Genomic DNA, 56,086 nt, shown 5'->3' on the forward strand with positions numbered 1-56,086 from the left:
GTGAGTGCCCCGGACGCGGCGTGGCGACATTGACCGGTTGCCGGAGTGCCCGGCTCGCGACATCGAACGGGGCAAACAGGCCCTACGCGGTCGCCTGTGGTGTCGTCTCGTCGACGGCGACGGAGCGACGGATGACTCGTACGGCAAGATCCCCGGCCTCTACGGTGCCGATGCGGCGGCGGCCAGCCTTGCCGAACTCGGACACTGGAAGCGGGCAGCCATCCCGGTCACCGAAGACCAAAAAGGAGAGCAATCATGATCGGAATGCGGATTGCCGGCGGCTTACTGGTTGCTGGCATGACGGCCACGGCCACCGCATGCTCACCCGCAGTAGACCGTGCGACCGCCACGGTGCCAGCGGCGCCAACAGCTACCGCGGCTTCCCAGCGCCCGTCCGAGACGCTGTCGCCCGTACTTGAACAGCCACTTCCGAATGTCAAGGGCAAGACGTTCACCTCGGCGATCGTGGACTTCCCGCCCAATGCGCGTGCGGTGGCGCATCGGCACGGCGCGGCTCTTGTCTACGCCTACGTGCTCGAGGGCACTGTGCGCAGCCAGCTCGCCGGCAAGCCAGTGCGTACGTACCACCAAGGCCAGAACTGGGTCGAGCAGCCGGGCGCCCACCACCTGCTCACGGAGAACACCAGTCGGACAAAGTCGGCGAAGCTGCTGGTCATCTTCATCTCCAACACGGGAGACAAGCTCAAAATCGAGGATCCGCCCACATAGGTGTCCTATCCATCGGCGGTGGCGAGGCTGGGGGTCACGCCCGCTACCTCGTCGAAGACCGCCGTGCCCACTACTTGGTGTCCGTGAAGAACAACCAGCCGACCCTGGCACGCCAGTTGAGGAAACTGCCCTGGGCCAAGTGCCCGTCCTCGACCGCTCCAGCAACCGCGCCCACGGGCGCGAGGAGATCCGCGAAGCCAAGGTCGTCACCGTCGACGGCCTGCACTTCCCTCACGTCCGCCAGGTCGTCCGCACCCGCCGTAAGCGGCGCAGGATCGGTACGAAGAAGTGGGCCGCTGAGACTGTCTACTCCGTCACCGATCTTGAAGCTGAGCAGGCCACTGCTGCCGAGATCGCTGCCTGGGCACGCGGCCACTGGATCATCGAGAACACCGTCCACTGGACCAAAGACGTCACCTTCGCCGAGGACACCAGCCAGATCCGCCGCCACCACACCCCCGCGTTCATGACCACCCTGCGCGACCTCGTTCGCAGCATCCTCCGCCTCGCGTATGGGCAACACCGCCAGCGGACGACGCGCCCACACCCGCCCCGAAACAGCCCTCACCATCCACGGCATCCCGTGATCAAAACGGGCGACGGGGACTCTCCCCGGGGCCCTGGGGGGCTTGCAGTGGGGTCCGTACAGAGGGCGTGTGAGGACGCGGGCGACGTCATGTGCGTCGGATGATCAGCACGGCCACGTCGTCGAGGTGGTCCACCGCGACCGCGGCGTCGAGGATGCGGTCGGCGGTCTCCTCGGCGTTCAGCCCGTCGTGGACGGCTTGGGCGGCCAGCGTTCCGGCTCGCTCCAGTCCGGCGTCCAGTGTCAGGGCCGGCCCTTCGACGACGCCGTCGGTGACCATGACCAGCACGGCGCCCTTGTCCAGTGTGAAGGTTTCTTCGGAGTAGTCGGCGTCGGGCAGGACTCCCAGCACCGGGCCGCCCGGCAGCTCACGGATGCTGTGGCTGCCGTCGTCGCGTGCGTACAGCAACGGCACGTGGCCGGCGCTGGCGCCGGTGACCTGTCCGTCGCCTGGGTCGATATGCAGCATGGTGCAGCTGGAGAATCGTGCTGCGTCCATGGTGACGAGCAACTCGTTGGTGCGTGTCAGCACGGTTGCGGGATCCGGTTCGTGGGCGGCGATCGCACGCATGGAGGCGCGCACCTGTCCCATGGCTGCGGCGGCGTCCACGTCGTGCCCTTGGGTGTCGCCGATCTCCAGGGCGATGGCACCGTCAGGCATGACGAAGGCGTCGTACCAGTCTCCGCCGATGTCGAGCCCGTCGCGGCTTGGTCGGTAGCGGGCGGCGACCTCCAGGCCTGGGAGGTGCCCGGGCAGCGTGGGGAGCATGGTCTGCTGGAGCGCCGTGGCCAGCTCGACTCGTGCCTCTTGCAACCTGATGCGTTTCAGTGCCTGGCCTGCAAGGTCGGCAAGAGTACCCATGAGGGCCCGCTCATCCGGGGACGAGTGGTGTTCGCTGTCGTAGGTCACCAACCAGGCCCCGAGCGGCTGATCGCCGATCGGGCTGAGGGAGGTGATCGAGATGGCGTAGCCGGAGTCGAGCTGGTCGAAGTACGGCACCATGGCCCCGTGCGGCCAGCGGCGGATGTAGTCCTCCTGGTTGGGAATGAACTGCGGCTCGCCAGTGCGGATCACATAGGGCAGCGCGCTGGGGGCGTCCAACGGCAGGCCGTGCAGGGCGGCCACCGGTATCGGGATCCCGGCATCGGAGGAGACGCGCAGGCGGCCTTTCGTGGTGAACGCCAGCGCGGCGCCGGTACCACCGAAGGTCGCGGCGAGCCGGGTCAGGACGACCTGCTGTACTTCTTGCTCCGTGACTGCGGTCATCACGGCGGAGGAGAAGGCCGCGATCTCGGCGGCTCGCTGCCGCTCAGCACTCAGCGCGACCAACGCTCTGCGTCGGCGTGCTTCCCTCGTGGTGTCGTCGCGGATCACTCCGAAGACCCGCTCAGGGCCGCCATACCCCAGAATGATCCGACGGGCCTGGCAGACCAGATGGTGGCAGCCATCGCGCTCGGTAAGGAACCGCAACCTGATCCAGGGGGACCGGGCGGCCGTCGAAGTCACGAGCCGCCGCAGAGCCCTGCGGTCATCGGGGTGGACTCGCCGAACCACCTCGGACAACGACATGGAGGCCTCCGGGAACAGCGCCGCCAAGGCGGGTGCGCCACCGAGCCACTCCAGCTCCCGCTCCTGGGGTGAACACATGCACAGACCGAGGTTGGCGGCCTCGGCCGCCAGACGGAACGGGATCAACAGGCCGCCCCGGTCGTTTTGCGCGTCCAACGAGTGCACCCACACCAGCGGCTCGCCACCTACGGGATCGTTCGCCGGTCGCGCCTCGACAAGGCAGACGACAGATGCTGCACCTGGCCCGGGGAACTCCAGCACCCGCATCGCGACCGTCTTCGTCGTGGCGGCGTGGGCCACGAGACTCTCGACCGCAGTCAGCTGGCTTGCGGGCAACAGATCACCGAAGCCACGACCCACGCACTGGTCCACTGACCTGCCCAGTGTCCTGGCCATCGCTGCATTGAGGCTGCGGATAGCTCCGTTCAAGGTCAAGAGAGCCGAAGGTGCAGCCCTTCGCAGGAGTTCGTCCGAGGCGTCCATCTGCGGCTCCCTGACACATAACAAAACAGCCTCTTCAATGGTATTCGCGCATTTTGCTGGTATCTCTCCGTAAAGGGTGTGTCTGACCGGCTGCGTCGAGTGACGACGGCAGGGAGCCCGCTGGAAACGGTAGGCGGCGGCCCGTGAAGATGAGCGCGACCGACTGTTCAGGCATGTCCCCGGCCTGGCCTCACGCGGTCCCGCAACCCGTCACAGGGAGACGCGGGCCGACTACCTACCTCTTGACCTTCGGCGACCATCTGAAGGCTGCCCCTGCTCTGGGCGGGCGTCGGTACCGGAGGCCACCGGGTATGTCACGCCCTTCCTGCTCATCCATGAGCGGACGGTCACCCAGCTTCGCGCGGCACTGCAGCGGCGTACAGGAACCGCAGCAACCGAGCACGGCCGGCCGCGCCGCTCCCCGGCCTATCGGGGGCAGGAATGACCGTCACTGAGCGATCCATCTAGAGCTGCGGATCAGAAGGCTTCTGACATCCACATCTGACTGTGAGGATGTCGATGACGCCGCCCGAGGGGGTTTGACTCTCCATCTGACCGATATGAGTTGCATGAAGAAGAGTGCCCGACTCCTGTACATGAGCCAACCCGCCGCGAAGAGGAAACCGCAGCGGGTTGTGAGGAGTTGAGCGAGCGTCAGTCGGCGGCGGGGATCCGGTACTGGAGGACGAACTGGTCAGCGGCCATGAGGGTGTCGCAGAACTCCACGACACGCCCCTTCTTGGTCACTGCGTGCCGCACCAGTTGAATCACGGGGGCGCCAGGGCTCAGAGCCAACTCGGACGCCTCCGCCTTCGCGGCTGGCCGAGCCTGGAGCGTCTCGACGAACTCGGCGAAGGTGTGGCCGTGGTCTTCGAGCCGGGCGTGGGTGCCGCCAGGGGCCAGGGGTCTCGGCGAACAGCTCAGGGATGTCCTTCACGACGTCCCAGGGCAGGTACGACGATGCCGTCTCGACATGAGTCCCGTTCCGGAAGTACAGGCGCCGACGTGCCAGCACCTGCGTACCCACGTCGAGACCGAGCCGCTCGGCGATGTCCGCCGGCGCTTCCATCAACCCGATGTAGAGGACGCTCACCTTCGCGGTGGCACCGGACTGCTCGGACTCGGCGAGGTAGGCAGCCTCAGCGCCCCGCCGATGCGCGGCACGGAACCGATCGGAAGAGCGCAGCCGCACAGGCGGCCGGTCCTTCACGATCGAGCCCTTACCGTGCCGAGTCGCCCGCTTCCAGGGAAAGTTCGTCGTCCATGACGGGAAAGGTCGACGTCTACTACGAGGGCACACTCCAGGCCACCATCGACGCAGACTTCGGCAGCGACTCTTTCAAGGCCGGCGCCGGCTGCTGCTCAGATCGAGTCCCGCCGGCGGGGCTCATGATCCATATCGATGGAATCCTGGTGTGCGCCATTCGTGGCCGTCGGGCAGCACAGCGAGCGCTTCATAGCCGCCCAGTGAATCAAGCCAGTTCTGTGCGCCGTCGCCTCTGGCGAAGGCGGCGGTGGCGTAGGCGTCGGTCATGGTGAGACGTGGTCCGATGAGGGTGAGGGAGGCGAACGTGGTGGCGGCTGTGCCGTGGTGCGGGTCGAGGATGTGGGCGCCGCGTTCAGCGGTACCGGAGGTGGCGACGGCCAGGTCGTGGTGGGCGGTGATGACGGTGACGAGTTCGCCGGGCTGCAGAGGGTGGGCGATGCCGATGCGCCATGGTGTGCCGGGGGCTGCCTGGCCGCGGATCTGGAGATCGCCGCCGCCGTTGACACACGTGTGCTGCGCACCGGCGTCCTGGAGGAGCTGGGATGCGGCTTCGGTGGCCCAGCCCTTGACGAGTCCCGAGGGATCGAGGGTCCCGGCCGGGACGATGCTGAACCAGCCGTCGGAGGCGTGAGTGGCCTGTGCGCAGAGCGAGAGGACCTCGTGGACCTCGGGCGGGCAGGCGTTCTGGCGGATCTCACCGCGGGCCAAGCGGCTGATGTGGCTGTCGGCCCGGTAGGTGGAGAACACCTCGTCGACCCGGTGGAGTTGCCGCACGGCCTCGGCGAGGGCGTGGCGGATGGCGGGGGTGGGATTGTCGCGGATGTCGAAGGAGAAGACGGTGCCCATGACATGTTCGACGTGACGTAGTCCGGGCAGGGTGTCAGGCATGGGCCTGGTCCAAGGCGCTCTGCAGGGACTGGATGTAACCCTGGCTGGTGTAACTGGCTCCGGAAACGGCGTCGATGTGCGCGCTCTGCGCACCGATGGCCTCCTGGGTGAGGCGGGGCAGTGCGTAGGCGGCGATCTCCTGGTCGCGGCCGCTCCGGTCCGGTGCCCGGAGAACCTTGACTGCGGTGATCTTTCCCTCGGAGAGGGTGGCGGCGACCTGGACGGTCCCGTACTGGGTATCGACGGGAGCCCCGGTGAACGTGCCCGTCCCCGTGGGCGAACCCGAAGCGTTGCCCGTCGGGGCGTGCGGGGGCGAAGACTCCGCCGGGGACCGAGGGGTCGGCCCGGCGAAGGCGGGGGACTGGTGAGGTTTGAGGGCCAGCAGCGCGACGACGAGGGCGCTGATCCCGGTAGTGGCAAGGGCTGCTCGGCGCATGGCGGCTCTCCTCAGAACGCGAAGGACTCGTGGTGGATACGCCGGGCCGGGACACCGACCTCGCGCAGGGCGTGGATTGCGGCCTGTGTCATGCCGGGCGGGCCGCACAGGTAGACGTCGTGCGTGGCCAGATCCGGCACCAGAGCGGTCAGGCCCTGGGCGGTGAGGGGGGAGGAATGTCCGGCCGGTTCGTCGACGACGTAATGCACGGTGGCCCGTCGTCGGGCGGCTATCGCGTCGAGTTCGCCGCGCAGCGCGAGGCTGTCGGCGTGGCGGGCCCGATAGACGAGGGTCACGTCTCCCGGCAGCGTCTCGAAGAGCGAGCGCAGCGGGGTGATGCCGACGCCGCCTGCCAGCAGCAGGACCTTGGCGGCAGTTCGGCGGTCCGCGGTAAGACCGCCGTACGGTCCCTCCGCCCACACCCGGGTGCCGGGCGTCAAGCGGGCGAGTGCGGCACTGTGGCCGCCGGCGGTCTTCACCGTGATGCGTAGGAACCGGGGGTGCGCGGGGGCGGAGAGGGAGTAGGGGTTGGCGCTCCACCATAGTCCGCGGGTCAGGAAGCGCCAGCGCAGGAACTGTCCCGGTTCACCCCCCAGCTCGTCCAGGTGCTCGCCGGTGAGGTGGACGGAGACCACGCCTGGTGCCTCGGGATGGACCGCGCTCACGCGCAGGCGGTGGCGCAGGCCGCGCCGGACGGGGACGGCGAACCGGTACCAGGCGACCAGCGCCGCGACGCCGAGGAAGAGCGAGTACCAGGCGGCCTGAGCCGACCGGTTGCCGACGAAGTCCGCTCCGTTGGAGAGCTGGTGCCCGAAGGTGAGGAATACGGCCAGGTATGTGGCGAAGTGCAGGTAGTGCCAGGTCTCGTAACTCAGCCTGCGACGGGCCGCGCGGGCCGAGAGGACCCCGGTGGCCAGGAACAGGAGGAAGCCGGCCGTGCCTTTGACGAGGTCTGGATAGTGCAGGACGAGCGACGAGGTCTGGCTGACCAGCTGCGTGTGGGAGCTCAGGGAGTAACCCCAGATGATCAGCAGGGTGTGGGCGATTGCCAGGGAGATGGTGCAGCGGCCGCCGAACGCGTGCCAGCGGGCAAGCTGGTCCGTGCCGATGGTGTGGTCCAGAAGCGGCATGCGGGCCATGAGGGCCAGCAGGACGGCGCAGGCGTACCCGGCCAGGAGCCCGGTGATGCGTCCCGCGCCGGTCAGCCAGCCCGCCGGGCCGATCACCGAGGTCGTGTCGCTCCACCACAGGGCGAGCACCCCGGCGGCGCCGGCCCAGATCACGAGCGGCGCCAGAATCGGCACGACGCTGCGGCGCGGGCGCCGGTGGCGCATCCCACGGCTCGCGTACGTGGTGGTGGATGTGGCGGTCATGGTGCTCCTCCGGATGGGACATGCTCCGGTGATGGGCGGCCAGCCTCACAGTCCAACTTCTGTGTACCTTCTGAAACGGCCCTGTCGGCCGCCTTCAGCGCCGATTCAGAGGAAACTCAGAGGCAGGGCTTGCCCTGCTGTGGTCTGTGCTGGGGGATGCTGAAGCAACCATGGACGAGCCACGTAAGACCTCGCTTCTGCACCGCCCCGACGGAGAGCCCGTACGGGTCCTCGTCGTCGACGACGAGCCCGACGTCACGGACGTGCTGGCCGGGGTCATGGCCGGGGAGGGCTGGCAGGTCCGCACCGCCGCAGACGGCGTGTCTGCGCTCGCGACGGCCCGTGATTTCCGGCCCGATGCGGTGGTCCTGGACTGGATGCTGCCCGACAGAAGTCCTGGCCCGGCTGCGTGGGCTGCTCCGGCGGGCCGGGATGACTGCCGAGCCGGGCACGAACCGGCTCACCGTCGGGGACCTCGTCATGGACGAGGAAGCCAGGGAGGTCAGACGCGGCGGGACCACGGTCGACCTGTCCCGCACCGAGTTCGAACTCCTACGCTTCCTCATGCGCAACCCGCGCCGAGTGCTGTCCAAGGACCAGATCCTCGACCAGGTCTGGGCCTACGACTTCGGCGGACGAGCCCATGTCGTCGAGCTCTACATCAGCTACCTGCGCAAGAAGATCGATGCCGGACGCACCCCGATGATCCACACCGTGCGCGGCGTCGGATACGTCCTCAAGCCGGACTCCCCATGAGGCGCCTGCCGCCCCGTACCCTGCGCGGTCAGCTCACCGCCGGACTCGTCACTCTGCTCGCCCTCGCCTGCCTCGTCGTCGGCATCACCACCGCCGTCGCTCTGAGAGGCTTCCTGATGGGGCGGCTGGACGAACAGCTCTCCGCCTCCGGCGGCCGGTTCGCCGCCAGCCTGGAACATGAGGCCAAACCCGACGCGGACAACCGTCCCGACACGCGCGGTCAGGCCGAAGCGACCTTCGGCGCCCGCCTCCTGAACGGCACCGTCACCCAGGCAGCCGTCGTCGACGAGGCCACCGACCGTGCCTTCCACCTCACCCTCCGGGATCGCCGTGTCTTGGCGGGGGTCCCCGTCGACGGAAGCGGACACAGCATCCGCCTCTCCGCACTGGGGGGCTATCGCGTCACGGCCGTTGAGGGCGACGACCAGGACATCCTGATCACCGGCCTGCCCCTGCACCCGGTGGAAGAGACCGTTCACCGCCTCGAAGCGGTCGAAACCGTACTGTTCGGCGCCGCCCTCGTAGTCACCGGCATCGCCGGTGCCCTGTGGGTGCGGATCTCCCTTCGCCCCCTCCAGAGGGTCACCGCCCGGGCAGCGGAGGTCGCCGGGCTGCCGCTCGCCAGCGGCGAGGTCGCCATGCCGGAACCACTTCCCGACACCGACCCGCGCACCGAAGTCGGCCAGGTCGGCACCGCCCTCAACCACATGCTCGGCCGCGTCGAGGACGCCCTCACCCGGCGCCAGGCCAGCGAGGAGAGGCTCCGGCACTTCGCCGCCGACGCCAGCCACGAGCTACGTACCCCCGTCGCCAACATCCGCGGCCACGCCGAGCTCGCCCTGCGCCGGCACGGCCCCGTCCCCGCCGAAGTCCGCCACGCCCTGGAACGCATCGATGCCGAGTCGCAGCGTATGACCCGCCTCGTCGACGACTTGCTCCTCCTCGCCCGCCTGGACGCCGGACGCCCTCTCGAACACGAACCGGTCGATCTGACCCTGCTGATCCTGAACACTACGGAGGACGCACGCGCCGCCGGCCCCGGCCACCGCTGGCTCCTCAATCTCCCCGAAGAACCAGTCACCGTCGCCGGAGACGCCCACCGGCTCCAGCAGGCCATCGGCAATCTCCTCGCCAATGCCCGTACCCACACACCGCCAGGCACCGACGTGACCATCGGCCTCACCACCGAGCCGGCCGGCGTTTCCGTCAGCGTGAGTGACAACGGTCCAGGCATCCCCGAAAAGCTTCAGCCCGAGGTCTTCGGCCGCTTCGTACGCGCCGACCACGCCCGCTCCCGCAGTACGGGAAGCACCGGTCTCGGACTCGCCATCGTCCATGCCGTCATCACCGCCCACGGCGGCACCGCCACCGTCACCAGCAGCCCCGGGCACACCACCTTCCGCCTGACACTCCCCAACTGAACACGTCCGGTCGGCGACGATGAACCGCGCCCCTTGACCTCTTGCCGGCGTCGAAGCCCCGGGTTGCTACCGGGCTGTGTCGGCCGTGCGGACGGACTGGGAGTCGATCAGCCCCGCGCTCGGCTCGCCGCTCCGGCCTCGCGGACCTGACCGCGCGGGGGCGCCGCGAGCGGGAGATCTTCGAGGAGGACAACGACCTCGACCGCAACCTCGGGCTCCTGGGCCGGTCGTTCGGCGCCTACGACTTCAGCGCGCACGATCTGGACGCGCCGTTTCCGGACGTCGCCCACCTCGCCGAGAAGGGTGGCCGGACAGCCGCGGCGAAGATCATCGAACGGGACAAGGCCGAAACCCTGACGCTTCGGCAGGTGGCCGAGTCGGCGAACCAGAGTTCCGCCAGTCGCCTTTCGTGGGCGCCCCCGAGACCGTCGCGGACGCGATCGAGAAGTGGTTCGAGGCGGGCACCTTCGACGGCATCAACCTCGCCTTCCGCACCAACGGCGAGCTGGAGCTCTTCGTCGACGGTGTGGTACCGCTCCTGCAGAAGCGCGGACTGTTCCGTACCGAGTACGAGGCCGACACCCTGCGGGGCAACCTTGGTCTGCCGATCCCCGTCAACCGCCACACCAGCGAGCGCCGGCTTGCGAACGGTTGAGGGCGACGCCTCCGACCGACGAGGTCCAACGTCCCTGGCCGGACGCGTACTTCGCCGCCTGGGAGAAGTCGCTACGCCCGCGTATCAGGTTGCCCCGGTTCGTGTTCCCGGCGAAGGACAAGGGCACGGAACTCCGCCAGATCGGCGGCGACGTCCGCCGGGCGGCGCAGCGCATGGCGCAGAGCGGTGCGTTTGCTCGACCTGCTCCCGCAGCACGCCCTGGCCGGCAAGACGGTGCTGCCGCTGGCCACCGGCGGGAGCACAGCGCACGTCCTGGCCATCGACTACGCGCTGCGCCCCGTGCTCAGCGCCATGGGCGCCGCGCACATAGTCCAAGGCTGGTTCACGCTCGACAAGGACATCACCGTCGGCGACGACGGCACACCGGCCGTCGCACCGGCGTCCGCTGACGCCCTGACCCAGGTCACGGAAGCCTTCTCCGTCGCACTGGGCGGCCGGCTGGCGCTGGTGGCGGCCACCGCTTGAGCCCGTCGTCGGCGGGCCACGGCATCTGGGCTGCACCCCGTGGTCGTGTGGGAACCTCCTGCGGGACGGCGCCGGAAGCGGCATCTTCGAGGACGGCAACGGCACTTGAGAGCAGTCGGCCAGCCCTCGGCGTCGTACTGCGGGGATCCGAATCCCGGCCGGGTGGCGCGTTCGCCCAGCGTCGCGCGGGGATCTCCTCGTCCACTGGTACCGGACTGCGAACACTCGCGCAGCGAGGCGGTGGCCACAGGGACATCATTCGCGTAGCCGGCCCAGGTGACGACGATCTGCTCGGCCGACGACTGCGGTGCGCGGACGGGACGGTGCTCAACAGATGGCCGGACCGCGGTACTCAGGTGCTTCGGAAACGGCGAATGGACAGGTACATCTCGCAGCCGAGGCAGTAGCCGAAGGCTGCGTTGAGGAAGGCCGCAGCAAGGGCGAGCGCGGTGGCGGCCAGGCCGAGCCACTCGGCGCCGGCGAGGTAGCCGACGGTGCCGACCAGACCGAAGCCGAAGCCCACGCCCTGCGCGAAGCGGGGCGGACGGGCATCCTCCAGCTCGCGCGGCTGGGCGAGTCCGGGCCGAATTGCGACCCGATACAGCCAACCGTACGGGGAGTACTGCAGGCCGGCGAAGGCACCGAGCGCGAAGATCGCGGTCTGCACGGCCAGCAGGGCGCCGCTGCCAGTGATCAGTACGGCACAGAGGACAAGTGTGGTGAGCGCGGCGGCAAAGCGGGTGCCTCGCGGGTCGATCTGCATGAGGGGACTCCGGGACAAGGGGAGGATGACGATCGGGCCGGCGCAGGTGTCAGCGACAGCGGCAGGCCGTGACCCGGCAGAGGTCGACCACACGACGAGTGGTCAGCCGTAGCGGCCGGAGAGCGGAGTCCATGGCGGACATGCTAGCGGCGCGATACCGAGCGGTCGATGGCCAGTTGGGGCGAGGAGTTGGGGGCGGTGGGGCAGACTGGTCGTATGACCGGGTTGGTGGTGTGTGTCGCGGTGCTCGTTCTGGCGGGCATCTTCGGGGTGGTGCAGGCGGCACGCAGCGGCAGGCTCCGGTTGCGGCCCACGGATGGTGCGGTGCGCCTGTCGGCGGCGGAGATCGGGGCCGAGCTGGGGGAGCGGGTGACGCTGCTTCAGTTCTCCACCGCCGTCTGCCAGCCATGCCGGGCGACGCGGCGGATGCTGGCCGAGGTCGCCGGGACGGTGCCGGGAGCGGTGCATCTGGAAATCGACGCGGAAGCCCGGCTGGAGCTGGTGAGGCGACTGGAGATTCTGCGCACGCCGACCGTGTTTGTTCTCGACCCGACCGGTCGGGTTGTCGGCAGGGCGTCCGGGCAGCCCAGGCGTGCGGACGTGATCGCGGCCATCGGTAAGGTAACCGGGGCCTCCATCACCCCATCGTGATCAGGTAGCTCACTCCGGTTCATACAGCCGCCTCCAGCACCGATGCCGCTCTAAGAGTGGATCGGACGCACTCTGCGCCGTCGCACGGACTGCCTGTTGACGCGTAGTCGGGAGGGCCGGAGGAACAAACGGCGTAGGTGTGTTGTTGTGGCGTGGCGTCATGACCATGACCTCCGGACATTGCGCGGCGCCGCCGCCCCGCGTAGCGTTCCGAGCAGGTTATGAGTGTCAGCGTCAAGCCCTGGCTTGCTGACCGGCAACCCTCCTGCGCGGCGGGGTGCTCCAGGTGACGACCAGGCGGGGCCCGTCCGGGTTTCGCAAGCGCGAGGCCCTCGGGCCCGCCGAGGCCGGAAGGGCGGAGGTGACGGCCATGCCACCCGTGTCCTGCCCGCCTGTCAGGGTTCTTGTCCCGCGGCGCAGCGTCCATCTGTACTCCCGGCCCCACATCGACCTTCAGCGCGTGGCCGGCGCGCTCTGTTGTTCCTGACCTGTTCTCCCGCCGCCGAACCTCCGGACGAGGTGCGGCGATCACATACGGTCGATCAGGAAGGCACCCCTTTCATGTCCTCATCTCCTTCTTCGCTGTCTTCTTCGCTTCACCTCGCCGTGGCCCTCGACGGTGCGGGCTGGCACCCGGCCGCATGGCGCGAGCCGGTGGCCCGTCCCGGAGACCTGCTCACCGCCGAGTACTGGGCCGACATCATCACGGAGGCCGAACACGGCCTGCTGGACTTCGTGACGATCGAGGACGCGCTCGGGCTCCAGTCCTCGCGCTTCACGGAGCCCGACAGTCGCACCGACCAGGTGCGTGGGCGGCTGGACGCGGTGCTCATCGCCGCGCGCGTGGCCCCGCTGACTCGGCACATTGGGCTCATACCGACCGTGGTCGCCACCCACACCGAGCCATTCCACATCTCCAAGGCGATCGCCACCCTCGACTATGTGAGCACCGGTCGTGCGGGCCTGCGGATCCAGGTCTCGGCGCGGCAGAACGAGGCGGCCCACTTCGGCCGCCGTGCGTTTCCGCGCTTCCGTATCGAGGATCTGGACAGCCCTGCCGTACGGGAGCTGACCGCCGAACTCTTCGAAGAGGCCGGCGACTCCATCGAGGCGGTGCGCCGCCTGTGGGACAGCTGGGAGGACGACGCCGAGATCCGGGACGCCGCCACAGGTCGCTTCATCGACCGCGACAAGCTGCACTACATCGACTTCGAGAGCAGACACTTCAGCGTCAAGGGCCCCTCGATCACGCCCCGGCCACCGCAGGGACAGCCGCTCGTCAGCGCCCTCGCGCACCAGAGCGTGCCCTTCCGACTGGTGGCTCGTTCAGCCGACATCGGGTACGTCACCCCGCACGACACCGACCAGGCCCGCGCAATTGTCGACGAGATCCGCGGCGAACAGGCTGCGGCGGGGCGTGCGGAGGATCCCCTGCACATCTTCGGTGACCTGGTGGTCTTCCTCGACGACGACCCTGCAGCGGCGACGGCCCGCCGAGATCGCCTGGACGGCCTCGCGGGTTACCCGTACACCAGTGACGCGAAGGTGTTCACCGGCACTCCCGCGCAGCTCGCGGACCTGCTCCTGGAGTGGCAGCGGGCCGGACTGTCCGGTTTCCGGCTGCGCCCCGCCGTGATCGGCCACGACCTCGAGGCGATCACCCGTGGCCTGGTTCCCGAACTGCAGCGCCGCAACGCCTTCCGGCGCGCCTATGAGGCCGACACCCTGCGCGGGCTGCTCGGACTCTCCCGCCCCGCCAACCGCTACGCCACCGTCTGAGCCGGAGGATTCACCGAACATGAGCACCAGCAATGGATCCGGCAAGCCGCTCAAGCAGATACATCTCGCGGCCCACTTCCCCGGCGTCAACAACACCACCGTGTGGAGCGCCCCCGAGGCGGGCAGCCATGTCGAGTTCAGCTCGTTCGCGCACTTCGCGCGTACCGCCGAACGCGCCAAGTTCGACTTTCTGTTCCTCGCCGAAGGGCTGCGGCTGCGTGAGCAGGGCGGGAAAATCTATGACTTGGACGTGGTGGGGCGCCCCGACACCTTCACTGTGCTGTCCGCACTCGCCGCCGTCACCGAACACGTCGGCCTGACCGGCACCATCAACTCCACCTTCAATGAGCCCTACGAAGTGGCCCGCCAGTTCGCCAGTCTCGATCACCTCTCGGGTGGGCGCGCAGCGTGGAACGTCGTCACCTCATGGGACGCCTTCACCGGCGAGAACTTCCGCCGCGGCGGCTTCCTCCCGCAGGAAGAGCGGTACTCCCGGGCCAAGGAGTTTCTGGCCACCGCCAACGAACTGTTCGACTCCTGGCACGGTGATGAGATCGTCGCCGACCAGCAGACCGGCACCTTCCTCCGGGACGCACAGGCCGGAGCTTTCATTCACAAGGGACAACACTTCGACATCGAAGGGCAGTTCAACGTCCCGCGCAGCCCGCAGGGCCGTCCAGTGATCTTCCAGGCCGGCGACTCCGACGAAGGCCGCGAGTTCGCGGCCTCAAGCGCCGACGCGATCTTCAGCCGGTACAGCGCTCTCGAGGAAGGACAGGCGTTCTACACCGACGTCAAGGGCCGCCTCGCCCGCCACGGCCGCACCCACGACCAACTGCTGATCCTGCCCGCCGCGACCTTCGTCCTCGGTGACACGGACGCCGAGGCGCAGGAGATGGCCCGCGAGGTGCGCCGCCAGCAGGTCAGCGGCGCCACCGCGATCAAACACCTGGAGTTCGTCTGGAACCGCGACCTGTCCGGGTACGACCCGGAGGGCCCGCTTCCCGACATCGACCCGGACCTCGGTGAACACACCATCGCCCGCGGGCGCGCGCAGGTACGAATGTACCGCGACCCGCTGGCCACAGCCCGGGAGTGGCGGGAGCTCGCGGCCGCCAACAAGTGGTCGATCCGTGACCTGGTCATCGAGACCGGCAACCGCCAGGCCTTCGTCGGCTCCCCGGCCACCGTTGCCGAGACCATCAACTCCTTCGTCCAGGCCGACGCCAGCGACGGCTTCATCCTCGTCCCGCACATCACCCCCAGCGGGCTGGACGTCTTCGCCGACACCGTTGTCCCGCTGCTGCAGGAGCGCGGCGTGTTCCGCACGGAGTACGAGGGCAGGACGCTGCGTGACCACCTCGGCCTGGCCCACCCCGATGCCGACGCTCCGGTTGAGCGGGTGGCGTCCTGAAGTTCCTGGCCATCACTCTCACCATCCATGCCCCGGACCCGGTGACCGGCGTTCAGAAGCCGACCGACGAACGCTTCCGCGAGGTGATCGACAACGCGGTGCCGGCCGAGGAGCTCGGGTTCGTCGGCTTCGGCGTCGGCGAACGACACGCGGCGACCCGCTCTTCTCGGCGAACGTCACCAATCCGATCGATACGTACGCCGAACCGATCCTGTCCGCGACTGGGGGAGTCCACTGCGACGCGCACCTTGAACTCGCCGCGGTCTCCCACCCGGTATACGAACGGGGTCAGTTGCTCGACATCGCCGACGGCGACGCGGCCGCCGAGCGGGCTCGCGCACGAGGAACTTGTGCAGGCTCGCCGAGGAGAGCGCGGTCAGCACGGCCACTTCCGTGTCGAGCGGTGGCGATACGGATGCCTCGTCGGCATCGGCCCCCTCCGGGGCGGGTGTGGGGTATGACGAGCGGCCGCCGGTGTGGCAGCCGGGCCTGGGCGAGGAGGCGCTCAGCGGCCTGCACCCGGCTGCGAAGTCCCCAGGCCCAAGCCTTGGGCGACGCGCGTGCCGAGCTCGGGATCCACTTTCGTCCAGTAGTCGTTGACCGCGCGCTCCTGGATGAAGCGCTCCACTCCCTGGCTCAGCTGCCAGACGATGTTGTCGACCAGATGGTCCCGCTCGGTCGGCGTCATCACCTGGCGGTAGAGAGTGCCGGGCTGGATGAAGTCGTTGTCGTCCCGGTGCGCCTCGTAGGCCGTGCGCATGATCTCGCCGGCCTCCACAAACCAGCTCGGATCGCGGTAGCGCTGTGGATCGGCCTTGGGCCCGCCGTAGCTGTTCGGCGCGTAGACCGGCTGGTTCCCATTGTGGCGGTAGCGCATCGGTCCGTCTTTGTTGTAGTTGTGCACCTCGTTGCGTGGCCGGTTGACCGGCAGCTGCTCATAGTTCGGGCCGGTGCGATAGCGGCTCGAGTCGCCGTAGGCGAACAGCCGCCCCAGCACCATCCGGTCCGGGCTGGGCCCGATGCCGGGGACAAAGTTCGCCACGTCGAACGAGGCCTGCACGATCTGGGCGAAGAAGTTCTCGGGGTTGCGGTCGAGCACCAGGCGCCCGACGGTGATCGGCGGATAGTCCTCGTGCGGCCAGACCTTGGTCACGTCGAAGGGGTTGAAGCGGTAGTCGGCCGCGTCCTCGTAGGGCATGATCTGCATCTCGAGGCGCCAGGACGGGTAGTCTTCGCGGGCGATCGCCTCTCGCAGGTCGCGGCGGTGGCAGTCGAGGTCCTCGGCGCGCATGGCCCTGGCCTCGGCGTCTGTGAAGTTCTCGATGCCCTGCTCGGTCTTGAAGTGGTACTTGACCCAGAACTTCTCACCCGCGGCGTTCTCCCACATGTACGTGTCGCTGCTGTAGCCGTTCATGTGGCGCCAGGTGCGTGGTGTGCCGCGGTCGCTCATCAGGATCGTCACCTGGTGGGCCGACTCCGGTGAGAGCGTCCAGAAGTCCCACTGCATATTGTTGCTGCGCAGGCCGCTGTCGGGCATGCGCTCCTGCGAGTGGATGAAGTCAGGGAACTTCATGGGGTCACGGACGAAGAAGACCGGCGTGTTGTTGCCGATGAGGTCGTAGTTGCCTTCCTCGGTATAGAACTTCAGGGCCCAGCCGCGCACGTCGCGGTCCGAGTCCGGGTAGCCCTCTTCGCCGGCTACGGACGAGCAGCGGAGCAGCACCGGCGTGCGCTTGCCGACCTCACTGAGGAAGGCGGCCTTGGTCCATTCGGTGACATCGGCAGTCACCTCGAAATAGCCGAAGGCGCCGCCGCCCTTGACGTGGTACACGCGATCGGGAACACGCTCGCGGACGAAGTGGGCCAGCTTCGCGATCAGGTAGGAATCCTGCAGCAGGACGGGGCCGTTGGCTGCGACCGTGACCGAGAACTCGTCGCTGGCGACGGGACAACCGGAATCCGTGGTCGTGACTGGCAGTTCATCGCTCATCTCTTCATCCTCTGCTCGCGGTAGAGTCCTCGGCATGTCTGGTCAGACCCAGGACTCAGTTTCGCGAACCAGTTCCGTGGCCTCGGCTGCAGTCGCGTATCGGGTATATCGATACCGGTGATCTTCTCGCTCAGAATTGGTTCTCTCCTGCGCGTGGCCCATGGACGCGGGCGTGTCCAAGGATCCGATATCGGAGGTGCCGATTCAGGTAGGCGGTAAGCGCGGCGCTCACCATCAGTAAGGACATAACAGACAGCATTTCAGCATTGTCTGCGCCTGTCCTGTCATGCCAGCCACCCAACGTCCACCCGGGTGAACGGCCTATTAGGCGGTGTCCTACGTGGTGCGTTTGAGGAAGCGTTTGTAGCAGCAGAGGGCGGCGGCGAGGCCGAGAAGGGTCAGGTAGTTGCGGGGGGTAGCGTTCGTAGCGGTGGTTGAGTCTGCAGTAGCCCGTCAGCCAGGACATGGTCTGCTCAATCACCCGTCGCCGGGGTCCTGATCGTTCGCCGGACTCGATGCCTTTGCGGCGATGCGCGTTTTGGAACCCGGCTTGCGTCCTCGGGTTCAAGGATTCGTCGCAACACGTCTGTCAGCGAGCCGTGGGTGAGCAGATGGGTTCTGAGCCGGACCAGTTGGCTTCAATGACCCAGGCCGCGTGTTGGCTTCAATGACCCAGGCCGCGTGTGGTTATATCGCGACAGCGATGGCGATGGCGATGGCAACTAGTCAGCCCACCCACCGTCATCGGCTGTCCGGCGGCAGTGCGCGAGGTTGTATCGGCGCTGGGAACCCTGCATCGCGAGCAGGCCCATGGGGGCGACGTGGTAGCAGGCTAATCGGGTGACGGGCCTTAGCGGCTGCGCACTCACCTAGCCCTCACCGTCTGGTTCAACCCCTGACCCCTCCGATGCGCATTAGTGGCGGGAAGGTCGGTCCCGGTCATTCGAGCAGGTCAAAGCCTCGATGCCGGGTGATGGCGGACATCTACTCCACAGTGGCGGAATACGTTTCATGACAGATAGCAACGAAAATGGGCGTGCGGGACGACTGCGCGGGAGATTGAGTAGGCGTCGCCTTCTTCAAGGGACAGCGGGCACCTTCGGTGCCGCTCTGGCATCCGCCGGCATCTACGAGATGATCGACAGCTTTGCAAAACCACCGGACCGGGCCGCTGCCGCCGACAGCCCGCCCATCCAGGAACAATATCTCCTGCAGAACGAGCAGGTGGTCATGGTCAATGGCTCAGGCGTGAAGAGTAGCAATGGAACGATTGCGGTCCGGGTGCCGGCCCTGCACGATCATGTCATTACTGCAAGGCTGAATGTGCCGGCGAAAGCTAAGGCGTTGCAGGAGGCGCAGCACCACCTCGAGTCCGCCCTCCTGGGTCTGGAACGCCAATTTCCGCCCACTCCCACAGGAGTGGCCACTACGGTAGCCTGGGGGCTTTCCTACTTCCGCCACTACATCCCAACCCTGGGCAAGACGTCGGGTTTCTTCAAGGCGGGAACACCTTATCCGGCGTATCTGCCGGTCGATTTGATGACCTCCAAGAAGGAGGGCCATACCGTATATGCGCTGCAGGAGGCCAGGACGTTCCCCAGCGACCAGCCTCCGCCTGGGTTCGGGCCGGTCCGCTTGGAACAGAATGACGTGGCCGTACTACTCCGCAGTGACTCGCTCGCCAATATCAAGGCAGCCCAAAACGCCCTCTTCGGGTCTGGAAGCAGCCAGGCGGGCAGCCTGTTCAAGGTGACGAGTATCCGCCAGGGCTTCTCCGGGGGCGGTTTCTACGGACAACAGGGCCTGCCGAGCAAGCTGGCGCTGGCAGCTGATATCCCCGGTGCGCAGTCGATTCCTCGACAGGCGCAGGGCTTCCTCGGCTTCGCCACCACCCTGGACTCGAATATGGGACCCGGCAACATCGCCAATCTGGAGACCCTACCTGGCCTCACCAATCAGTGGCCCAACGGTTACTTCAAACAGGGGACGACCATGCATCTCTCGCACCTGTTTCAAGATCTGGTGACCTGGTACGAACAGAACTTCCCTCAGTACGCGGATCGCGTCCAGGCGATGCTCCAGCCCGGCCTTTCGCCCGCGCCCGCGCCGGGTACCCTTGCCCTCCAACCGCCAGGTCAAAGTGAGGCCGAAGTGGCGCAAGGGGTCCAGCGGTACCGCGCCTACGGCCACACTGGGAGCATGTCGAAGGTGGACAGCACCACATCAGCGACGACCAGCAATTACGGGAAGGCCTACCCCACGGGGACGACCATCCCCGTGCGCGGCGATTTCGACACGCTGGACAATCCATTCCACTACACATCCGATCCGACGGCAGACCACTACAGCAAGAAGCCAGCGGCCGGGTTGCACTTCATTTCGTTCCAGCCGACGATTGCATTCTTCAATCTCGTTCGGCTCTCGATGGACGGCCACTATCCCGATATGACCCTCCCTATCGCACCGCGCAGCCCCCACGCCGGCATCAACTCGGTCCTGCAAACGACCCACCGGCAGAATTATCTGGTTCCACCGCGTCGCCATCGCTCCTTCCCGCTCGCCGAGTTCCTTGCCTGACACGAGCCGCGCGCCGCGCCCTCAGGGCTGTTGCATGGTTGGTCGATCCTGTGTTTGTGCTGGTCAATGGGCGGCTTGTTCACGCGTGGCCCGCCGCGCAGCGAACGCCGCCCGTCGTTGCGACAGCTCCCGCCAGCGCGCCCGGCACTGCGGCTGACCCTGTATCCAAGTGGGATGGGTTTGGCAGGTCCGAACTGGCCGGGGATCTTGTTTTGGCTAACCTCAACTCAGCGGATAGGTCGCCTGATTGATGCCTGCTCTCGCATCGGCGCCCGCGGCCGGGATAGTTTGGCGAACCCCTTGAGGTACGTGCGGATCTCGCCCCGGCGTCGTGATATTTGCGCTCAGACCCGGGGATGGATGGGGCGCCGTTTGCGAGTGCCGACCGGATCGTGGCGAGCGTCGTGGGGCTCCCATCCCGTCCACCTTCGCCTCAGGCAGAGCCGAGCAGTCGCGGCCCGGGGCGTCGAGGTCGTTAGTACAGTGGCGCGCTCCACCTTGACGCCCTGAACCACGCTCGCTCCAGGGTGTGTGGGCCGAAGGCGGACGGGATAGGAGCCGGGGTGAGTGGTGGGCTGAGGAGCGTCAGCAGTAGGGCCCCTCCTCGTGCTGAGAATCGCCGAGCCCTTGACTCGACCATTACGGCTCCACCGACCGCGTGGGCGTCAGCTGTCGGCTACGCGGGAGGCGCGAAAGGGTTCCCGTTGGACGTTGATTGACCGTCTCGTCGCGTCCGCGGTGACGGGACAGGAGTCCAATCCGGTCCGCGCTGCGCCAGCCACCATCGTCCGATGGTGTGGAATTTCTCCTCGAACCTGCGATCCCAGCTGAGGACCCCGGTAACGGGCGCCCGCAGACGGGTACGGCGACCGCTGGCCTCATAGATCACGACGGTCCGCTGCCCCAGGTAAGACTCGATGTGAACGCCTTGCACATCGGACCACGGGATGATCCGGCGGCGCAGATTGTGCACGACGGCCGCCGACGGCGTGAGGGTGATCCCGTGGCGCGGGAAGACGATCACTGCCAACAACGTCATGGCGATCCACAGCCGAAGCGGGTTGCCAGCCCCAAAGCTGAACGGATCGTCTCTCATCCCGTCCAAGATCTCGGTGATCTCGATGACAACACCGAGGACAACAGCCGGCAGAAGGGGCAGCGCGCGCTGGAAAAAGGTCAGCCGGTAGCGGATGCGTTCCGGCGGCGAAGCCTCGGGCTGTGCTCGCTTCACCAAACCTCACCCCAGTGCACCGTGCAGCCGCCGCTGCGCATGATCGCTGGTGCAGCATGTCGGAGCAGAGCCACTCTGTCTAGATCCCCCGCGCAACGTGCCCCCTACGTGCCCGACCGGTCGGGGGCCGGCGGGGAATCACGGGGACAGACAGCAGGATCGCCACCGGATCGCAGGTCACAAGCGTGCAGGTCAGGAGCCATCCACATATGGGATCTTCCAAACTGGTGCTCCAGGACCGTTGCGGCGCGAGAACGAAATCACCCTGTATGCAGTGCAGGCCCTGTTGGGGCTGATCTCCACGGACGTGGTCGCAGTGGCGGTACTGGCAGCGACAGAGAAGGTGGAGCTCACCTTCTTGGTACGCCGTCGGACAGCCGAACTCGACGACGATGTCGAGCAGGCGGTCCTCGAACTGGATGCGCTCTTCTCCGTAAATCATCCGCCGATCAAACCCAGGGTTCATGTGGGTGAGCCGGATCCGTCAGTACTCGAGTCCTACGGCCGCGTGATCTATTGGGCGAAGCCCCAAGGTGGGTGACCCTTAGAAGTTCCCCGCGCCACAACCGCGCCAGATCGGGCGGAGACTCACGGGGAACTGCGGCTGCCGACGGAGGCCACAGCCAACAGACGCCGAAGTCGGCATCCCGCAGGTCAGACCCCAACTCGCCCCATCTCGCTCCTGAAGCGGTGGTCCGAGTCAAGGGAAAGCCTCTTCACCTGGACAGATGGCATCCCTCGCCATGAGGCGTTCATTGATCGCGCTGACCAGCGCAGGGGCAATCGCTCTCGTCATGGGCGGGTACGCCGTCGGGGCAGCGGAGCACGACAGCACATCCGAGCGGTCCACGACGTGCGAGCAGGCCAAGCGAGAGTTCGAGACACGGGCCGGCCAGATCCGAAGGCAACTGCGGCTGGAGTCCCAAGAAGGGGAGACCGATTCCCACCAGATCACCATAGACACAACGCGGGCGGAGATCATCAGAACGCTCGTGGAGCAGAATCCAACATGCTTCGATGCCGGGACTCGTGCAGCAGCGGCCGTTCAAGAGCACCCCTCTGAGGGCCAAGCGGACGCCGCCGTGTGTGATCTCACCGGCATCGAGCCCGAGAACTGTTCCGTCGCGGCTGACTGATCCGGTAAAGCCGTGGGACTTTAACGTGTGCCCGATCCGTGCCCGACAGGTCGGTAAGCCACGGTCAACAGCGGGTTCCAGGGCGAGCCCTAAGGTTCCCTCTGGCACCCGTTGCCGGTGATCAGTTCGCCAACCATGCCCATAGGCTCGGTGCCAAGCTCAGGTCTCGTTGACCTTGTCAGAGGGAGGACGTGAAGCCAGCGGACAAGTCAAGGTGGAACGGGGAGCCCAGGGCTGTGGGGGTCCAGCCTTGACCGAGTCCAAGTTGGATCGCCCTGGCAACGTCGGCCGGCCGTACAGGTTCGGCTTCCCGCCCGAACCAGTTGCTTGCGTGGGGCTGATTCGTGGTGACTACGAGGGTAGTCCCGGGGTGACCCGCATGCTCCACGGCGTAGGTGCACGGAGACCAGCACAGAGCCTGGCTGTAAGTGGGCCTGCGTCGCAGGCGCCAACGGTAGATCGTGCTGTCGACGACGATGCGCCGTGATCCCCTGTGTCCCACTGCCATGACTCCCCCTCGATACCCAGGATGCTAGCGAATCCGGCTTCCGTGGCCGTCTCATTGCGTTCCGAGCATGGCCGTTTTGGGCAGACCCGAAGTGGCTAAGGTCGCTGTGAGTGTCCCAACTGTCCGGCCCCTCTCCGCGCCTACCGGGCGCGAGCCCGAACAGCCTTCAACCTGATATCACCAGCTGACATCAACGGCGGCGTACGCAGGCGGCCTTGAGCGACCGCGAACGCTGGACCAGCAATGGCGCCAGGGCTCCATGCAAGCCTCGCGATCGAACTCCTATAGCGGATGTCATCGACCACGGAGCGCCCTACCGAGGCCGTCTTGGGCCGTGGAAGGGCGCTCAACGATGACCAACGCTGACAACTGCCGACAGCTCAGCAGCAGGTCACGGCGTCGATCGATGATGTGCCCGCAGGTTGGAGACCCGGCGTGTCACTTCTTCGGCTACTGACCGAGCCTCAACTTTCATGAAGCGGACTGTCCGACGGTGGCCGGCGCCTGCCAGGATCACACCGTGAACGAGTCTCCGACTGCCACGAGATTGAGCAGAGCCCTCGACTGGGCATGGCTGATCCCATCCGCCCTCCTTCTTGCGGGCGGCATCAGGGACTACCGCAGCGGGGGTTCGGTGGGCTGGCCAATCGGCGGAGCGTTGCTGGTTCTGGTCAGTATCTGGGTCATCTATCGCGGGAGTCCTCGCCGGAGCGGCAAGACCACCGAGTGGCCGTAGGCGCACAGCACAGTCGTACCGCAACCCCAGCAACCGCCCCGGTCCGGCAGCGACCGATCCGCCTGGAAATACGGATCGGACGGCCTGTGGAGCGTTCCGCCTCGTCTGCCGGGCCGTGTCTGGTCCGTTCGAGGCCGATCGACAGCGGCCGACGATGACCAATGACGACCACCAGGGGCAGCCGACTAGCGCTCGGACCAGCAATAACCCAGGTCGCCGAGGTCGGTAGCAAGACCCAGGGCAACGAGTAGCCCTAGGTTGGCTCCTGGGACTGAGCCGACAAGTTGTGCCACTCGTGACCGCATCCGCCGGCGCAGTGCAGCGCCCGCCTGCGGGTGTCGGCGATGCCGAAGAGAGCGACGAGGAGGCGAAATGACTTCGTGAGTTCATAGGCCGGGAGGCGTTCCATCCCGAAGCGCCACTTCGTGAGCATCACCGCAGGCGTGTGGGTGGACCGAATGCCAGAGCGCGCGATGCTCTCTGGCACATCCTCCTCGCGTGCCCGGGCCTGCCCGCAGAAGAGCACCAGCGCGTGCAAGGCCTTGCGCTGGTCATCCTCCGAGAGGCTCTCGAACCACTCGACACCCTCAGCCGTCGACCTGAGCCCTTGCGCGAGTTCGTTCAGGATCACCTCGTGTGCGTACAACACAGCCTCCCACCCCATGTGATCAGGCCGACGGTACGCCCACGACTGCCTGCAAGCAGCACAGTTTTACGTGTTCTACGTGCCCCTTCCGTGGCTGATCGGACGGGCAAGAACGGGGAGGACCGGGCGACCACAGCGAGTCGAGCGGGGAACCACGGGGAGCCGGGGCGACGCAGTGCCTTCCTAGCAGGTCAGGAGTCCCGCAGCTCAGTAGGCATCCGCGTACGGCGTCTTCCAGACTCCACCGGTCTACGCATCCGTCCGGCCGCGTGTCAGACTGCCGTTCATGACTCACAGCCGAAAGGGCTATGCCGCGTAGGCGCCCCTCAAGCCTTCGGGCGGACAACAGGAACTTTGCTGCACATCGCGGCTACTCGAAGATCGGTCGGCTTTCCGGCCCAGCTCAGGCACAGATCATTCGGTTGGAGCGGACGCGGCTCCAACCCGGCGTCGTCCAGCAAGCTCTCTCTCGGTGGGCTGCTATCGCACAGGCACCGAGCGATCAGCTCCCTTCGCCGTTCAGCGACCGATGCGGAGTCCCCGAATGTTGCCCCGAGCCGGCGGACGAGCGAGATCTATTGGAACTGGCAATCTGCGCCCTGCCCAAGAAGAGCTCACGGGAGCTCCGCAGCATCGTGCAGCCTCTCGATCTGAAGATCCTCGAACGTCCCGACGCCGTGCCGTACGGCAACCCACCACACCGTTGGTGGGAGAGCGCCTTCTGACCAAGCGTGCCCCTGCCGTGCCCGATCGAGCGGGAAATCACGGGGAACACCGGGTTATCACGGCCGCTGGACATGCCGCGGCCCCCGACCGAGTTACCTGGTCAGGGGGCCGTTCACCTGCGGTGGGTGTGGGACTTGAACCCACGGTGACATCGCTGCCACGACGGTTTTCGACACCACTGCCGACGACGCGGACCGGTGGCTCTACGATCTCGCGGTGAGCTACGACATCTACTTTCTGAGCCGACGCGACAGTCAGTCCTGGGATGAGGTCCTGGAGGCCATCGAGGACGCGGCCGAAGACAGCGAGCCGATCCCCGCCGAGCTCCTCGAAGCGTGGCAGCGAATAGTGCCACAGGCCCGGACCCTGCTCGGCGATGTGGACATCACGGAGTACGAGCAGGAGTCGCGAGACCTGAGCCACTCCGGCACCGGCATCGACCTGTCAGTGTTCGGTGACGAGGTCAGCATCACGGTGCCCTACTGGCACGTCGGCGACGGTGCTTCAACGGTGCTCGGCAAGCTCTTTGCTCTCTCCGCGATCGTGGAGAAGGAGACCGGCCTGACCGCATATGATCCGCAAGCGGAGATGCCGTTGGCGGATGCGCCTCCGCAGCAGGCAATGGGCATCATGTCGCGGGTCACGACGGACCTACGAACCCGCTACGGGGGTTGAGGGCCACGTGCCCGATCCGTGCCCGAAGGAGCGGCAAGCCATGGTCAGCGGCGGGTGTCAGGGAGAGCCCTCCACTACACCCTGGCACCCGTTCTCGCTGATCAGGCCGCAGTCGAGTCCCAGAAGCGCGGTGATTCCCAAGCTCAGAGCGCGAGTTCGATTCTCGTCACCCGCTCCAGTACGGATTCTCGTCACCGGCTCCAATGACCTCAGGTGACCTCGGTCCAGGGGCCAGTGGTCTCGTCCTTGGGAATCCATAGCAGTGGCTGGCTCGTGCGGCAGCGCTCATCCGCTCCATCAACCCAGGGGAACCGTCCATCCATGTCCGGCCAGAACAGTTGCGTGATGGGCAGTGGCGGGGTCTGGTAGAAATCGATGCCTGCGCCGAAGAAGTCGTGGTACCAGCTGGGGTGCACGGGCCGGACGACCACGTCGTAGCCATTGAGGACATCCCCCCGGCGCTGGTCGGTCTCAAGCGGATTGCCGTCCCGGACTGCTGCCCCAGCGGCGTTCGCCACGCGCATCGCGGTCTGCGAGGGCAGGCCGAAGACGCTTACCTCGGGACTACGCAGTGTGTGCCAGAGACCAATGGAGTACCCCCAGTCGCCAGGGGCGTCACCGCCGGCCACGCCCATGACGTGCCAGCCGTAGTCCGCGACGTTCTTCGCGATGCGGCTGTCGCGTTCCTCCGACACGGGCCCGCCCCATTCGGTCGGGGCGCAGAGAAGGCAGAAGCAAGGGGAGTCGTCCATCCGAGGAGAGTATGCCCACCAGCACACGGGGCCGTCTCCGGGCCGTTCGAGGGTGCACAAGGGCGACCAGCACTGACAGCTAGCGACGGCTGAGCCGCAGGTCACAGTGTTGATCGTCACAAGGGCCCAGGTCAGGGAACCCGCCCCGCCCCTCACTTCTTCGGCTACTGAACTAGTCCCTGGGCCCGGACTCTTCGCAGCCGAGTAGCGCATCCACACAGGCCCTTGACTACGCGGTCCGGCCCCGAGGACTCGCCCGCTGGTCGTCAGTAGCGGTGACCGGGCCAGTGCGGATCCGTCCAGCGGTCCTCGCCGGTGAGACCGAGCAGCCGTATCCGGTGCTGCAGATCCAATGATGCGCCCGACTCGCGGAGCCGCACCGCACCGTGTTCGAGGAGCCAGGCGACGAGTTCGGCGCGCATCTCCTCCTCGTCGTGCTCGTACCAGCCCACTCTCCACGGCAGGCTGTCTCCCAGGAGCTCGTACTCCCATTCCTCCGCTGCCTCGGCGAGATGCCGGTCGCTGAGGTACCCGGTCTGCTTCTCCCATTCGGCGAGCCAGGGGCCGAGCGTTCCGGACGCCTCGGCACACATCACGAAGACCTGGTGCGCCGGGACGACCGCATCCGGCTCAGTGAGGCTCTGCGCCCACCACGCACGCAGAAACTCTCGCACAGGACCGGCGTGATCGTCAGGCCACTGCTGCCAGCGGCCGCGGGCGAAGGAGTACCCGGCCTCTTCCAGCCCGAACAGAGGTTCCGCGCCACCGGCGACCAGCACCGTGGCGAACTGCGGCAGGATGCGGCGCAGCACGGCTGCGTGATCGGTCCAGTCGATCGCCTGCCAGGTTCGGCGCAGGAGATCCGGCTCCAGCTCCACGTCCGGCGTCTTCAGAAGGGAGAGCTCCTCCGGGCTGCCCCAGTGGCATTCGCAGTTGTGCTCGTCCGGATGTGCGGTCATGCCGTGGAAGGCGACGGCGAGGTTGTCCAGGGCGGCGCTGAGGCGGCGGCGTGCGGGATGGTCGGCGAGATGCATGATGTGCCCGGCCTTCGAGGACTCCGTACGGCTTCCGCCGGCCGAAGGCAGCCACACTACCGGGTGAGGCGGGGGTAGTGCTGGTCGCCCTGGGACGGGTGCGGACCGCGGTGAGCCAACAGCGACGGGAAGGGCTGGTCCAGCGGTCGCACTGCAATTGCGTCGTGAATCCCGTGAGGGCTGTTGTCAGCGGGGGCCCCTGCTCGGCGTTCAACTCCTCGTACGTCAGCGGCCTCTCGACGCCACGATGTTGTACGCGATGAAACGGCCGGTGGGGCGTCCCGCCGTAAGCGTCCGACTGCCGAACGCCGACCGCGCCGGCTCTGCCTCCCCCTGTCGAGCCGATTCGTCAGACCTACACTGAGCTGCGTGAACGCGACGGGGGACAGGGCCACGGGGATGGGTACGGGTGCGAGCGAAACAACGGACGGCGGGTCTGCCCTGATCTCAGCGGTTCGGGCCGGAGACACCGCCCTGGTGAAGAGCCTTCTGCAAGAGGACAGCGATCCCGATATGCGGGAGGCTGCATTCTGTCTGGCGGTCCGCACGTATGCCGGGGATATCGCGCAGCTGCTGCTCCAGCACGGCGCGGATGCCGGCCAGAGCAGCCCGGACGAGCTGCTGCCGCTGCGCGAGGCGGTCGCATCGGGGTCGCCCGCGCTGGTCGAGGCGCTCCTGGACGCCCGGATCCGGGGCAGGTACCCCGAATCCGAACTCCTGGAGACGCGTGACCTCGCGCGCCACTGGCACGAGGCGGGGGCCGGAGCCGAACTCCGGCGTCGCACGGGCGCCAAGGAAACCCTCGTCCGAACCCGGGTCCAGGACGACGAGTACTACAGCATCGGTGAACTCACCCTCGGAGGGACGTCCGTACGGGACGGGCACGCGGCGATCCTCACGGACCTGGAGGAGCTGCTCGGCATCCGCGCCTCGTTCGAGGAGCTGATGGCACGCGCACTGGATCACGACCAGGACCACGCCGCGTGGGGCAGGGCCACCATCCTGCTGGCGCACCGGCGCGACCAGGAGACCTGGGCGGCTGCCGCGGCCCTGCGCACACATCCCGATCCGTCTCACAGGTTGTTCGGTGCCGAGGTACTGAGACTGACCCATCTCTTCGACGACAGCGACGCGGAGGCGTTCGCCGGCCCGGCCCTGGACATCTTCATCGACTGGTCGACGAAGGAGACGGACCTCACCGTCCTCACCGAGGTGCTGAACGCGCTTGGAGAGCACACCGATTCGCGCGCCGACGCGGCTCTCCTGGCCTATGCCGGCTACCCCGATGGCGGTGTACGGTGCGCGGTCGCAGCTGGGTTCGGTACAGAGTCCGAACTGCCTGCCTTTTCCGATGACGTTCGTGAGGCGCTGCTGGTGCTGATGACGGACGTGGACACGGCGGTACGGCGGGGCGCCTGCCTCACAGTCGGACAGGGCAGAGACCGCGCCCCTGTCCTCGTCGAGGCGATGGCCGCGCTGCTGGACGACGCGGACCGCCAGGTCCAGGTCGCCGCTGTGCAGGGGCTCGCCCTCCACGACGACGAGCGGTGCGTGGCAGCGGCACGCCGTCTTGGTCCGCCGCAGCCCGGCTTTCTTGCCGAGGAGCACTACCTCGACGCGGCGTGGCGGTACGAGTGGCGCCGCTACGGCCGCTGACGCCCGTCAGGGTCTGTCGGGCGCACGTGGGCCGCGAATACCGTGCGTTTCGAATGACGCTTCCCGCCGGCCAACCCTCCCGACGCAGTGTCGCCATCAGGCGGGTGGACACGGCTCGATGGATGCAGATCGCGGCGAAGCCCTCCGGACCCATTAGCGGTGCAAGGCGAAGCACATGGCCGCATCACCGAGGAGCGAGGTACGGGTTTCGGCGAGTCAGACGAGGTACGTCCGCGGGCCCACAAGTTCAGTCGCTGTTGCTCATCCGGTGCTTCCAGTCGGCCTGCCTGATGTACTCGGCTGCGGCGGCGATGGGAAGGCTGCTGGTGACCTGCTCGATACGCTTTCGGATGTCGCGGTGCTGGCGGCCCGGATAGAGGCGCGTGCTGAGTCCGGCGGCGCCGAAGAGCGCGACCAGGTACTCCGTGCGCCGGGACGGCGGACCGAAGCCGCCGAGGGTGACCGCCCGGACCGCTTCGTCGACCCTTGCCACCGACTCCTTGGCCGCTGACGGTGACGGGGCCCGCCAGGAGACATGCGGGATGATGCCGAGGACGGGGCGCCGACGGGCGATCAGCAGCCCGCGGGCCTCCATCGCTTCAAGGCAGCGCCTTTCGACGTCCTGGAAGTGCCGCCACGTGCTGATCCAGCCGTGGAGCGGCCACTTCGTCATGTGGGCAGCGATTCCGCTCCTCGCCGCCGCGCTGACGCGGGCGACGAGGCCGTCGGGCAGGTCTTGGCGCAACTGGGACAGACTCTCCGGCGGACTTGCCAGCCGGGTCTGATCGGCGTCGGGCTGGCCGCGCCTGATGTCGCCCGCAATCTTGTCGAACATCCCGCCCACGAAGGGATCGTCGAACTGAACCGGCCTCAGCTCGACGATCCGCCCGTCCTCGATGAGGATCGCGCCATGGAGCTCCAGCTCGGCGAGGACGGCTCCGGCCAGCGCCCGTTTGAAGAACTCGGGCCGTTTTATCGCGCCTGTCCCCGGGTCCGCGCAGACCAGCATGAGTTCCTCGGGCAGCGTACGCAACGGCCTGTCGTCCATCGTGATTCCCCCTGTTCGCGGTGCCGGTCACTTCAGCCTGCACGGAGCGACGCCGCACAAGGCGGGCCCGGTTCCCCTTCACGTCCCCTGTATAGACACGGACCTCGCCGAGGCCGGGTCCGATCCCGGTCCCGGTCGGCCCTTCCACCACGCACCGGGAATCAGCCGAGGTGGACCGACTGCCAACTGCGGCCGGTAGGGCTGAGCGGCCCCCGCTTCTCCATCCTGGCATCCATTGCCGACCCGGCACTGAGCTTGGGGTGCTCGGCTAGGTCGGGCGGCGGTCCAGCAGGGAATGACATCTGAGCCACGACCCGTATAGCGATCGTCACGCCGGACCGGGACCCGCGCATCTGGGCCGGCCGGATGCTTCCGCCGTTACTGTTCGGTGCCACTGAACCTTGGCCGTTTGCCGGTGAGCCTGTCCCTGGCCGTTCTCGATGAGCCCCGCGCTAAGGGCTGTCCCGTAACGGCTGATCTTGGTGTCATGATCTTGCCATGCCTGGTCTGATCACGTCGTCGGAACCATCCTGGACAGCCCCGTTCACCGGGCTGAATCGCGGCAGTTCGGCAAGCTGGTCACTGCGATGCGGAGCGAAAGTACGGACCAGGTGCGCAAGGGTCGACCGTGGAGCCTGGCTCTGGAGGAGCGGATCCTGCTCGTAGCGGCTTACTGCCGTGCGAACTTGACGCTGCGGCAGCTCGCACCACTGCTCGGGGTGTCGAAGTCGGCCGCCAATCGCATCATCGGCCACCTCGGACCGTCGCTTGCGCTTCAGCCCCGTCAGCGGTTCCGTCAGGACGCCGTGCTGATCGTCGACGGCACCCTGGTGCCCACGCGGGATCATACGGTTGCCGAGCAGTCGAAGAACTACCGGTACTCGACCAACCACCAGGTCGCTGCCGTCTGAAAGGCGACGGCGTTCACACCGCCATGCTCGGCATCGCCCGGCTGCACAACCTCGCCCTCACGGGGTAACTCCCGCCCCATACGAGACCGGAGAGGCCCAGGGGAGGCGGCTCCCCGCCTCCCCGGCTCGGCGAATGCTCAGTCGATACAGAATTCGTTGCCCTCGATGTCCAGCATTGGGATGCACGACTCGTTTTCCTCATCGGCATACAGCGTTTGCACGTGGGTGGCGCCGAGCGCGACCAGTCGTGCGCACTCAGCTTCGAGCGTGGCGAGGCGCTCGTCCCCCACGAGCCCGGTGCCGACCCGGACGTCGAGATGCACCCGATTCTTGACGATCTTGCCTTCGGGGACGCGCTGGAAGTACAGGCGCGGGCCCACGCCTGAGGGATCACTGCAGGCGAACCATGAACCCTGCTCCACAGGAGGCAGGGTGCGGTTGAAATCGTCCCAGGTGGCGAACCCCTCCGGTGGCGGCGGCATGACATACCCCAACACCTCGCACCAGAAACGAGCGAGGCGCTCAGGTTCTGCGCAGTCAAAGGTGACTTGGAACTTCTTGATCGCTGACATCGGCGCACCATAGCAGGCGGACTCTGCCGCTCATTTCCCCAGACAGATCCGCCCGACACCGGTCGCGCCCTGGGTCTCCTTGGACACCAAGCGACCAAGCCGGACAGTCCGCGAGAACGACGCGACCGTGGCGACGGAGCGCCCCAGTGGTCCCCAGGATCCAGTCCTGACAACCAACCTTCATTCCAAGATCAGTTGCGGCACATCCCTTACGTTCGAGGCTGCGGTCGTCGGCCACTCGGACCTGGTAGCGCAGCGCGATCACGAGCATGCCCCGAACCGTCCACCACTCGGTCCTTGCGCTCGACCACGTCGCCGAGATCCTCCTCGACGTACGCGGAAACACGACGAGGACACCCCGATGACTCTCTTCGAACCGACGGACACCACCCCTGTCGTGCAGCACGACCACTGCCCGGCACGAGGCCGAGCAAGCTGTAGCTTCCGCTCCAGAAGGCGCGGGGGAAACTCGGCATCAGGAGGTGCCCGGCCCTGGGGCTGCGACCGAGGGCGGATCGCAGCCTGGGGGAGACGAAGTGACGCCCGCCGTGCCGCGTACGCGCCCCCGCCTGCGCGAGAGCGTGCACCGCGACCAAGTTCGCAGCGTCCGTTGTGTCAAGCCCCTTCCAAGGAAGCATCCTTCGAAGACGCGCCCTTCGGGTACCGGACGAAGAGGACGCCCTGGACCTCGCCGTCCGGTGCGCTGTAGAAGTGCGGGGCGTCGGCCGGCCAGTGGGCGTGGCCGCCGGGACCGGCCGTCTGCGGCGCGCCCGGCAGGCCGACGACCGCCGTCCCGGAGAGCACCATCAGGCTCTCCGTGGTGTGCGGGACATGCGCGGCCGACTCCTGGGTCGCGCCCTCGGTGATGGCGACGCGGAAGACGTCGGTGGCCGCGCCCTCGTCCTCGTACCGCTCCAGGAGGACCGCGGTGACGGCGCTGCCGGAGACTCCGCCCGCGCCCGCTGCTACGCCGGGCGCCGGGTCGTCGAGGACGGAGCTGAGCGGGCGGCCGAGCGCGGTGGTCAGGGCGTAGAGCGTTTCCAGGGTGGGGTTGCGCCGGCCCGTCTCGAGTTCCGAGAGCGTGCCCTTGCCGACCCCCGAGCGGCGCGAGAGCTCCGACAGTGACAGGCCGTCGTCCTGCCGTAGCCGTTTCAGCCTGCGCCCCACCTCGTCGTTCAGACCCATCCGCCCGGTTCCGTCCGTTTCTGCGTCCACCGGCGCTTTGACGTGCCGCCACCTGCGTCCTTAGTGTTCCACAAACAGAACGTTCCGTTCACGGAACGCTTGGAACCTGCTCTCCCGCCCCCTCCGGAAGTGATGCCCGCATGTCCCCGCTCGCCCGCATACGCGCCATCGCACCACCCTCGGCCGTGGCGGCGGGGCTCATCGCGGTCACCGTCGGCGTGACCAGTGCCGCCGCCCTCGTGTTCACCGCGGCGCGGGCCGCGGGGGCGGACGAGCGGCAGGTCTCTTCATGGATGCTGGCACTCGGCGTCGGGATCGCCGTGACCTGCGCGGGTCTGTCGCTGCGGTACAAGGCCCCGGTCGTCACCTCCTGGTCGACGCCGGGAGCCGCGCTCCTCGCCACGAGCCTGAGCGGGGTGTCCATGACCAAGGCCGTGGGCGCGTTCGTGTTCAGCGCCGCACTGATCGTGGTCAGCGGTCTGACGGGATGGTTCGCACGGGTCATGGACCGGATCCCGGTGCCCCTGGCGTCGGCGCTGCTCGGCGGTGTGCTGCTCGAGTTCGGGACGGGACTCTTTTCCCAGATGGGCGGCAGTTTCGCGATCGCGTTTCCGGTGTTCGTGCTGTATCTCCTCGCGCGTCGGCTGCTACCCCGCTACGCGGTCCTCATCGCGCTCGGCGGCGGAGTCGTCACCTCCGTCCTCACCGGGGGCTGGCATCTGGAACGGGTCCGACTGTCGCTCGCGCAACCGGTGTTCACGGCTCCCGAGTTCGACTGGAAAGTACTGATCAGCGTCGGCGTGCCGCTGTTCGTCGTCACCATGGCCTCGCAGAATCTGCCGGGAGTCGCCGTGCTACGCGGGTCCGGCTACGAGGTACCCGTCTCGCCAGTCCTGACGTGGACCGGCGCCGTGCAGGCGGTACTCGCGCCGTTCGGGGCGTTCGGCATCAACCTGGCGGCGATGACCGCCGCGGTCTGCACCGGCGACGGGGCCCACCCCGACCGGCAGCGGCGCTACCTCGCGGCCGTATGGGCGGGCGTCTTCTACCTGTGCGTCGGCCTGCTCGGCGCGACCGTCGCCTCGCTGCTCACCGCGATGCCTCACGCGCTCGTCCTGGCCGTCGCCGGGGTCGGCCTGCTCGCCACGATCGAGGCGTCCCTGGCCAGTGCCCTGTCGGACCCCGCGTCCAGGGAGGCGGCCGTCGTCACCTTCCTCGCCACGGCCTCCGGTGTGACGCTGCTCGGCATCGGGTCCGCGTTCTGGGGGCTGCTCGCGGGCGTGCTCACCAGCGTCATCGCGTCGGTGGGACGGCGGCGCCGAGCCGCCGCACCCGCGCCCGCCCCGCGGCCGGTCACGGCAGCCTCGCGCACACCCGAGCGAACCTCTGCGTGAACACCGACCACGCCGAGACCGCCGCGCCCTCGTCGGCCACGGCCTCGGCGTGCAGCCGGTCCCTGTCGAAGCCCTGCCGGGCCAGCCGCTCCCGGTCCCAACCGGCGATCCGCTCGGCCTCAGCCTCGGGGTGAAACTGCACACCCCAGGCCCGCGCCCCGACCCGGAACGCCTGGTGGGGACAGGTCGCGCTGGACGCCAACCAGGAGGCACCCGGCGGGAGTTCGGTGATCGCGTCGACGTGCCGCTCGATCGCGGGAACCGTCGCGCCGAGCCCGTACAGCAGCGGATCGTCGGCGGCTTCGGGGCGCAGCCGGATCTGTGTGCTGCCGAACTCGGGCTGCCCGTGACACGCACGTACGCTGCCGCCCGCGACCTGTGCGAGCAACTGGCCACCGAGGCAGATGCCGAGGACGGGCGTGCCGTCGTCCAGCGCCTGCGCGACGAGGCTGCGGGTGGCCGGGAGCCAGGGCGCTCGCTCGTCGTCGTCAGGCAGGAAGCCGCCGCCGAGCACGAGGAGCGGCCTGCCGTCGAGCGCCCGGGGCAGGGCCTCACCCTCATAGGGACGCAGCACTTCGAGGCCGATTCCCGCCTCGCGCAGCCAGGTCCCGACCCGGCCGGGACCGCCGCTCCTGGTGTTCTGTACGACCACGGCGGTCGGCGGGCCCGGTGCGTGCGAGGGCGTCATCGCCTCAGCTCCCCTGCTCGGCATCTGCGTTCGCTGCGTTGATCTCTACGTTGATCAAGGCAGCAGATCAGGATGCGACGCGCGACGTCAACGGTCCGTCGGCCGCCCTGTTCTGAGGGTTGCAGCGGCCGTGCTCCACCCAGCCGGCGAGGCGCAGCCGTGATGCCAGACGCAGGTGTCCTCGACCTCTTTGGCGCCTGAGGGTCTGAGCCACCGGGGCCCGTACTTCGTCGAGGTGCGCGGGCTGTGTGTCGGCAGGCGTCCGACTCGGGCCCGGAAATCCCGGTGTCGGTGTCGGCCGGAAGGGTTGTACGGGCGGAGGCGCCAATTCCGTAACCGTCCAATGCACGCTCGATCACACCACCTCCCCCGTACGCCGCCTGCTTCCCGAGGCGGGGAAGAATGAGCCCACCATCCACCCTGCGGCCTGGGATGCTCTCCTTCCGGGCCTGGTACTCCGAGGATCACCCCTTGATTCACCACCGGACGGCGGCCCTGATTCTGGCGCTCTCGGGACTGATGCTTTCGGCATGCGCCTCAGGCTCACCCGCGCGACCGAAAACCGGCGAGCAGGTGGTTCTCGACCGGCTGGCCGCTGCCGACGACGCCCCCTACTCGGCCGCGATCAGAGCCGTGACGCAGTCCGGAACCGGACGACTGCAACTCGTGGTCGGACGGATCAACCTCAACGCGCCCTTGACGGGGCGCACGACGGACAAGACCGAGCAGTACACCGAAGACGTCGTGATCACCCGGCAGAAGGTGTACCGGCGTGCAAGCGGCTCCCGCGGTGTGTGGCAGGAGTTCCCTGCGGCGGCGGCCAAGGGCGGCATTCCCACGGACCGACTTCCGCAGTACGTGCGCCTCATACTCGGTCACAGCGGCTCCGTGCATCGGGGGAGCGAACCCGTCCGTGTGTCGGCCCACCTCGTCCCGAAAGACATCGAGTCGGTCGACAGGTCCGTCGGGCGCAACCTGCGCCCCGCCACCGCGATCGACGCGGACGTATGGATCGACAAGGAGGGCCGAATCGTACGCGTACGCCAGGACATCCACTTCGCGTCCGACCCCGACATTCAAAACACGCTCACGCTCACCGACTTCAAAGGCGTCGTTTCGGTGAGCGCACCTGTCGCGAGGTGAGCATCATCCGGGTCGCGGCGGGGTGTTACGACAGCGCCGTAGGCGTCCGTGTGCCTAGCCACGTGCGTTCGGACGAAGTTGTGTAGCGCGGTGGCAGACAAAAAAGCGGGCTCGCATTCGCCGTGCGCCTGCGGGTAGTCGTGCGGCATCGTCCTTGAGATCCCTACTACCTGTGAGGGTCTGACCTGTGGCCGATTGCCGAGATTGATCCCTACGCCTTCCTGGCGATGCACGGAACTCTGGCATCGGACCCGGCCGGCAGATACGGCGACTGTGGCCGCAAACCTCGCGCGTGCACGAGGTCGACGAGCTGATCGCCGTTCCGCACGTGAGGCTGCGTCAGCCACGGTCGCCCGATCGTCCCAGGGGGCCGCTGTCCTCGAGGTCGCTGAGATCTCCGAAGACTTTGAGCACGTCCTGCTCGAACCCGGCGGGTCGGAGCGATTGTTCGGACCAGATGGTCTTGCCGTCACCGGCGTATCGGGCGCCCCAGCGCTGGGCGAATCGGGCGATCAGGAAGAGGCCGCGGCCGCCCTCGTCGGTGGACCGGGCGTGACGCAGGTGGGGGGAGGTGCTGCTGCCGTCGGACACCTCGCAGATGAGCGTGCGGTCACGGATGAGCCGTAGCCGGATGGGGCCCGAGGCATAGCGGATGGCGTTGGTGACGAGTTCGCTGACCACCAGCTCGGTGGTGAAGGCGAGCTCCTCGAGCCCCCACGCCGCGAGTTGCCGGGTCGCCCTGGCACGGGCCGGTGCGACGGCGGCCGGATCCTTGGCGATGTCCCAGGAGGCGACGTGATCCTCGCCCAGGGCCTGCGTGCGGGCCAGCAGCAGTGCCGCGTCGTCTCCCGGCCGGTTGACCGAGAGACTTGCGACGGCGGCGTCGCAGAGGTCCTCCAGCGGGGTCTGCGGGACGGACAGGACGTCAAGCAGCTGCTGGAGCCCCTGGTCGGCGTCGAGGGAGTGGCTTTGGATCAGGCCGTCGGTATAAAGAACCAGGATGCTGCCCTCGGGGACGTCCATCCGAATGGATTCGAAGGGTAGACCGCCGAGACCGAGGGGCGGGCCGCTGGGGAGGTCCACAAGCCGGGCGGCGCCGTGGGGAGGGACGAGCACCGGTGCCGGGTGACCTGCGCGGGCAAGGGTGCAGTGGCGGCCGACCGGGTCGTAGACGGCGTACAGGCAGGTCGCCCCGGTCGCGCCGGATTCGTCGTCGGTTTCCTCGACGATCCTGCTGACCATGTCGTCCAGGCGGGCCAGCACCTCGTGGGGGGTGAAGTCGATGTCGGCGAGGGTCTGCACGGCGGCGCGGAGCCGCCCCATGGTGGCGGCGGCGTGGATGCCGTGTCCGACCACGTCCCCGACGACCAGGGCGACGCGGGCTCCGGAGAGCGGGATGACGTCGAACCAGTCGCCGCCCACGCCGGCTGCCGTGTCGGCGGGCAGGTAGCGGTAGGCGGCATCGACTGCGTTCTGTTCGGGCAGGTCCTGGGGGAGCAGACTGCGCTGGAGGGTCAGTGCGGCGGCGTGCTCATGGGTGTAGCGGCGGGCGTTGTCGATGCAGACTGCGGCATGTCCGACCAGCTCCTCTGCGAGGACCAGGTCGTCAGGTCGGAACGGCCCTATGGGCTGCCAACGGCCAACGGTGGCCGCTCCCAGGGTGGTGCCGCGTGCGCGGATGGGGACGATCATCAGTGAGTGGACGCCGAGGTCGCGCAGGTACGCGCCACGGGCCGGGTCGTCGGCGGTCCAGCGGGGGTCGGTGGGGTCCAACTCGGGGATCAGAGTGGAGGAGCCGCTGATGAGCGCTCGTGCCGTGGTCGACAGCGGAGGGTAGCCGCAAGGTTCGCCCGGCGGGATGGGCGGCGGGGCGCCTTCGCGGGCGGAGCGGTGACCGACGCAGCGGAGGGAGGCCGCGGTGGTCGCGTCGGCCGGGCCGGATGGGAGCTCTTCGCCGCGCAGCACCGAGTCGAGGAGATCGACGGTGACATGGTCGGCGAGCCCGGGGACGGCGGCGTCGGCCAGTTCCTGTGCTGTGAGCGGGACGTCCAGCGTGCTGCCCAAGCGCTTATGGGCCTTGTTCAGCAGTGTCAGCTTCTGCCGGGCGCGGTGATGTTCGGTGGTGGAAAGGACGATGTAGCACGCGCCCAGCGGTTGTCCGTCCTCATTCTCCACGCGGAAGCACGAGGTGGAGTAGGCGACCTGATCCGGTTCCGACAGAACGTGGCCGAAGTACTCACGGCCCGTCGAAGGGCGGCCGGTCTCCAGCACCTGACGTATCTCCGCTTCGGTGTGCTCCACATCCAGGTCAGGCAGGACGTCTCCCAGGCGCCGCCCCAGGAAGCGCTCGCGGGGGATGCCGCACTGGCGCTCCATGGCGTCGTTCACCCAGGTGAGCCGCAGCTCGGTGTCGACCATGGCCACGCCCACCGGAGCGGTGAGGGTGATCCCTTCCAGCAGGGAGCGGCCGGCGCTCCACCACCAGGTCCTAGTCGTGTCGGCGGCGAGAATCAGTCGCATCGAACAATCGCCGGAGTCCTGGATGGGCAGGATCCGGATCTCCAGATCGAGACAGCGGCCGTCTCGGTGACACACGGCCTGCCGGCCCTTCCAGCCCTGCTCCGCCTTGAGCCGCGCGGCGAAGTCAGGGGAGCCCACCTGATACATCGCCCTCTCCGTCGTGGAGAAGACCTCCGACAGGGCCCTGCCCAGCACCTCCGGGCTTGAGCGGCCGAGAAGTTTCGCAGCCCCCTCGCTCCACCCCCTCACCACCCCTGCGCCGTCGACCACGACCACGGCGGTCGATGGACGCAAAAGGAGGTCTGCTGCTGTGGAACGAGTTCTCCTGCGAGCACCCATGCCGACCATCCAGTGCAGCGCGTTCCCGATGCGCAGACGCTTGCGCGGATGCGCTCGCCGGGCTGGTCTCAGCTTACCTACGACGGGTGCTTTCAGCCTTCGAGCCGACCCGGGACGTCGAAGGACGCGGCAGGAATATGGCCGGACCCATGCCAGTGAAGAACCTGCTACGGCGGGCCCGAACGGGTCAGTCAGATGCGCCCCGCTTGATCGCAGACAGCGACGGTACGTACGGGGTGGGCACGGACATCATCGGCAATGACCTCGGCCGGTTCGCCACGCCACGCGAGGCCGTGGCACTGGCGTTCCGCCACCCGCCGTCCGCGGCCGTCGCACGAACGTGTGGCGGCGCTGCTTGTAGCGGCAACGGCGGGCGTGTGCTTGGTGGCGGGGACGCCAGTAGGAGGGCGTCAGTGCGTCGTCGCGTCCTGGGCCTGCTGCCACTCGGGCGAGCTTGCTGCCAGGTTGCTAGGGCCTCCGGGCCCGCGGGGTCACTATGCCTGTGCCGGGAACGGACGGTTCACGGTGTCGCGGCCACCACGCAGGGAGCACGCCATGTATGCAGGGCGAAGGACGGTACTCACGGCAGGTGCGGCGGGCGCCGCCGGGCTGGTGACCGCTTGCGGCTCGTCCGGGGACGGGAGCGGGAGGGCGGCATCCACTCCGGAGACCACCCGGGGCGCGACGCCGAGCACCAGGGCAGGCGCGGCGAGTACCGAGGGTTCCGTACCGGGAGGAGAGGCTCTCGCCAAGACCTCGGACATTCCGGTCGGAGGCGGCAAGGTCTTCGAGGAGCAGGAGGTCGTGGTGACCCAGCCCAAGGAGGGCGAGTTCAAGGGCTTCTCCGCCATCTGCACCCATAAGGGGTGCACCGTCGTCGCAGTCAGCGATGGCACCATCAACTGCCCCTGCCACGGCAGTCGGTACCGCATCACGGATGCTGCGGTCGTGGCCGGTCCCGCGCCGCAGCCGCTGGCTGCCGAACGGATCACCATCACCGGTGACACCATTCGGCTTGGGTGACGCCCTTGGAGTCGGCGAGCTCACCGATTTCTGTGTCACGTGCTGCCTCGTCGTCGCTGCCCGGTGCCACGGTGTGTGAGGGCTTGGCACTCGAGCAGGAATACCCAACGTCCGGCTGGAGTACTAATAAGAGGTCGTTAAGTCCGTTTCTAGTAGTGGCCTCGTCCGGGTTGGGTGAGGAAGCCTTGGCGGGCGAGGCGGCTGTGGGTGGCGTTCATGTCTGGGTCGTCGGTGGGCAGCCGTGCCGTGCACGATCTGCTGGTAGGCGGTGCCTTGGTCGTGAGGACCGAACCGAGATCGGATATTCGGTGTTCTGCCCGCCCCATGGGGACACAAGATGGTGCGCATGACTTTGGCCATCCCCATACTGCACACCGCTCGCCTGCGGCTGCGCCCCTTCACCGACGCCGACGCGGACCGCCTCTTCGCGCTGCACAGCAGCACCTACGTGATGCGCTACTGGGACTCCCCGCCATGGAACGAACGGGCCCGCGCCGAGCGCTTCATCGCGATGTGCCGGAAGATGGCGGACGAAGGCACCGGGGCGCGGGTGGCCATCGACCGTGCTTCTGACGGGGCCTTCGTCGGCTGGTGCGGTCTGACCGGATGGAACCCGGACTACCGCAGCGCGTCGTTGGGCTACGTCCTCGGCGAAGCGATGTGGGGCCACGGCTTCGCGACGGAGGCCGCGCACGCCTTGCTGCAGTGGGCATTCGACACACTGGACCTGAATCGAGTTCAGGCCGAGACCGATACGCGCAACGTGGCATCTGCCCGGGTCCTGGAGAAGATCGGATTCGTGCGTGAAGGGACGTTGCGGGAAGACTGCGTCGTGAACGGCGAGGTATCCGACTCGTGGGTGTTCGGGTTGATCGGGCGAGAGTGGCGGCCGTCGGCCGTGTCGATACCAGCCCGCGAAGAGCGGCGTTGAGTCCGTCTCTGGTAGAGACCGCGTCCAGGTTGAGTGAGGAAGCCTTGACGGGTGAGGAGTCCAAGGCGGCTGCGGGTGACGTTCATGGCCGGGACGTCGGTGGGCATGCCAAGGAGTTCGTACAGTTCGCGGACCCGGAACGCCTGATCGGGGTGGGTGTTGAAGGCATTCAGGATGGCCTGGTAGGCGGTGGCCGACTCGGGCGGTTCGGATTCGTGCCCGGTCGGGGCGAGTTCCGCGATGACCTTCCGAGTCGTGGCGAGTTCCGCTAGGTGCGCCTCGGCCTCGGCCAGGGCGGCGGTCAAGTGCGCGATCTGGTCGCGCAGTTCACCGGCCCGAGTGGTGGCCTTGTTCTGCCGGGCCTGGAGGTCCACCAGGAGTTCAGTGACGTTCACGCGGCCGCCTGAAGGCTGTCGCGCCAGGCCGGCGCGGGCGTGGTGAGGCGGCGGATCATGTTCGCGGTGGAGGCCCAGTAGACGCGTGAGTCGGAGTTGTCGGGCCGGTGGTCGTACTCTCGGGCCAGGCGCCGGTGCAGCATCAACGAGCCGTTGACCTGCTCGACCACCCACCGCTTCGGCTGCGGAACGAAGCCCTTGCCCTGGTCGCCGGGGTTGCGGCGGACGACGTCGACGGCGATGTCCAGCAGTGCGCCGTGGATGACGACTTCGTCCTTGAACCCCTGGTCCACCAGGGCCCTCTCCAAGCGGTTGCCGCACCGCTCGGCGGCCTGGTCGAGCAGAGACATGCCGGCTGCGTTGTCATGGCCGGATGCGGCCAGGACGACGACACCGATGATCAACCCCAGAACGTCGACTGCGAGTCCGCGCTAGCGGCCAGGCGTCTTCCTGTTCGCGTCCAGTCCCGTCGTGGTCTTCGGAACCCCGCGGCCGCGCGCACGGACTGGGTGTCGATGACCACGAGGGGCGGGTCCTCCAATCGGCGGGCTCTCCCTGCCTGCTGCGCGAGCGGGGTAAGGGCGAGCACGAGAAGCGGGTTGCCCCCGGACCGACGGTGCACTGTGCCGGCCTCCGGTGCGTCCGGAGCTGGGGAACCCTCCCTCGCGAGCAGGTGCAGGAACTCGGTACGGCTCAGGCGCTGGAGCACGAGTCGGTGTGCGGCGGCAGCGCCCTCGTAGACGTCTATGACGCGCATCTCCCTGCTCAGCGCGACTACCTTCGTTACACCACTACTGTATTGTTCGCAACAGTATCATTCAATACGATCTCGTGTTTAACTATTGGCCTGTGCGAATCCTCGGCCCTTGGCTCCCCGCCTCGGGCATTGCTTCTCTGGGGATTGCCCGTATCAACGCGCTCGAGAAGGGCGACGTGTTCGCGGACTCCTGTGCAGAGACGCCCACCGGCTGAGGCGTGAGGCCTGGCCGGCGGTGTCACAGATCGGGCGTCCGCCCGGTCTGCGAAAGCGACCCGATTCGGCGCCGTGGTGAGAAGGGTGGATCATGAGGATTACTTGTTGCCGGAGAACAGCCTCATCGGCACGCCTTGGCTTCAGCGGGGGCGACTCGGCGAGTGGTCGTGGCCATCAGAGGCGTCGAACCACAACGGGCGACAAGGGGGCGCGTCCGCTGCCATCGAGCCACCCGCCCGGGGACCTGACGTCAGCGGGCTTGTGCGCCCTTCCCCGTCCCGTGGCCGCAGTGGTGGGCGCCGGTGGCGTGCTCGGAGCGGCGCATGTCGGTGTCGGGTACGCGCTGGAGGAGCGCGGATTCGTCCCGGACCTGATCGTCGGAACCTCGGTGGGCGCCCTCAACGGGGCAATCGCGGCCGCCCACCCCGACAGGGCAGCGCCGTGGCTGGACCACGTGTGGACTCGGTTGCGTCGCCGTGAGGTGTATCCGCTCGGCTCCCTGTCCTCACGGGCCAGCATCTTCACCGATCGCGGTCTGCGTCGGCTGATTGCTCGGGCTGGGCTGCCGTCGCGGATCGAGCAACTGGCGGTCCCGTTCGCCGCGGTGGCCATGGACCTGGTCACGGGTGCCCCGGTGCTGCTCGACCACGGAGACCTCGAGTCCGCGCTGCTGGCCAGCGCAGCCATTCCCGGGATGCTGCCCCCGGTGGATCGTGAGGGCCGGACGCTCGTCGACGGCGGGGTGATCGCCTATGTCCCGGTACTGGCGGCCCTGCAGGCCGGAGCGGCCAGCGTGGTGGTGCTGTCGACGGGGCCGGAGAGCTCGCCGTTGAGCTCAACCCTCCCGCGCCTACGTGCCAGTGCGATCGCCGCCAGGGCGGGACTGCTGCTGATGCACCATCAGATCGAGCGTGACCTGCACGAGGTGTCCAAGCACATCCCGACCGTCGTGCTGCCGACCGGTGTCGAGACCTGGCCCGCCCCGTGGGACTTCGGACATTCCCAGCGGCTGATCAGCACCGCGTCCCTCACGGCGGGGCGCTTTCTCGACGGGCTGCGCATCAGTGGGCCTGGCCTGTATCGGGCCGACGTTCCTCCGGCGCCATCGGCCAGTCCGGGCGAGGCATCCACTTCCTCCGTATTGGGGGTCGCTCTGTGAGTACCTTCGCGTTCCTCAACATCGCCATGCACGGGCACGTCAACCCGACGCTGCCCGTCGTGGCCGAGCTTGTTCGGCACGGCCACTCCGTCACGTACCACACCTCGCCCGCGTTCCGTGAGGAGATCGAGGCCACCGGCGCGACTGTGTGCCTCTACCCCGGGGGCGACCAGCCGCTTCCCGATCCGCCGATGCCCGTCACTCTGATGGAGGGGCTTGCGGGCACCGCCGTCCGCTTGCTGCCCGCCGTGCTCAGCGATCTGCGCCGCGTCCGGCCCGACGCGATCGTCCACGACAATGCCTGTTTGTGGGGCGCCGTCGCCGCCCGCGAACTCGACGTGCCGGCGGCGTCGTCGTTCACCACGTTTGCGTTCAATCGGCGTGTGCCCAGCCCCACCCGCGGCTCGTGGGACCTGCTGGCCGCGGCGGCGGCTCGGCCCAGCAGCCTCCAGGGCTACCTGCGGTCACGCTGGGCGCTGCGCCGCCGCTTCGACACGCATGGGTTGCCACTGCTCGACTTGGGGAACGTCCGTCAGCCGCTCAATCTGGTCTACACCTCGCGGGCGTTCCAGCCTGCCGCCGAGGACTTCGACCAGTCCTACCGGTTCGTCGGCCCAAGCATCGGCGCCCGCCCGGTCGACCCGTCGTTCCCGGCCGATCGGCTGAAGGACCCGGTGCTGTACGCCTCGCTGGGCACCGTGTTCAACGCCGCTCCGCGGCTGCTGCGCAGTTTCGCCACCGCGCTCGCCCCGCTGGGCGGCACCGTGATCGTCTCCACCGGGCAGACCGATCCCGCCGCGTTGGGTCCGTTGCCGGCGAACGTGATCGCCCGCCGCTTCGTGCCGCAACCGGAGGTGCTGGCCCGCGCGGCGCTGTTCGTCACCCATGGCGGGATGAACAGCGTCAACGAGGCCATGTACGCCGGGGTTCCGATGCTGGTGGTCCCGCAGGGCGCTGACCAGCCGATGGTGGCCCGTCGTATCGTCGAACTCGGCGCCGGCCTGTCGATCCGTACCCAGGACGTCACCAGGGGCTCCGTGCGGGTCCTCGCCCGGCGTCTCCTCGACGACCAAAGGTTCCGGGCAGCCGCGACCACCCTGCAGGTCGCCCAGCACGAGGCGGGTGGATTTGAGCGTGCCGCCGACGAACTCGAGCGGTACCTGCATGCGGCCGGCTCGGCCAGCCAGCCGGCTCCGGTCGCTCCGTCACAGCGAGGCTGAGTGATGTCACCTGTTGTTGTCGTCCTGCTGCTGTTCGCCGGGCTGTCGGAGGCCGTCGGCCGCATCCTTCCTCTGGTGGCGCGCCGGCCCGGCATGTCGCGGACCTTCGTGGCCGGGTTGCTGCTGCCCGGCGGCCTCGTCGAGGGTGCTGTGTTCGCGCTGTGGCCGCTGACCGCGTGGACCCTAGCCGAGCTGGTGCTGTCCACTCCGTCAGAGACGGGCTTGGTGTGGACACCAAGCCTGGTCGCCCCGCTGGTGCTTTCTGCCGTCCTTGCATTCCCCTTGCTCGGGCCGCTGCTCCACCTGCTGCTCCTTGTGGGGGTCGGGGCCGGTCTGGCCGGCCCGCTCGCCACGGCGACCGGACTGGGCTGGTGGGGCGCCGCCGGTTGCGTGGCCGTCGCCGGGGCCGGGCTCGGCGCCGCCGTAGAGGCGGTGCGGCGGATGGTCGTGAGGATCAGTGCAGCTGGGGCACCGGAGGCGATGGCATGAACGCCTTCCTGCTCTGGGTCTGCGCACTTGGGCCCGCTCTGCTCGCCGAAGCTCTGCTGGCCCGCTACGAGGTGCTGGCCTACAGCGCCGGCTGGCGGGCCCCTACCACCGAGCTCCCGGAGGGCCTGCCCTATGCCCGGGGTGCGGCCCCTGACAGCCCCCCGGATGCCTACCTGGTCTACTTGGACGGGATCGGGAAACGCCGCGTCCGCGACACCCGGGACGGCGGCCAGCTGGTCAAGGCGCTGATCGCCGGAGCGCCGGAGCTGCGGGTGCTGGGTCAGGTGCAGCCCTACTCGCCGCTGGCAGACCCGCTCGCCGACAGGCCGGTGTGGGCGTGGCTGCGCCGCCGCATCGGGCTGCTGCTGTTCCTGCACAACGTCATGCAGATCTTCGTCGCCGCCGACCACCGGTACCGCCCGCTTTACAACCGGGCCGTCGGCTGCCAGATCGCCACTCAGCTCCGGCTCGCCGGCTACCGGCCCGACAGCGGTATCCCTGTGGTGCTGCTCAGCTACAGCGGCGGCGCCCAGGTCGCCACCGGCGCTGTTGACGAACTGCACACCCAGCTACGCTCCCCGCTCCTGCTGATCACGCTCGGTGGCTTCTACAACGGCGCCAACGACCTCACCCATGCCGAGCACGTGCATCAGCTCACCAGCGCGAGCGACTGGATTGAGCGGGTCGGCACCTGGATCTTCCCTCAGCGTTGGCGGCTGTTCCGCCGCAGCGGGTGGAACCGCGCCCGCCGCGCGGGGAAGATCACCGTGCATCGGCTCGACCCGGCCACCCACCTCGGGCCGCGTAGCTACATCAGCCCGCAGGCCCAGCTGCCCGATGGACGCAGCCACCTGGACCGCACCACCGACACCGTGATCGCGCTCATCCGCGCCCACCACAGCGCAACCGTGGCGACGGGGGATCGGTTGCCATGAGGGCCTCGCCCGGAGCGCGCAGCGCAGGGTCAGACACGCTTCGCGCGAAGTCGACCTTGTCGGGTGCCTCCGCCGCGCCTCGTCTGCTGAATTACTCACGGAGGGGGCAATGAGCGAAGGAGACCCTGGCCCCTGCCCGAACCACACCGCCGCCCGCCCCGTTGCCGCGGCCCGCGGGAGACGGCCCTCACAGGGCAGCGGCCGCCGCCCGGGACAGAGCAGCACCAGGACCCAGATCCTCACGGCCGCGCTCGAACTCTTCGCCACCAAGGGCTGTTCGGGCACCACGATGCGCGGGATCGCCCAGCAGGCGCAGGTGCACCCGGCGCTGATCCACCACTTCTTCAACAACAAGGACGGCCTCTTCCAGGACGCCGTTTCCTCCCGGATCGACATGTCCACCCTCTTCGACTCCCTCACGGACGAGGAGGCGGAAGCCGGGCTGAAGAACCGCGGAGAGTGGATCGCCCGGACGTTCCTCTCCTTCTGGGAGGACGAGTCGACCCGCCCCGCATTGGTCGCCGTCTACCGGACCAGCCTGTCGGACGAGGCGACCACCAAGGCGTTCCGCGACCAGATCGAGGCAGCCTTCGCGTCGTGCCTGGGCCGGATCGCCCCTGAGGAGACCGAGCGGACACCGGCGTTCACGTCCCTGGTGTCCGCGCAACTGGCCGGCCTCGTCATGCAGCGCTACGTCCTCGCGGTGGAGCCGCTGGCCTCACTCGACTTCGCGGATCTGATGGAGTGGCTCGTCCCCGCCATCGAGGTCCACTTCGACCGGCTGCCCCAGGAGTAGGCGGCTGAGGCGCCCTCGGGAGGGGCCACCGCCGCGGCCCGGTTCGGGCCCCCGCCTGCGCCGCTCCTCAGGCGGGTAGCGGCCGGTCTGCAGCGCGGCCCGGGCGGGGCGCACACAGGCTGGGGCGTGAGGGCCTGCTCGACATACGTGCCGGTATGGGTGATGACTGCGATCGCGGTGTTCGGCTCCGGAGCAAAGCAGATCGAGCAGGCGGCCGGAAGATCGAATTCTCCCCGTCCTCCAGCGCTGAGCCGTGCGCTACCGGAATTAGTCGCAGTGCACCGGGCTTCAGCCCGGTGATGAGGCGATTCTGAGAAGTGCTCTGACCTGCGGGCTCGAGCGGACGGTTCTGCTGCTCGATGTACTGGCGGACGGTCGACAGCGGTGCCCCGCCCGCAGATCCGGCGAAGTACGAGCCGGGCCACAGGCGCTCGGCCTGCCAGTAGTGCCGGACCAGTTCGGGGTATTCCTGTCGGAGGCTGCGGGAGCTGACGTCCTTGAGGCTGTTGACCAGTTTGGACAGGGCGGTCTTGGGCGGGTAGTTCACGAGGAGGTGGACGTGGTTGTTCTCGCCGTTGAACTCGGTCAGCTCGCATTCGTAGTCGGTGCACACGGCGCGCGTGATCTCTTCCATGCGTTTGAGGTGGGTGTCGGTGAGGACCGTGTGCCGGTGCTTCGTCATGAAAACGAAGTGTGCGTGAGGGACGAAAACGACAGTGTCGGCCGGTACGGATGTTCTGGTACTCGGTCATAACCCAGCTGGGTAGGGTGATGGGCGTGCAGTTGAGGTATAGCTTCCGTCTGTACCCGAATGGTCCTCAGCGCTCGGCGCTGGCAAGGGCCTTCGGGTGTGCGCGGGTGGTCTACAACGATGCGCTTCGCGCCCGGGAGACTGCCCGTGCGGAGGGTGCGCCGTTCCCGAAGTCCGGGGACCTGTCCAGGCTGCTGATCACCGAGGCGAAGAGGACCACTGAACGGGCCTGGCTCGGTGAGGTGTCGGCTGTGGTGCTGCAGCAGTCCCTGCGGGATCTGGATACCGCGTACCGGAACTTCTTCGACGGCCTGGAGGGCAAGCGACCGCGCATGGGCGCTCCCCGTTTCAAGAGCGGTAAGGACAGCCGGCAGGCCGTCAGGTTTACCGCGAACGCCCGGTGGAAGATCACGGCCGGCGGTGACCTGTCCCTCCCGAAGATCGGCGACGTACGGGTCAAGTGGTCCCGCACACTGCCGTCCGCCCCATCCACGGTGACCGTGGTCAAGGACGCGGCCGGGCGGTACTTCGCGAGCTTCGTGGTGCAGAGGGGCCCGGAAGAGATGCTGCCCGAGGTCGCCGGTCAGGTCGGTATCGACCTGGGGCTGTCGCACTTCGCGGTCCTCTCCGACGGCACAAAGATCGAATCCCCGCGCTTCTTGCGCCGGGCGGAGAAGAAGCTGAAGCGGGAACAGCGTCGTCTGTCCCGCAAGGCACAGGGCAGCAGCAACAGGATGAAGGCCCGGCTCAAGGTCGCTCGCGCTCACACACGGGTGGCTGACGCGCGGCGCGAGTTCCACCACCAGCTCTCCACTCGGATCATCCGTGATAGCCAAGCGGTTGCCGTGGAGGACCTGGCGGTCAGGGGACTTGCCCGTACGCGCCTGGCGAAGTCCGTCCACGACGCTGGATGGTCGGCGTTCGTGGCGATGCTGGAGTACAAGGCTGCCCGGTACGGGCGCACCTTCGTGCGCATCGGCCGGTTCGAGCCGACCTCTCAGGTCTGCTGTGTGTGCGGCGTCAAGGACGGCCCCAAGCCCCTGCACGTCCGGGTGTGGGAGTGCGGGGCATGCGGGGCCGTCCTGGACCGGGACATCAACGCGGCGGTCAACGTCGCCAAGGCCGCCGGACTGGCGGTGTCAGCCTGTCGAGCGCAGGTAAGACCGGGACTCGTCCCGGCGCAGCGCGAAGAAGCAGGAACCCACCGAGACGGTCACACGACCGTGGTAGGGATCCCCGGGGTTTAGCCCGGGGAGCGGAAGTCAATCATGTCCCGTCGTGCCGATTCCCGTTACCCGGTCCGAGCGCCTGGGCGTTGAGGGCGCCGAGCATGCGACGGAGGTGGCTGCGCACCTGTTCCTGTTCCTGGGGCAGGAACGGTTCCAGGGTCTCCTGCTCGCACGGTTCGAGCGCGGTCTCGCCCTGTTGTGCCAGGGCCTTACCCGCGGCCGTGACGCACATTTCGATGATCTTTCCATGCGTGGGGTGGGGGCGCCGCTCGACCAGTCCACGCTCGACCAGCTCCCGCAGCGCCGTGCCCATGGACTGTGCGGTGACGCCGCAGCGCCGGGCGAGTTCGGCACTGGACAGAGGCCCGTCCAGGCTCAATCGGACGAGCGTGCTGAATTGCGCCTGGGTCAGTCCGAGTGGGCGCAATGCCCGTTCGAAGCGCTGGGTGTATGCCTGCGAGATCTGCCAAATCAGGTAGCCGATGCGCTCACTGGGATCCTTCACCGCCACCGATGCCCCTCCATGCGTAAGGTAGCTTATATAAGCCACCTTACACGATCAAGCCGAGGGACCATGCTCAGCACTCCGTCCACAAGTCAAAGTCCTATCCCTGATAGCGACCCGGGGCCGGGGCGACACCGCCACCACCCAGGTCCGCAGAGTGACGCCCCACCCGGGCGGCCGGGGCTGACCGGTCCGCAGGCGGTGCTCAAGCCCGTGATCTCTGTGCTGACCATCGGCCTGGTCTTCGTCAGCGTTTTCCTCGCCGCCTTCCATACGCCCCAGGCGCACCGGCTGCCGGTCGCCGTCGCCGCGTCAGACAAGACCGCGGCACAATTCGACGTCCGGCTGCAGCGTGTCTCGCCGGACGGCTTCCAGGTCGACCGGTACCCGGACAACGCCTCAGCCCGTTGGGCGGTTGAGCACCGCGAGGCGTATGCCGCGTTGTTGGCCGACGGCGGCGAGCCCAAGATCGTGTATGCGGGTGCGAACGGCCCCGCAGTGTCCGCGCTGGTGGCGCCGCTCGCCAGTCTGTGCGCCCCGGGCTGTCGGCCGGCGGGGGAGAAGTGGCCCGTGACCGACATCCTTCCGCTGTCGAGTGGAGACAACCGGGGTCTATCGGTCTTCTATGCGTCATTCGGGTTGGTGCTGGCAGGGTTTCTCTTCGGTCAGTTGACCTACCAAGTGGCACCGCGCCTCTCCTTCGGGCAGCGCGTGAGCAGTCTGGCGCTGTTCGCGGTTGTTGGCGGGCTGGCGACAGCACTCATTGCGAGTACGGCCTTCGGAGCCATACCCGGTCCCTTTCTGGGCATCGCTGGGCTTGTGGCGCTGATGGCGGGGGCTGTGGCGGCGGCCACCATACTTTTGATCCGGATCTTCGGCGCGATCGGAGTTCTGCTTGCGTCGATCTTCATGATCGTGATGGGCAACGCCAGCAGCGGTGGGGTGCTGCCGCCCGAATTTCTGCCTGGTTGGCTGAAGCCACTCACCTCGGTGATGCCTCCGGGCGTAGGCGTCCGCGCACTGGACGGGATCGCCTACTTCCACCACGACGGGCTGGTCAGCGGTGTTGTGGTGCTGTCGGCATGGATCGCTCTTTGTGTCGCGGCGCTGTTCTTCCTCGACCGGATCGCCGCATCTGCCGCGATCCTGCACGCCGCGAGGCCGTGAGGGCGCCGATAGATACCGAAGTCGGCCCGGTGCCCCGCAAGCCGGCCAGGTGCGGCGCGTGCGGCCGCCACTGCCACTTCCTGCGGCCGGTGCGGTAGATGCCAAAGCCGTCCGATGGCCGGCTCGCCGATCCGGAGAAGGAGTTGGCGCTGGGTCCGGCCATGCATGGCCGGGAGGACTGGTGGTGGCCCCTGGCCCGGATCAGGGTGCTGATCGCCTGGAGGTTCCGAATCGACTGCCCGCCGGCGGCGGTGTGGCGGCTGCTGCACATGCATGGCCGGTCCCGGCAGTGTCCCGCCCCCGGTCTGTGGGGCGCGACGAGTGCGCGGTGAGCCTGCGGAAGAAGGACGTGTGGCCACCGGCCGCCAAACCCGCGCTGCCGGACACCGCACCTGGATGCAGGCAGGTGATTGAGCGTCAAACGCCGTTGTCAGTGCCTCCCAATAAAGTGAAGACATCACTCGGGGAGCCTCGGAGGGGGAGCACAAACGTGTCCGCAAACAAGATCCAGCACAAGGTGAATCACGTCGCGCTGGTAGTGGACTGTTCAGGTTCGATGCGACCGCACCAGAGTCAACTCATTCGAGTTGTGGACGAGTTCGTGGCGGGGTTGAAGGCCGAGTCGGACAGCCTCGGCCACGAGACACGGATCAGCCTCTACTCGTTCGACCACAAGGTGGAGAATCTGGTCTGGGACATGGACGTGAAGCATCTGCCGTCCATGCGGGGGCTGTACCAGGTCAACAATGGCGCTACGGCCCTCATCGAGGCTTCTCTGAAGTCCCTGGACGACCTGGGCCATATTTGGGAGGAATACGGCGAGCACAGCTTCCTCCAGATCGTCGTGACGGACGGTGAGGAGAACGCCTCCGGCGGCGACAGGCGGCACGACGGCGACATGGCCGTCCTCGGCCCCTGGCTCGACAAGATCGCGGCGAAGATGAGCGGGCTTGCGGACCACTGGACTTCCGCGATCCTCGTTCCGAACTCCCTGGCCAAGCGCACCGCCCAGAACTACGGTTTCCCGGCCGGGAACATCGCCATCTGGGATGCGGATTCCCAGAAGGGCGTCGAGGAGGCGATCGGCACCGTGCGCGCTGCCGCCACCAGCTTCCTGCGCGGGCGCGAGCAGGGGGTGCGCGGCACGAAGAACCTGTTCGCCGTCGGCCAGGACATATCGGTTGCCGAGGTGCGGGCGAACCTCGAACCGATTCCGGCCGACAAGTACCGGCTCCTGAAAGTCGACAAGGAAGTCGAGATTCGTCCCTTCGTCAACTCACATCCGGGCGTGACGTACGAACGTGGTTCGTGTTACTACCAGTTGGGCGCCCGGGCTCAGGTTCAGCAGAACAAGGAAGTCGTTGTTGTCGAGAAGGACACCGACCGCGCCTATACGGGCGACGCGGCACGCAGCCTTTTGTTCGGTACGGATGTCCAGGGGACCGTCTCCGTGAAGGCGGGGAACAATCCCAAGTTGGAGGTGTATGTGCAGAGCCGTTCGGTGAATAGGAAGCTCAAGCCGGATACACGTCTGCTCATCATGCTCTGAAATCAATGAGCGAAGAGCGGGGTTGGTCCGGGAGAGGCCTGCTCCCGTTGCTCGACACCGCCGTGAGCAGCAGGTGTCGCCCCGTGCGGTCACTGGTGGCACGCGGCGGCGCGGAGGCCGGGGTGTGTTCACAGACACTGACAGCGACGCCTGTCCCGCATCTTGACGAAGTGGGTGCCCCTGGCGCCCGCACCAGCCCAAAGGGGCAGGTATTTGTGCACGTTCGGCGGCTCTGTCGTAGATCTCGTGACGTCTACCTGGGAGAGTCCGCCAGTGCGCACAGCTCATCGATGAACCGGCTCGGCGGCGAGGGCTGGAACCGGGCGTCCGTCCACTGATGCCACAGGCCTGCGGGGGCGAGGAAGGGGGCGGCGTGTTCGGTTCCAGCCTGACTGTCGATGTGGAGGAGCGCGCTGATGGCCCAGTGCTGGTCGTACTGACAGTCAGGCTGTTGGAGATAGCGTTCCAGGTATGCCGTCAGGTACAGGGCATCTTCCTCCGCGCAGAAGCGTGCGAGAGCGAAGCAGTAGCCCTGACCCGAGAAGCACAGCTGGCTGGCGAGAAGCAGGTCACCCAGCACGTCTCGGAAGTGCTGACGGCGGTCCACACCGATCAGCCAGGCAGCGGTGAGGCGGGAGCGCCATTCGCTCTCCAGGAGGATTTCGAGTTCCTCATCGGTGATCGCCTGGGCGGCCGAGCGCAGTGATTGGAGAAAGACTGTGCGCTCACGCTCGTCGTCACGGGTGAAGTTGGCGTGAAGGAGGTGGAGGTAGCGCCCGATGTCGTTGGTTGTGGGCTTGACGTAGCGATCGATGACGTCGAGCAGTTCGGGGTCCGAGGAACGAGGAACGCGCATGACGGCATCTTCCCGTTCGCCGTTGGTCTGCGGCCAGCTGATTCCGGGGCCGGCTCGGGGCGGGAGCCGTGAGCTCACGTGCGGGACACCTCAGGCTCGGAGGAGTAATGCGGGTGCGGAGGAGGCCGAGTTTGGCCCGACCGTAGCCGACGCGTTTGAAGAGCTTGACCCTGGTCACCTGGTGCTCGACCTGGCCGGAGCCCCAGAGGGAGGAGCCCGTCGGTGAACCGTCGTAGGGCGGGCAGATCGTGCTGTCTGACCTGCTCCATCCATCCTTCGAGGTCTTCGCCGCGGTGCTCTTGCATGAGCGCGCCGAAGCTTCGGACGTGCTCGACGGCGGCGTCGAGTTCGGGGCAGGCCGCCCAAACCTCCTTCAGGCCCACGGCCTCGTCGGGGCGAAGGCGCTCGGGGCGGCTCATGATCCAGCGCAGGGTTCTCCTGGGGTGATCGTGTCCGGGGAATCGACACGCTGCCATCGTGGGCGGACCTGCATCTCCTGTGACCTGACCTGACCTGACCTGACCTGACCTGACCTGACCCGGCGCAAGTGCTCTGACGAGGTCAAAGGCGGCCCGTAGGCCGACCGCGGAGGCGGATATGACCCCGTCGATGGACAGAGTCGTGCTCTTGCGCGGCGAGCGAGCCGCTCGGCGTCGGCAGCATCGACGGCGCTCAGCCCATGAGCGGTGTGTTCACGAGCGTTTCCTCCCGGAGCGGGAGGGTTCAGATGGCGGTGCGGCCGCCGTCGACGGCGACGGTCGCGCCGGTGACGTAGCCGGCTTTCGGCGAGGCGAGAAATGCCACGACCTCGGCGATCTCGGCGGGGTCGGCCGCGCGCTTCATCGCGGTGGTTTCGGCGATCGTGTCGAACAGCTCGCGGGGCGCGCCTGGGGTGTAGACCGGGCCGGGGGCGACGGTGTTGAAGCGGACGCCGCGGCCGCTGTACTCGGCCGTCCAGCTCTGCGTCAGGGAGGCCAGCGCGGCCTTGGTCGCGCCGTACGCGGCTGCCCTGGCCAGGCCGAGGCTGCCGGCCATGCTGCCCATGTTGATCACGCTGCCCGATCCCTTCGCCGCCATCGCCGGGGCGAACGCCGCCACGAGGAAGAAGGCCGCGCGGACGTTGCCGGCGAACATCGCGTCGTAGTCGGAGACCTTCATCTCCTCGGTCGGGGCCCAGACGGCATGCCCTGCGTTGTTGACCAGGACGTCGATCTCGCCGACTTCGGCGGCGAGCCGGTCGATGCCGGCCGGATCCTCGAGGTCCGCCTGGACGAACCGGGCCTCGCCGCCGGCGGCGGTGATCTCGTCGACGGTCTCGGCGCCGCGCTGGGCGTTGCGGCCGGTCACGACGACGGACATTCCGTCGGCGGCCAGCCGCTCGGCGACCGCCCGGCCGATGCCGGAGGTGGCCCCGGTGACGAGGGCGGTGAGGGGGCGCAGGTCGAGGTCTTCGTGCTTCACAGACATGAGGTGCTCCTTGCGGAATTGTTGTCCGGACCGATCTGTCCGGGAACGGGCGGCGACGCCCGGACACCAGTCGGCGTCGATCTCGCGGCGCCGAGGCAGCGCGGTCTCGTCGGCCCCGACCCGCCCGAGCCGTACCTGCTCGGACAATGCGGCCGCTCGCGGGGTTCGTAGTTCATCACCGCCGATGGTCAGCGACCTGGTGAAACGCCGGTACCGCAGCACCTCCGCTGCCCGCAGGCCGGCCGGCGAGGCATCACTGTCACGATACGGTCGTCCCGCCGCAGGGAAGCGGCGTCCGTCTCGTCCGACACGGGGCTCCACCCCTTGGTCGGTACGTCGGCTCAGTCGACGACGAGGCGGATGCGGCAGTCAGAGAGAACCGTTCGCTTCGCGTGGGAGTATCTGGCGCCATGAGGGCGTCCCCTTCGGTACGGAGTGTGCGTGCGGTGGTGTTCGCCGTGCTGGGCGTGTTGCTGGCTGCCGGGGGCCATGCGCTGGCGACGGGGGCGGCACCACCGGTATGGGTGCAGGCCGTCGGGTTCGTGCCCGTCTTCGCGGGCGGCTGCCTGCTGGGTGGCCGGGAGCGGTCGCTGGCGGGCATCGGTGGTGGGACGCTTGCCGCCCAGGGCGGGCTGCACGTCGCATTCGACGCCGGACGGCCTCATGCTGTGCTGGGCATGCAGGGCCTGCGCATGGCCCATCAGCATGCGTTGACGCCTCACGCAACCGCGGTCCATGTCGCGACGGCCGTCCTCGTGACCTGGTGGCTGCGACGCGGCGAGGCCGCGCTGTGGTCCCTGCTGCGCCGGGCGGTCGCGTGGGTACCGGGGCTGGTGGTCCGGTGGCACGTACGGAGAGGGCTGTGTGTCGCACCGGTCTCAGTGGGCTTCGTGCACGGGATCGCAGGTGAGCTGCGGCCGACCCGGCAGGTGCTGCTGCGGCATGCCGTCCACCGTCGAGGACCGCCCACCAGGAGCCCGTACGCGCCCTGAATCCACTGACCCCAGTACGGAGTTCCAGTCATGTTCTCGACACGCACCGCCCTGCGCCGGGCAGGCACCGTTGCCGCCCTCGCGGCCGCCGGCGTCCTGACCGCCGCGGGCGTCGCCTTCGCGCACGTCACCGTCCACCCCGACAGCTACGCCAAGGGCGCCACGGACGGCGTCCTCACCTTCCGCGTGCCCAATGAGGAGGACACTGCCGACACCACCAAGGTGCAGGTCTTCCTGCCCACCGACCACCCGGTCCTGGGCGTACTCGTCACCCCTCAGGACAGCTGGACCGCGAAGGTGACGACCACCAGGCTCAAGACCCCCGTCAAGACCGACGACGGCACCATTACCGACGCCGTCTCCCAGATCACCTGGTCCGGGGGACGGATCCGATCCGGCGAGTACCAGGACTTCGATGTCGCCTTCGGCCAGTTGCCGGACGACACCGATCAGTTGGGCTTCAAGACGCTGCAGACCTATTCCGACGGCAAGGTCGTCCGTTGGATCGAGGAGACGCAGAAGGGCGCGGAGGAGCCGGAGAGCCCGGCGCCCGTCCTCAAGCTCACCGCCGGCACCGCGGGCGACGAGAGCGCACCCATGACTGCCTCGCCCTCGGAGCCGAAGGCCACAGCCAAGGCGTCGAGCAGTGACTCGACCGCACGCGGCCTCGGCATCGCCGGGCTTGTCGCGGGCGTTCTGGGGCTGGTCGCAGCCGGGGTGGCCATCGCTCGTGGCCGCAGCGCCCGCTCCTCCTAGCCGGGGCGCGCAAGCACGGTTCCGTCGGCGTCGAGTTCCGCCGACGGGACCGTGCTGCCGCTCGTCCACACCGACGCCGAACGCGGGGCGGCTCTGCGGAGCTGTGCGGCCGGCCCTGCCACGCCGGCGGCGCTCGAGTACGCAGCCGCGGCAGCGTGGACGGCCGCCC

At 67.9% G+C, this 56,086-nt stretch carries 47 protein-coding genes, 10 pseudogenes and 1 riboswitch (1 of these 58 cut by a window edge); of the genes and pseudogenes, 34 read left to right on the forward strand and 23 right to left on the reverse strand.

Annotated elements, in window-relative coordinates; genetic code table 11:
- Positions 1–255 precede the first annotated feature (255 nt).
- A complete protein-coding gene (locus OHB49_RS38745) occupies positions 256–729 on the forward strand; it encodes a cupin domain-containing protein (protein ID WP_329165583.1) in 474 nt (157 codons plus the stop codon).
- A 139-nt stretch (positions 730–868) separates the two neighbouring features.
- Positions 869–1,420, forward strand: a complete 552-nt coding sequence (locus OHB49_RS38750) for an ISAs1 family transposase (RefSeq protein WP_329165585.1) — start codon at positions 869–871, stop codon at positions 1,418–1,420.
- On the opposite strand, the gene OHB49_RS38755 is transcribed toward OHB49_RS38750, so the two are convergent.
- From OHB49_RS38755 to OHB49_RS38775, 5 genes and pseudogenes are all read right to left on the reverse strand, one after another.
- A complete protein-coding gene (locus tag OHB49_RS38755; protein WP_329165586.1) occupies positions 1,404–3,368 on the reverse strand; it encodes a SpoIIE family protein phosphatase in 1,965 nt (654 codons plus the stop codon). The two genes, OHB49_RS38750 and OHB49_RS38755, sit on opposite strands and share 17 nt — an antisense overlap.
- A gap of 654 nt (positions 3,369–4,022) precedes the next feature.
- Positions 4,023–4,602: pseudogene (locus OHB49_RS38760) on the reverse strand (GntR family transcriptional regulator); the annotation flags it as partial.
- A 153-nt stretch (positions 4,603–4,755) separates the two neighbouring features.
- Entirely contained in the window at positions 4,756–5,523 is a 768-nt protein-coding gene (locus OHB49_RS38765; RefSeq protein ID WP_329165587.1) for an FAD:protein FMN transferase, read from the reverse strand.
- Positions 5,516–5,959, reverse strand: a complete 444-nt coding sequence (locus OHB49_RS38770) for an FMN-binding protein (RefSeq protein WP_329165588.1) — start codon at positions 5,957–5,959, stop codon at positions 5,516–5,518. Before OHB49_RS38770 ends, OHB49_RS38765 begins: the two co-directional genes overlap by 8 nt.
- Before the next feature lie 11 nt (positions 5,960–5,970).
- The gene (locus OHB49_RS38775; protein WP_329165589.1) at positions 5,971–7,332 is read right to left on the reverse strand and encodes a ferredoxin reductase family protein; all 1,362 of its coding nucleotides are present in this window, start codon (positions 7,330–7,332) and stop codon (positions 5,971–5,973) included.
- Positions 7,333–7,502: 170 nt separating this feature from the next.
- On the opposite strand from OHB49_RS38775, the pseudogene OHB49_RS38780 reads away from it, so the two are divergent.
- The 4 genes and pseudogenes from OHB49_RS38780 to OHB49_RS38795 form a co-directional block, all read left to right on the forward strand.
- Positions 7,503–8,088 (forward strand): annotated as a pseudogene (locus OHB49_RS38780) (response regulator transcription factor).
- Positions 8,085–9,509 carry a HAMP domain-containing sensor histidine kinase gene (locus OHB49_RS38785; protein ID WP_329165590.1) on the forward strand — a complete coding sequence of 475 codons (1,425 nt, stop codon included), beginning with the start codon at positions 8,085–8,087 and terminating at the stop codon, positions 9,507–9,509. Before OHB49_RS38780 ends, OHB49_RS38785 begins: the two are co-directional and overlap by 4 nt.
- Positions 9,510–9,661: 152 nt before the next feature.
- Positions 9,662–10,164, forward strand: a pseudogene (locus OHB49_RS38790) (LLM class flavin-dependent oxidoreductase); the annotation flags it as partial.
- Between the two features lie 192 nt (positions 10,165–10,356).
- A pseudogene (locus tag OHB49_RS38795) lies at positions 10,357–10,650 on the forward strand (NAD(P)H-dependent oxidoreductase); the annotation flags it as partial.
- Positions 10,651–11,002: 352 nt separating this feature from the next.
- On the opposite strand, the gene OHB49_RS38800 reads toward OHB49_RS38795, so the two are convergent.
- Complete coding sequence (locus OHB49_RS38800) at positions 11,003–11,413, reverse strand: DUF4395 domain-containing protein (protein WP_329165591.1); 411 nt, start codon at positions 11,411–11,413, stop codon at positions 11,003–11,005.
- 216 nt (positions 11,414–11,629) lie between these two features.
- Between OHB49_RS38800 and OHB49_RS38805 the strand changes: the two genes are divergently transcribed.
- The 5 genes and pseudogenes from OHB49_RS38805 to OHB49_RS38825 form a co-directional block, all read left to right on the forward strand.
- Positions 11,630–12,064, forward strand: coding sequence for a TlpA family protein disulfide reductase (locus tag OHB49_RS38805; RefSeq protein ID WP_329165592.1), 435 nt, complete (start codon positions 11,630–11,632; stop codon positions 12,062–12,064).
- A 217-nt stretch (positions 12,065–12,281) separates the two neighbouring features.
- Positions 12,282–12,394: riboswitch (SAM riboswitch) on the forward strand.
- A gap of 40 nt (positions 12,395–12,434) precedes the next feature.
- Positions 12,435–12,551, forward strand: a complete 117-nt coding sequence (locus OHB49_RS38810) for a putative leader peptide (protein ID WP_329166781.1) — start codon at positions 12,435–12,437, stop codon at positions 12,549–12,551.
- Between the two features lie 74 nt (positions 12,552–12,625).
- On the forward strand, positions 12,626–13,843 hold the full coding sequence (locus OHB49_RS38815) for an LLM class flavin-dependent oxidoreductase (RefSeq protein WP_329165594.1): 1,218 nt from the start codon (positions 12,626–12,628) through the stop codon (positions 13,841–13,843).
- Between the two features lie 19 nt (positions 13,844–13,862).
- The gene (locus tag OHB49_RS38820; RefSeq protein WP_030976642.1) at positions 13,863–15,257 is read left to right on the forward strand and encodes an NtaA/DmoA family FMN-dependent monooxygenase; all 1,395 of its coding nucleotides are present in this window, start codon (positions 13,863–13,865) and stop codon (positions 15,255–15,257) included.
- Positions 15,254–15,406 (forward strand): annotated as a pseudogene (locus tag OHB49_RS38825) (LLM class flavin-dependent oxidoreductase); the annotation flags it as partial. The gene OHB49_RS38820 and the pseudogene OHB49_RS38825, both read left to right, overlap by 4 nt.
- A 356-nt stretch (positions 15,407–15,762) precedes the next feature.
- Here the strand turns inward: OHB49_RS38825 and OHB49_RS38830 are convergent.
- Together OHB49_RS38830 and OHB49_RS38835 are read right to left on the reverse strand one after the other, a co-directional pair.
- Positions 15,763–17,247 (reverse strand): catalase, encoded by a 1,485-nt coding sequence (locus OHB49_RS38830; RefSeq protein ID WP_329165595.1) that lies wholly within the window; start codon positions 17,245–17,247, stop codon positions 15,763–15,765.
- Positions 17,248–17,583: 336 nt separating this feature from the next.
- Positions 17,584–17,773: pseudogene (locus OHB49_RS38835) on the reverse strand (IS5/IS1182 family transposase); the annotation flags it as partial.
- A gap of 608 nt (positions 17,774–18,381) precedes the next feature.
- On the opposite strand from OHB49_RS38835, the gene OHB49_RS38840 reads away from it, so the two are divergent.
- On the forward strand, positions 18,382–19,824 hold the full coding sequence (locus OHB49_RS38840; RefSeq protein ID WP_329165596.1) for a DUF7405 family protein: 1,443 nt from the start codon (positions 18,382–18,384) through the stop codon (positions 19,822–19,824).
- A gap of 676 nt (positions 19,825–20,500) precedes the next feature.
- On the opposite strand, the gene OHB49_RS38845 is transcribed toward OHB49_RS38840, so the two are convergent.
- Positions 20,501–21,055 carry a hypothetical protein gene (locus tag OHB49_RS38845; protein WP_329165598.1) on the reverse strand — a complete coding sequence of 185 codons (555 nt, stop codon included), beginning with the start codon at positions 21,053–21,055 and terminating at the stop codon, positions 20,501–20,503.
- A gap of 274 nt (positions 21,056–21,329) precedes the next feature.
- On the opposite strand from OHB49_RS38845, the gene OHB49_RS38850 reads away from it, so the two are divergent.
- Positions 21,330–21,596, forward strand: a complete 267-nt coding sequence (locus OHB49_RS38850) for a hypothetical protein (protein WP_329165600.1) — start codon at positions 21,330–21,332, stop codon at positions 21,594–21,596.
- A 187-nt stretch (positions 21,597–21,783) separates the two neighbouring features.
- Positions 21,784–22,191, forward strand: coding sequence for a hypothetical protein (locus OHB49_RS38855; protein ID WP_329165601.1), 408 nt, complete (start codon positions 21,784–21,786; stop codon positions 22,189–22,191).
- Between the two features lie 1,497 nt (positions 22,192–23,688).
- Here OHB49_RS38855 and OHB49_RS38865 read toward each other — a convergent pair.
- Positions 23,689–24,066 (reverse strand): DUF5958 family protein, encoded by a 378-nt coding sequence (locus tag OHB49_RS38865; protein ID WP_329165605.1) that lies wholly within the window; start codon positions 24,064–24,066, stop codon positions 23,689–23,691.
- 593 nt (positions 24,067–24,659) lie between these two features.
- On the opposite strand from OHB49_RS38865, the gene OHB49_RS38870 reads away from it, so the two are divergent.
- Positions 24,660–24,806, forward strand: coding sequence for a hypothetical protein (locus tag OHB49_RS38870; protein ID WP_329165606.1), 147 nt, complete (start codon positions 24,660–24,662; stop codon positions 24,804–24,806).
- Positions 24,807–25,023: 217 nt separating this feature from the next.
- A complete protein-coding gene (locus OHB49_RS38875; protein ID WP_329165607.1) occupies positions 25,024–25,482 on the forward strand; it encodes a hypothetical protein in 459 nt (152 codons plus the stop codon).
- A 209-nt stretch (positions 25,483–25,691) separates the two neighbouring features.
- On the opposite strand, the gene OHB49_RS38880 is transcribed toward OHB49_RS38875, so the two are convergent.
- Together OHB49_RS38880 and OHB49_RS38885 are read right to left on the reverse strand one after the other, a co-directional pair.
- Positions 25,692–26,234, reverse strand: a complete 543-nt coding sequence (locus tag OHB49_RS38880; RefSeq protein ID WP_329165608.1) for a DUF4262 domain-containing protein — start codon at positions 26,232–26,234, stop codon at positions 25,692–25,694.
- Between the two features lie 266 nt (positions 26,235–26,500).
- Positions 26,501–27,268, reverse strand: coding sequence for a hypothetical protein (locus tag OHB49_RS38885; RefSeq protein WP_329165610.1), 768 nt, complete (start codon positions 27,266–27,268; stop codon positions 26,501–26,503).
- 369 nt (positions 27,269–27,637) lie between these two features.
- Between OHB49_RS38885 and OHB49_RS38890 the strand changes: the two genes are divergently transcribed.
- Entirely contained in the window at positions 27,638–28,924 is a 1,287-nt protein-coding gene (locus tag OHB49_RS38890; RefSeq protein WP_329165612.1) for an ankyrin repeat domain-containing protein, read from the forward strand.
- Between the two features lie 247 nt (positions 28,925–29,171).
- Here the strand turns inward: OHB49_RS38890 and OHB49_RS38895 are convergent, their stop codons facing one another.
- Positions 29,172–29,972 carry a GOLPH3/VPS74 family protein gene (locus OHB49_RS38895; protein WP_329165613.1) on the reverse strand — a complete coding sequence of 267 codons (801 nt, stop codon included), beginning with the start codon at positions 29,970–29,972 and terminating at the stop codon, positions 29,172–29,174.
- 498 nt (positions 29,973–30,470) lie between these two features.
- On the opposite strand from OHB49_RS38895, the pseudogene OHB49_RS38900 reads away from it, so the two are divergent.
- Positions 30,471–30,871, forward strand: a pseudogene (locus OHB49_RS38900) (helix-turn-helix domain-containing protein); the annotation flags it as partial.
- A 149-nt stretch (positions 30,872–31,020) separates the two neighbouring features.
- Here OHB49_RS38900 and OHB49_RS38905 read toward each other — a convergent pair.
- Together OHB49_RS38905 and OHB49_RS38910 are read right to left on the reverse strand one after the other, a co-directional pair.
- Complete coding sequence (locus OHB49_RS38905; protein ID WP_329165615.1) at positions 31,021–31,455, reverse strand: VOC family protein; 435 nt, start codon at positions 31,453–31,455, stop codon at positions 31,021–31,023.
- Between the two features lie 615 nt (positions 31,456–32,070).
- On the reverse strand, positions 32,071–32,640 hold the full coding sequence (locus OHB49_RS38910) for a helix-turn-helix domain-containing protein (protein ID WP_329165616.1): 570 nt from the start codon (positions 32,638–32,640) through the stop codon (positions 32,071–32,073).
- Positions 32,641–32,780: 140 nt separating this feature from the next.
- Between OHB49_RS38910 and OHB49_RS38915 the strand changes: the two genes are divergently transcribed.
- Positions 32,781–34,034 (forward strand): benzoate/H(+) symporter BenE family transporter, encoded by a 1,254-nt coding sequence (locus tag OHB49_RS38915; protein WP_329165618.1) that lies wholly within the window; start codon positions 32,781–32,783, stop codon positions 34,032–34,034.
- On the opposite strand, the gene OHB49_RS38920 is transcribed toward OHB49_RS38915, so the two are convergent.
- Positions 33,994–34,722 (reverse strand): type 1 glutamine amidotransferase, encoded by a 729-nt coding sequence (locus tag OHB49_RS38920; protein WP_329165619.1) that lies wholly within the window; start codon positions 34,720–34,722, stop codon positions 33,994–33,996. The genes OHB49_RS38915 and OHB49_RS38920 overlap by 41 nt on opposite strands.
- 402 nt (positions 34,723–35,124) lie before the next feature.
- On the opposite strand from OHB49_RS38920, the gene OHB49_RS38925 reads away from it, so the two are divergent.
- Positions 35,125–35,865, forward strand: a complete 741-nt coding sequence (locus OHB49_RS38925) for a hypothetical protein (RefSeq protein WP_329165620.1) — start codon at positions 35,125–35,127, stop codon at positions 35,863–35,865.
- Between the two features lie 339 nt (positions 35,866–36,204).
- Here OHB49_RS38925 and OHB49_RS38930 read toward each other — a convergent pair whose 3' ends face one another.
- Positions 36,205–38,733, reverse strand: coding sequence for a SpoIIE family protein phosphatase (locus OHB49_RS38930; RefSeq protein WP_443079611.1), 2,529 nt, complete (start codon positions 38,731–38,733; stop codon positions 36,205–36,207).
- A gap of 546 nt (positions 38,734–39,279) precedes the next feature.
- Between OHB49_RS38930 and OHB49_RS38935 the strand changes: the two genes are divergently transcribed.
- Both OHB49_RS38935 and OHB49_RS38940 read left to right on the forward strand, forming a co-directional pair.
- Complete coding sequence (locus OHB49_RS38935; RefSeq protein ID WP_329165623.1) at positions 39,280–39,747, forward strand: Rieske (2Fe-2S) protein; 468 nt, start codon at positions 39,280–39,282, stop codon at positions 39,745–39,747.
- Positions 39,748–40,093: 346 nt separating this feature from the next.
- Entirely contained in the window at positions 40,094–40,678 is a 585-nt protein-coding gene (locus OHB49_RS38940; protein ID WP_329165625.1) for a GNAT family N-acetyltransferase, read from the forward strand.
- Between the two features lie 391 nt (positions 40,679–41,069).
- Here the strand turns inward: OHB49_RS38940 and OHB49_RS38945 are convergent.
- A pseudogene (locus OHB49_RS38945) lies at positions 41,070–41,626 on the reverse strand (transposase); the annotation flags it as partial.
- Positions 41,627–42,326: 700 nt separating this feature from the next.
- On the opposite strand from OHB49_RS38945, the gene OHB49_RS38950 reads away from it, so the two are divergent.
- The 5 genes from OHB49_RS38950 to OHB49_RS38970 all read left to right on the forward strand — a co-directional run bounded on the left by OHB49_RS38950 (position 42,327) and on the right by OHB49_RS38970 (position 46,645).
- Positions 42,327–43,205, forward strand: coding sequence for a patatin-like phospholipase family protein (locus tag OHB49_RS38950; protein WP_329165627.1), 879 nt, complete (start codon positions 42,327–42,329; stop codon positions 43,203–43,205).
- Entirely contained in the window at positions 43,202–44,425 is a 1,224-nt protein-coding gene (locus OHB49_RS38955; RefSeq protein WP_329165628.1) for a macrolide family glycosyltransferase, read from the forward strand. Before OHB49_RS38950 ends, OHB49_RS38955 begins: the two co-directional genes overlap by 4 nt.
- 3 nt (positions 44,426–44,428) lie before the next feature.
- Positions 44,429–44,914, forward strand: a complete 486-nt coding sequence (locus OHB49_RS38960) for a hypothetical protein (RefSeq protein ID WP_329165629.1) — start codon at positions 44,429–44,431, stop codon at positions 44,912–44,914.
- Positions 44,911–45,849, forward strand: coding sequence for a hypothetical protein (locus OHB49_RS38965; RefSeq protein WP_329165630.1), 939 nt, complete (start codon positions 44,911–44,913; stop codon positions 45,847–45,849). The genes OHB49_RS38960 and OHB49_RS38965 overlap by 4 nt, the downstream gene beginning before the upstream one ends.
- Before the next feature lie 109 nt (positions 45,850–45,958).
- Positions 45,959–46,645 carry a TetR/AcrR family transcriptional regulator gene (locus OHB49_RS38970; protein WP_329165631.1) on the forward strand — a complete coding sequence of 229 codons (687 nt, stop codon included), beginning with the start codon at positions 45,959–45,961 and terminating at the stop codon, positions 46,643–46,645.
- A gap of 340 nt (positions 46,646–46,985) precedes the next feature.
- Here OHB49_RS38970 and tnpA read toward each other — a convergent pair.
- Positions 46,986–47,397 (reverse strand): annotated as a pseudogene (gene tnpA / locus OHB49_RS38975) (IS200/IS605 family transposase); the annotation flags it as partial.
- A gap of 25 nt (positions 47,398–47,422) precedes the next feature.
- Here tnpA and OHB49_RS38980 point away from each other — a divergent pair.
- Positions 47,423–48,643: an RNA-guided endonuclease InsQ/TnpB family protein gene (locus OHB49_RS38980; protein ID WP_329165633.1), complete on the forward strand. Its 1,221-nt coding sequence runs from the start codon at positions 47,423–47,425 to the stop codon at positions 48,641–48,643.
- Between the two features lie 19 nt (positions 48,644–48,662).
- Here OHB49_RS38980 and OHB49_RS38985 read toward each other — a convergent pair whose 3' ends face one another.
- Positions 48,663–49,130, reverse strand: coding sequence for a MarR family winged helix-turn-helix transcriptional regulator (locus OHB49_RS38985; protein WP_329165634.1), 468 nt, complete (start codon positions 49,128–49,130; stop codon positions 48,663–48,665).
- 213 nt (positions 49,131–49,343) lie between these two features.
- On the opposite strand from OHB49_RS38985, the gene OHB49_RS38990 reads away from it, so the two are divergent.
- From OHB49_RS38990 to OHB49_RS39000, 3 genes and pseudogenes are all read left to right on the forward strand, one after another.
- Positions 49,344–50,297 carry an ABC transporter permease gene (locus OHB49_RS38990; RefSeq protein ID WP_329165635.1) on the forward strand — a complete coding sequence of 318 codons (954 nt, stop codon included), beginning with the start codon at positions 49,344–49,346 and terminating at the stop codon, positions 50,295–50,297.
- Between the two features lie 125 nt (positions 50,298–50,422).
- Positions 50,423–50,649, forward strand: a pseudogene (locus tag OHB49_RS38995) (helix-turn-helix domain-containing protein); the annotation flags it as partial.
- Between the two features lie 138 nt (positions 50,650–50,787).
- A complete protein-coding gene (locus OHB49_RS39000) occupies positions 50,788–51,846 on the forward strand; it encodes a vWA domain-containing protein (RefSeq protein ID WP_329165638.1) in 1,059 nt (352 codons plus the stop codon).
- A 253-nt stretch (positions 51,847–52,099) separates the two neighbouring features.
- Here OHB49_RS39000 and OHB49_RS39005 read toward each other — a convergent pair whose 3' ends face one another.
- Positions 52,100–52,702 (reverse strand): DUF6000 family protein, encoded by a 603-nt coding sequence (locus tag OHB49_RS39005; RefSeq protein ID WP_329165640.1) that lies wholly within the window; start codon positions 52,700–52,702, stop codon positions 52,100–52,102.
- 248 nt (positions 52,703–52,950) lie between these two features.
- Here OHB49_RS39005 and OHB49_RS39010 point away from each other — a divergent pair, with 248 nt between their 5' ends.
- Entirely contained in the window at positions 52,951–53,214 is a 264-nt protein-coding gene (locus OHB49_RS39010; RefSeq protein ID WP_329165641.1) for a hypothetical protein, read from the forward strand.
- A gap of 211 nt (positions 53,215–53,425) precedes the next feature.
- Here the strand turns inward: OHB49_RS39010 and OHB49_RS39015 are convergent, their stop codons facing one another.
- Entirely contained in the window at positions 53,426–54,169 is a 744-nt protein-coding gene (locus tag OHB49_RS39015; RefSeq protein WP_329165642.1) for an SDR family NAD(P)-dependent oxidoreductase, read from the reverse strand.
- A 410-nt stretch (positions 54,170–54,579) separates the two neighbouring features.
- On the opposite strand from OHB49_RS39015, the gene OHB49_RS39020 reads away from it, so the two are divergent.
- Positions 54,580–55,161: a hypothetical protein gene (locus OHB49_RS39020; protein ID WP_329165643.1), complete on the forward strand. Its 582-nt coding sequence runs from the start codon at positions 54,580–54,582 to the stop codon at positions 55,159–55,161.
- Positions 55,162–55,191: 30 nt separating this feature from the next.
- The gene (locus OHB49_RS39025; RefSeq protein WP_329165645.1) at positions 55,192–55,917 is read left to right on the forward strand and encodes a YcnI family copper-binding membrane protein; all 726 of its coding nucleotides are present in this window, start codon (positions 55,192–55,194) and stop codon (positions 55,915–55,917) included.
- Here the strand turns inward: OHB49_RS39025 and OHB49_RS39030 are convergent.
- Positions 55,914–56,086: the 3' portion of a hypothetical protein gene (locus OHB49_RS39030; protein ID WP_329165646.1), read on the reverse strand. 73 nt of this gene lie beyond the right edge of the window; the window shows 173 of its 246 coding nt (coding positions 74–246); its start codon lies off the right edge, out of view — the gene reads right to left on this strand; it ends in the stop codon at positions 55,914–55,916. The genes OHB49_RS39025 and OHB49_RS39030 overlap by 4 nt on opposite strands.

The sequence above is a fragment of the Streptomyces sp. NBC_01717 genome, assembly GCF_036248255.1.
Classification (GTDB): Bacteria; Actinomycetota; Actinomycetes; order Streptomycetales; family Streptomycetaceae; genus Streptomyces.

What these genes read in the sequence shown, in the direction of transcription:
- OHB49_RS38915 (WP_329165618.1), top strand. Translation starts at nt 32,781, where the DNA reads ATGTCCCCGCTCGCCCGCATACGCGCCATCGCACCACCCTCGGCCGTG.
- OHB49_RS38805 (WP_329165592.1), top strand. Translation starts at nt 11,630, where the DNA reads ATGACCGGGTTGGTGGTGTGTGTCGCGGTGCTCGTTCTGGCGGGCATC.
- OHB49_RS38920 (WP_329165619.1), bottom strand. Translation starts at nt 34,722, where the DNA reads ATGACGCCCTCGCACGCACCGGGCCCGCCGACCGCCGTGGTCGTACAG.
- OHB49_RS38770 (WP_329165588.1), bottom strand. Translation starts at nt 5,959, where the DNA reads ATGCGCCGAGCAGCCCTTGCCACTACCGGGATCAGCGCCCTCGTCGTC.
- OHB49_RS38775 (WP_329165589.1), bottom strand. Translation starts at nt 7,332, where the DNA reads ATGACCGCCACATCCACCACCACGTACGCGAGCCGTGGGATGCGCCAC.
- OHB49_RS38895 (WP_329165613.1), bottom strand. Translation starts at nt 29,972, where the DNA reads ATGGACGACAGGCCGTTGCGTACGCTGCCCGAGGAACTCATGCTGGTC.
- OHB49_RS38940 (WP_329165625.1), top strand. Translation starts at nt 40,094, where the DNA reads ATGACTTTGGCCATCCCCATACTGCACACCGCTCGCCTGCGGCTGCGC.
- OHB49_RS39020 (WP_329165643.1), top strand. Translation starts at nt 54,580, where the DNA reads ATGAGGGCGTCCCCTTCGGTACGGAGTGTGCGTGCGGTGGTGTTCGCC.
- OHB49_RS38815 (WP_329165594.1), top strand. Translation starts at nt 12,626, where the DNA reads ATGTCCTCATCTCCTTCTTCGCTGTCTTCTTCGCTTCACCTCGCCGTG.
- OHB49_RS38830 (WP_329165595.1), bottom strand. Translation starts at nt 17,247, where the DNA reads ATGAGCGATGAACTGCCAGTCACGACCACGGATTCCGGTTGTCCCGTC.
- OHB49_RS39015 (WP_329165642.1), bottom strand. Translation starts at nt 54,169, where the DNA reads ATGTCTGTGAAGCACGAAGACCTCGACCTGCGCCCCCTCACCGCCCTC.
- OHB49_RS38820 (WP_030976642.1), top strand. Translation starts at nt 13,863, where the DNA reads ATGAGCACCAGCAATGGATCCGGCAAGCCGCTCAAGCAGATACATCTC.
- OHB49_RS38965 (WP_329165630.1), top strand. Translation starts at nt 44,911, where the DNA reads ATGAACGCCTTCCTGCTCTGGGTCTGCGCACTTGGGCCCGCTCTGCTC.
- OHB49_RS38925 (WP_329165620.1), top strand. Translation starts at nt 35,125, where the DNA reads ATGAGCCCACCATCCACCCTGCGGCCTGGGATGCTCTCCTTCCGGGCC.
- OHB49_RS38880 (WP_329165608.1), bottom strand. Translation starts at nt 26,234, where the DNA reads ATGGACGACTCCCCTTGCTTCTGCCTTCTCTGCGCCCCGACCGAATGG.
- OHB49_RS38855 (WP_329165601.1), top strand. Translation starts at nt 21,784, where the DNA reads ATGGCATCCCTCGCCATGAGGCGTTCATTGATCGCGCTGACCAGCGCA.
- OHB49_RS38930 (WP_443079611.1), bottom strand. Translation starts at nt 38,733, where the DNA reads ATGGTCGGCATGGGTGCTCGCAGGAGAACTCGTTCCACAGCAGCAGAC.
- OHB49_RS39025 (WP_329165645.1), top strand. Translation starts at nt 55,192, where the DNA reads ATGTTCTCGACACGCACCGCCCTGCGCCGGGCAGGCACCGTTGCCGCC.
- OHB49_RS38960 (WP_329165629.1), top strand. Translation starts at nt 44,429, where the DNA reads ATGTCACCTGTTGTTGTCGTCCTGCTGCTGTTCGCCGGGCTGTCGGAG.
- OHB49_RS38755 (WP_329165586.1), bottom strand. Translation starts at nt 3,368, where the DNA reads ATGGACGCCTCGGACGAACTCCTGCGAAGGGCTGCACCTTCGGCTCTC.
- OHB49_RS38905 (WP_329165615.1), bottom strand. Translation starts at nt 31,455, where the DNA reads ATGTCAGCGATCAAGAAGTTCCAAGTCACCTTTGACTGCGCAGAACCT.
- OHB49_RS38800 (WP_329165591.1), bottom strand. Translation starts at nt 11,413, where the DNA reads ATGCAGATCGACCCGCGAGGCACCCGCTTTGCCGCCGCGCTCACCACA.
- OHB49_RS38885 (WP_329165610.1), bottom strand. Translation starts at nt 27,268, where the DNA reads ATGCATCTCGCCGACCATCCCGCACGCCGCCGCCTCAGCGCCGCCCTG.
- OHB49_RS38745 (WP_329165583.1), top strand. Translation starts at nt 256, where the DNA reads ATGATCGGAATGCGGATTGCCGGCGGCTTACTGGTTGCTGGCATGACG.
- OHB49_RS38810 (WP_329166781.1), top strand. Translation starts at nt 12,435, where the DNA reads ATGCCACCCGTGTCCTGCCCGCCTGTCAGGGTTCTTGTCCCGCGGCGC.
- OHB49_RS38840 (WP_329165596.1), top strand. Translation starts at nt 18,382, where the DNA reads ATGATCGACAGCTTTGCAAAACCACCGGACCGGGCCGCTGCCGCCGAC.
- OHB49_RS38765 (WP_329165587.1), bottom strand. Translation starts at nt 5,523, where the DNA reads ATGCCTGACACCCTGCCCGGACTACGTCACGTCGAACATGTCATGGGC.
- OHB49_RS38910 (WP_329165616.1), bottom strand. Translation starts at nt 32,640, where the DNA reads ATGGGTCTGAACGACGAGGTGGGGCGCAGGCTGAAACGGCTACGGCAG.
- OHB49_RS38785 (WP_329165590.1), top strand. Translation starts at nt 8,085, where the DNA reads ATGAGGCGCCTGCCGCCCCGTACCCTGCGCGGTCAGCTCACCGCCGGA.
- OHB49_RS38970 (WP_329165631.1), top strand. Translation starts at nt 45,959, where the DNA reads ATGAGCGAAGGAGACCCTGGCCCCTGCCCGAACCACACCGCCGCCCGC.
- OHB49_RS38935 (WP_329165623.1), top strand. Translation starts at nt 39,280, where the DNA reads ATGTATGCAGGGCGAAGGACGGTACTCACGGCAGGTGCGGCGGGCGCC.
- OHB49_RS39005 (WP_329165640.1), bottom strand. Translation starts at nt 52,702, where the DNA reads ATGCGCGTTCCTCGTTCCTCGGACCCCGAACTGCTCGACGTCATCGAT.